We start from the raw sequence: 57671 nt of genomic DNA, 5'->3' as shown, positions 1-57671 counted from the left end.
TCGTTCCCGCCGTGGCCGGATCGACTCCGGCCGGTCGGCGTCCGGCGTCCCGCGGGGGTGCCGCGCCGCACGCGAACCGGGCCCTCGCGACGTGCCGCCGTCCCGCACACCACCCCCTGAGCAGGGCGTTCGACGCTCGGGCCGGCGTCGTGCGGCGGTGCCCGGCGGATCCGGAGCCGCCGCTCAGGCCGGGAACGGGGACGCCGCCGGTGCGCTCGGGCCGGCGATCCACGCGCCGGCGCCCATGGCGGAGGCCGGGGTGACCGACACCCCCGCGACGACCGGACCGGGCGCCGAGCCACAGGGGGAAAAGGCCGGTTTCTTGTCCTGCCGGTGGACGCGCCGACCGCGCCGGACTGCCCACCGCCCACCCGCCGGCGAGCGGAGCGCGGCCGACGTGTTGCCGTTGCCCGCGGCGGCCGAACCGGATCACGGGTGAGGATCCGGCCATATCCGCATTGAGGTGAATCGTTTGGGTAACGGCAGGGAGGTACCCGAGTCCTCCGGCTTCCCGCGCGGACGGTGCCCGCGCCGGTACTGTCGGCAGCGATGCCCGGACGCACACCGCGTCTCTCACGAACGCGCCGAGGTGGCTTGTGAAGGCGATCCGTCGATTCACCGTCCGACCCGTGCTCCCCGAACCTCTCCGGCCCCTGAGCGATCTGGCCCGCAACCTGCGCTGGTCCTGGCACACCGGGACCCGTGACCTGTTCCGCTCCGTCGACCCCGAACGCTGGGCAGCCGCCGGCCGCGACCCCGTACGGCTGCTGGGCAGCGTGGCGACCGAGCGGCTCACTGAGCTGGCCGGGGACCGTGACTTCCTGAACCGTCTCGACGCGGTCACGGCCGATCTGCACACCTATATGACCGGTGACCGCTGGTACCAGGCCCAGACCGACCGCCTGCCCGCCGCCATCGCCTACTTCTCCCCGGAGTTCGGCATCACGGCCGCCCTGCCGCAGTACTCCGGCGGTCTGGGCATCCTGGCCGGCGACCATCTCAAGGCGGCCAGCGACCTCGGCGTCCCCCTCGTCGGCGTCGGCCTGCTCTACCGGCACGGCTACTTCCACCAGTCCCTGTCCCGGGACGGCTGGCAGCAGGAGCACTACCCCGTGCTCGACCCCAACGAGCTGCCCCTGGAGCAGCTCAAGGAGGCCGACGGCACCCCCGCCCAGATCACCCTCGCCCTGCCCGGCGACCGCTCGCTGCGCGCCCGGATCTGGGTGGCCCAGGTGGGCAGGATCCCGCTGCTCCTGCTGGACTCCGACGTCGAGGAGAACGACCTCGGCGAACGCGGTGTGACCGACCGGCTCTACGGCGGCGGCAGCGAGCACCGGCTGCTCCAGGAGATGCTGCTCGGCATAGGAGGGGTCCGGGCGGTGCGCACGTACTGCGGGCTCACCGGACACGCCGAACCCGAGGTGTTCCACACCAACGAGGGGCACGCCGGCTTCCTCGGCCTGGAGCGCATCGCCGAACTGCGCGCCCACGGGCTGGACTTCGACGCGGCGCTCGAGGCGGTCCGCGCGGGGACCGTGTTCACCACCCACACCCCCGTCCCGGCCGGCATCGACCGCTTCGACCGCGAACTGGTCGCCCGCCACTTCGGTCCGCACGCCGAGCTGCCGAACATGGAGGTCGACCGCATCCTCCGGCTGGGCATGGAGACCTACCCCGGCGGCGAGCCCAACCTGTTCAACATGGCCGTGATGGGCCTGCGTCTCGCACAGCGCGCCAACGGCGTCTCCCTGCTGCACGGCCACGTCAGCCGGGAGATGTTCTCCGGGCTCTGGCCCGGCTTCGACCCCGACGAGGTGCCGATCACCTCCGTGACCAACGGGGTGCACGCGCCCACCTGGGTCGCCCCCGAGGTGTTCCGGCTCGGCGCCCGGCAGATCGGTGCCCAGCGCGCCGAGGAGGCGCTGAGCGTCGGCGACTCCGACCGCTGGGACTCCGTTGCCGACATCGCCGACCAGGACATCTGGGACCTGCGGCGGTCCCTGCGCGAACTGCTGGTGCTGGAGGTGCGCGAGCGGCTGCGCGCCTCCTGGCGGCAGCGCGGCGCCGGGACGGCCGAGCTGGGCTGGATCGACGGGGTGCTCGACCCGGACGTGCTGACCATCGGCTTCGCCCGGCGCGTCCCGTCGTACAAGCGGCTGACGCTGATGCTGCGCGACCGGGACCGGCTGATGGAACTGCTGCTGCACCCCGAGCGGCCGGTGCAGATCGTGATCGCGGGCAAGGCGCACCCGGCGGACGACGGCGGCAAGCGGCTCATCCAGGAGCTCGTCCGGTTCGCCGACGACCCGCGCGTGCGGCACCGGATCGTGTTCCTGCCCGACTACGGCATGGCGATGGCGCAGAAGCTCTACCCCGGCTGCGACATCTGGCTGAACAACCCGCTCAGGCCGCTGGAGGCGTGCGGCACCAGCGGGATGAAGGCCGCGCTCAACGGCTGCCTCAACCTGTCCGTCCTCGACGGCTGGTGGGACGAGTGGTTCCAGCCCGACTTCGGCTGGGCCATCCCCACGGCGGACGGCGCGGGAACCGATCCGGACCGGCGCGACGACATAGAGGCCGCGGCGCTGTACGACCTGCTGGAGGAGCGGGTGACGCGGGCCTTCTACGAGCGGGGGCGGAGCGGGCTGCCGGACCGCTGGATCGAGATGGTGCGCCGGACGCTGAGCCTGCTCGGCCCGAAGGTGCTGGCCGGCCGCATGGTCCGGGAGTACGTCGAGCGCCTGTACGCGCCCGCCGCCCACGCGCACCGCGCGATGGACCCGGACTCCGCGCGGGCACTCGCCGCGTGGAAGGCGAGGGTGCGCGGCGCCTGGCACGGCGTGACCGTCGACCATGTCGAGACGTCCGTGACGGCGGCCACCGCGGAACTCGGCACCACGCTCGGGCTGCGGGTGCGGGTCGGCCTCGGCGACCTGAAGCCGGAGGACGTCGAGGTGCAGGCGGTCTCCGGGCGGGTGGACGAGGAGGACCGCATCACCGACGCGGCGGCCGTGCCGCTCAAACCGGCGGGCACGCCCGACCAGGAGGGCCGCTGGGTGTACGAGGGCCCGCTCTCCCTGGACCGTACCGGCCCCTTCGGCTACACGGTCCGCATTCTGCCCAGCCACCGACTGCTCGCCTCCGGCGCGGAGCTGGGCCTGCTGGCGGTGCCGTCGGAGGACGTGGTGGAGGCGGCGGGACTGCTGATGCGGTGACGCCGCCCCCGGCCGCCCGGCCCGCGGGCGGTCGTGCCTCCCCCAGTGCCCGAAGGGCCTGGGAGACACCCCCGGGGGCGGCCCGGGTGGGACCCGCCCCCGCGCCCGGTGAGCCCGTCCGCGGGCCGCGGAGGCCGCAGGTGCCCGGGGCGCGTCAGTCCGTCTCGACGCCCCGGGTGGCCAGGCGGCGCAGGACCTTGCCGCAGCGGCGGGCGTAGGCGTGCTGGAGGCCGCGGGTGGCCGGGCCGCCCGCACGGGAGTACCAGCGGGCGGGCCTGCTGAACGCTGCGACGGTCAGCCACACCGTTCCGTCGCCCGTGCGGTCCACCACGAAGGACTCCTCGCCGCTCTCCGGATGTCCGGCCAGCGTGCCGTACGCCCAGCCGGCCCTGCGGTGCTCCTCCACCGTCCACACCACCCGACAGGGCGCCCTGACCACCCCGGCGAGGGTGACGGTGACGTCGACGTCCGGTGCCGCCCGCTCGGCGGAGGTCTCGATGCCGACCCCCAGCTCCCGGTGCAGTTCCCAGGTGAGCAGCGCCTCCGCCGCCTGCCGGAATACCGCCTCGCCCTCGCCGAGCCGGGTGCGCACCTCCATGGGGTGGAAGCCGGGAGGGCAGAAACCGGGATCCCGGGTCGCGCCGACGTGGTCGTAGGTGAAGTCCGCCGAAGACATGGGACCCAAGAGTAGGGCGGCGCCCACGCCATGGAGAAAGGCGGGGCGCCGCTCGCGTCACTCGCTCCCGGTTTACGGGAAGGTGAGCTTCCAGCCGCTGATGTAGCCGGTGTCGTACCGCGCCACGTCCTGCACCCGCAGCTTCCAGGTGCCGTTGGCGGCCTCGGAGGAGGCGTTGACCGTGTAGGTCTCGTTGATGTTGTCCGCGGAGCCGCCGGTGCGGTTCCTCAGGTTGTAGACCGTGCCGTCCGGGGCCACCAGGTCGACGACCAGGTCACCGCTCCAGGTGTGCACGATGTCCACCGCGACCTGGAGGTTGGAGGGCGCGTTGCCCGTCCGCCCGGAGACCGTGATCGAGGAGGTCACCGCGGAGCCGGCGTCCGGGATCGACACGTCGGCGGTGTTCTCGAAGGACGTACCGCCACCGCCGCCGCCGCCGGAGCGCGTGCCCACGTTGATGCCCGCCCAGGCGTCCTGCACCGCCTTGTACTCGGCGCTGTCCGTGCCGTACAGCTCACCGGTCGCCGCCAGGGTGCCGGTGCGGGCGCCCGCGTAGTTGGTGGTGGAGGTGAACTTCGTGGTCAGCGCGCGGAACCAGATCTTCTCCGCCTTGGCGCGGCCGATGCCGGTGACCGGGAGGCCGTCCGAGGTGGGCGAGTTGTAGGTGACACCGTTGATGGTCTTGGTGCCGCTGCCCTCGCTCAGCAGGTAGAAGAAGTGGTTGGCGGGGCCGGACGAGTAGTGCACGTCGATCGAGCCGATGCCGGAGTACCAGCTGTCCTTGGACGCGCCGTCCTTGCTCGGCTTGTCCATGTAGCGCAGCGGCGTGCCGTCGCCGTTGATGTCGATCTCCTCGCCGATGAGGTAGTCACCGACGTCGGAGGAGTTGTTGGCGTAGAACTCGACCGTCGCGCCGAAGATGTCGCTGGTCGCCTCGTTGAGGCCGCCGGACTCGCCGCTGTAGTTGAGGCCGGCCGTGTTCGAGGTGAGACCGTGGGTCATCTCGTGCGCGGCCACGTCGATCGAGGTCAGCGGGTTGGCGTTGCCCGAGCCGTCGCCGTACGTCATGCAGAAGCAGCTGTCCGACCAGAACGCGTTGACGTAGTTGTTGCCGTAGTGGACCCGGGAGTAGGCGCCCACGCCGTCACCGCGGATGCCGCTGCGGCCGTGCACGTTCTTGTAGTAGTCCCAGGTCAGCGCGGCCCCGTAGTGGGCGTCGGCGGCGGCCGACTCCAGGTTGGACGGGCTGCCGTTGCCCCACACGTCGTCGGAGCCGGAGAACAGGGTGCCGGTGCCGGAGGTGCCGCGGTTGAGGTTGTACGTCTTGTGCCCGCCGCGCGCCCCGTCGGTGAGGTTGTACGACGACCCGGACTGCGTGGTCGTCAGGTCGACGGTGCCGCTGTAGACGGTGTGGCCGGTCCCGTTCTGCACGGCCTGCCACTCGTACAGCTTCTCGCCCGTGGTGGCGTCGGTGACGACGTGCAGCTCCTGCGGGGTGCCGTCGTGCTGGAGGCCGCCGACGACCGTCTCGTACGCCACGACCGGCTTGCCCCCGGCCGCCCAGATCACCTTGCGCGGGGCGCGGTCGACGTCGGCGCCCTTGGCCTCCTCGGCCTTCGCCGCGGACAGGGCCTGCTGCTCGGCCTCGGCGGCCGGCACCTTCGCGGTGGTGGTCGCGGGCTTCACCGCGGCCCGGGTGGCCTTCACGACGGAGTCGGCCTCGCCGGCCGTGTCTCCCTGGACGACCAGGTCGCCGCCGAGGACGGGCAGACCGTCGTAGGTGCGCTCGTAGCGGACGTGGACGGTGCCGTCGCGGTCCTTGAGGACGTCACGGACGACGAGCTTCTCCTTCGCGCCCAGACCGAGGTCCTTGGCGGTCTCCGCCTTGGTGGCGTTCGCCTCTCGGATCAGCGCGGCGCGCTGGGCGGGGGTGAGCCTGACCGACTCGGCACCCGGCTTCGCCTCGGCGGCGGCCGCCGGCGCCTGCTCGGGCGCGGCGGCGGCGCTGCCGGACTGCACGGCCGTGGCGATCAGCGCGGCCACCCCGGCGAGGGCGACGGCGGCGGCGCGGCGGTGCGCGGTGTGGGGGGTGCGTCTGTGGGACGACCTGGTTCTCAACGCTGACTCCTTCTGCGTGGCCGCGGGTCGCGCGGCCTGGGGAGACCGGTCGGCTGGTGAGCCGTCCGGGCAGAACGGAAGTGCTCTGAGCTGTGGCCGCCGCGCAACGGTGGGGTGACGCTGTGGGGTTGCTGTGGAGCGGCCGTGGGAAGAGTGGCAGGGGATCGCGGTTGCTGTCAGGAGCGCGTCAAAACATTGGCCGGAAATCGTTCGTTGTCCGGGAGTTCAGGTTCGGTATACGAACAGCCGGGGCGCGGTGCGGAAAGGCGACGGCCGGCCGCCCGCGGGGCCGGGACGCGTGACATCGACGAAACCGGGCCCCGCCCGCGGCCCGCGGAACGGCACGGGCCGCGGCGGTGACGCGCCGGCCGAGGCCCCCGGGGTGCCCGCCCCGTTCCGGCGCGCGCCGCCCCGCCGGCCACGGCCGGCGGCGACGACTCCTCCGCCCGGGCGCGCCCGGGGACGGCTACGGCGCGGTGGCGGGCCGGTCGCCGTGCCAGGAACGCCACAGCGCCGCGTACGCCCCGTCCGCGGCCACCAGTTCGTCGTGCGCGCCGAGTTCGGTCAGCCGGCCGTCCTCCATGACGGCCACACGGTCCGCGTCGTGCGCGGTGTGCAGCCGGTGGGCGACGGCGATGACCGTACGGCCCTCCAGGACGGCGGCCAGCGCACGCTCGGTGTGCCGGGCGGTCGCCGGATCGAGCAGGGCGGTGGCCTCGTCCAGGATCAGCGTGTGCGGGTCGGCCAGCACCACGCGCGCCAGCGCCAGTTGCTGCGCCTGCGGGCCGTCCGTGGCGTGGCCGCCCTCGCCCAGCTCCGTGTCCAGCCCCTCCGGCAGCTCCCGCACCCACGCCTCGGCGCCGACCACGGCCAGCGCGGCCCACAACTGCTCGTCCCCGGCGGCCGGTTCGGCGATCCGCAGATTGTCGCGGACCGAACCGAGGAACACGTGGTGCTCCTGGGTGACCAGCACCACCTGCCGCCGCAGCCGCTCCGGGTCGAGACCGGACACCGGCACCCCGCCCACGGTCACCGACCCCGCGGTCGGCGCGTCCACGCCCGCCAGCAGCCGGCTCAGCGTGGTCTTCCCCGCACCGGACGGCCCCACCATCGCCAGCCGCTCACCCGGTGTCACCGTCAGATCGACCCCGCGCAGCACCTCGCCGCCCCCCTCGTAGGCGTACCGCACGCCGGTCACGTCGATGCGGTCACCGGCCGGATCCGGGCTGTCGCCCCGCTCCGCCGTGCGCGGAGCCCGGGCCAGCCCCTCCACCCGGGCGAACGAGGCACCGCTGCTCTGCAACTGCTCCAGCCGCATCAGCACCTCGTCCAGCGGGCCGCTCAGCTGCAGCAGGTACAGGGAGGTCGCCACCACCGCCCCGAGGCTCACGGTGCCCTCGTGGTGCAGCCATCCGCCGAGCAGCAGCACCCCGGCCACCGGCACGATGTACGACACCTCGACCACCGGGAAGAACACCGTGCGCAGGAACAGCGTGTGGAACCGGGTGCGCCGGGAGGTGTCCAGCGCGTCCCGGCTCGCCCGGATCCGCCGCTCCTGAAGCCGGAAGGCCTCCACCGTGCGGGCCCCCGACGCCGTCGCCGCGACGATCTCCGCCACGTCCGAGTTCGCGGCGCCCTCGGCGAGATAGGCGTCGCGGGCCCGGCGCAGGTACCAGCGCAGCACGAGCCAGATCGGCGTCAGCCCGAGCAGCCCGAGGACCCCCAGCAGCGGGTCCACCACCAGCACCGCGACCATCACGAACAGCGACTGCACCGCGTTGACCAGCAGCGCGGGACCGGCGTCGCGCAGCGTCGTGCCCACGGCGGTCACGTCCGCCGTGCCCCGCGCCGTCAGGTCACCCGTGCCCGCCCGCTCCACCACCGACGACGGCAGCGCCAGCGCCCGGTCCACGAACCGCTCCCGCACCCGGGCCAGCGTCCGCTCCCCGAAGCGGTGCCCCACGTACCGGGCCCAGCGGGACAGCAGCAACTGCGTGACGGCGCACAGCAGGATCACCGGCGCCAGCCGGTCCACCACCGCCACGCCGCCCCCGCCGCGCACCTCGTCGATGATCCGCCCCAGCAGCCAGGGCCCGGCCAGTCCCGCCACGGCCGCCAGCCCGTTCAGCGCCAGTACGCCGGCGAAGGCCCGCCCGTCCGCCCGCACCAGTTCCGCGGCCGCCCGGCGCACATCGGAGGGCTCGGCGAGGGGAAGCCGCTCCCCGTTCATCCCACGACCTCCTCGGTGACGGTCTCGTCGGCGTCCCTCGCCACCAGCTCCCGGTAGGCGGGCTCCGTGTCGAGCAGTTCGCGGTGGCTTCCGGTCGCCACCACCTTGCCGTCGGCCAGGAAGTGCACCTGGTCGACCCGGTCGAGGACCAGCGGCGAGGTGGTGGCCAGCACGGTCGTGCGTCCCTCACGGGCCGCGCGCAGCCGGGCGGCGGCCGTCGCCTCGGTGTGCGCGTCGAGCGCCGAGGTCGGCTCGACGGCCAGCAGCACCTCCGGATCGGCCAGCAACGCCCGCGCCAGCCGCACCCGTTGCCGCTGACCGCCGGAGAGACTGCGCCCCTGCGCGGACACGGCCGAGCAGAGTCCGTCGGGCAGACCCTGCACGATGTCGTCGGCGGCGGCCGCGTGCAGCGCGTGCAGCACCTCCTCGTCGGACGGCTCCCCGCGACCGGCCACCACCTCCCGCAGCGGACCTGCGAACAGATCGGCCTCCGGGTCCGCGACCAGGATCCGCTCCCGCACCCGCGCGAGCGCGATCCCGTCCAGCCGGATTCCGCCCCAGGTCGCCTCCGACGGCGTGTAGCGCCCGAGCCGGTCCACCACGGCGAGCGCGTCGGCCGGGTGGGCGGCGGTGAGCGCGGTCAGCCGGCCCGGCAGCACCCGCACACCGGACTCCGGGTCGTACAGCACGGAGGGCCCGGCCGGCGCCTCGGCGGTGGCGTCGTCGGCCGGCGGCTCCAGCCGCAGCAGCGCCGCCACCCGCCGGGCGGCCACCACACCCCGGCTCAGCTGGTAGCCGCACTCGATGAGGAACATCACCGGCCACACCAGGACGGCGACATAGCCGTACACCGACACCAGCTCGCCCACGCTGATCTGCCCCTGCGCGGCCAGCCGCGCCGCGATCCAGGTCACCCCCGCGAGGAACAGCGCCGGCAGTCCCGCGGCGAGCGCCTGCATCCAGCTGGTCACCGCCCCGACGCGGTACCCCTGCTCCCGCAGCCGCCCCGAGTCGCGGCGGAACGCGTCGGCGACCAGGTTCTTCCCGCCGAGCCCGCTCAGCACCCGCAGCCCGCCCGCCAGATCACCGATCCGCGCGGTCAGCACGCCCTGCCGCTCCCGGTACTCCGTCTCCGTGCCCTGCAACCGCCCCGCCAGCGGCCCCACGGCGAGGCCGATGACCGGCACACCGAGCAGCACCACCACCGCCAGCAACGGCGACACCGACAGCAGCAGCCCCGCCACCACCGCGTAGGCCACGACCGCGCCGATCCCCGGCCCGACGGCCGTGAGCGACGTGGCGATCATCTGCACGTCGCCCACCCCGATGGTGACGACCTCCCCGGCCCCGGTCCGCCGCTCCAGCGAGGCACCCAGCCGCACCGTGTGCCCCACGACCACCTTCACCGTGCGGAAGTTGGCGTCCATCCGCACCCGCGTCATCGTGCGGTGCCGCATGATGCTCAGCCAGGAGTTGAACCCGTTCACCACGACCAGGGCCCCGGTCCAGAGCGCCAGCGCCCCCATGTCACCCGGCTCCAGACCGTCGTCCACCGCCCGTGACATCAGGTACGGCGTCGCCGCCAGCAGCACCATCCACACACTGCCGAACACCGCCCCCGCCGCACACCGCCCCGGCTGCCGCAGCACCAGCCACCACAGATACCGGGCCCCGCCCCGGCAGTCGGGCGTGCCGGGATCCTCGTACGCGTCGATCATCCGCTCGACCCTCCCCCTGTTCCCCGCCCGTCCCCTACGCGAGACTGTCCCGCCAGGCACGGTGCAGGTCCGCGAACCGGCCCGTGCGGTCGATGAGTTCGGCCGGGCTGCCGTCCTCGACGATGCGCCCGTGCTCCATGACCAGGACCCGGTCGGCGATCTCCACGGTCGACAGGCGGTGGGCGATCACCACCGCCGTACGTCCCTTCAGCACCGTCGCCATCGCGCGCTGCACCGCCCGTTCGCCGGGGATGTCCAGGGAGCTGGTCGCCTCGTCCAGGATGAGGACCGCCGGGTCGGCCAGCAACGCCCGTGCGAAGGCGACCAGTTGGCGCTGGCCCGCCGAGATGCGGCCGCCCCGCTTGCGCACGTCGGTGTCGTAGCCGTCGGGGAGGGCGGCGATGAAGTCGTGCGCGCCGATCTCCTTGGCCGCCTGCTCGATCTCCTCGCGTGTGGCGTCCGGCCGTCCGATCGCGATGTTCTCGGCGACCGTTCCGGAGAACAGGAACGCCTCCTGCGTCACCATCACCACCTCGCGCCGCAGATCGCGTCCCGTCAGGTCGCGCAGGTCAACGCCGTCGAGCAGCACCCGGCCGTCCGAGGGGTCGTAGAACCGGGCGAGCAGCTTGGCCAGTGTCGACTTGCCCGCGCCGGTCGAGCCGACGACCGCCACGGTCTGCCCGGCCGGGAGGGTGAGACCGAAGCGGGGGAGCACCTCGCCGCCGGTGCGGTAGGCGAACCGGACGTCGTCGAAGACGACGTCGCGGCCGGGGAGCCCGGCGCGCCGCCCGGGAAGCTCCCGGGGAGCCGGCGGCTCGGGGACGGAAGGGGTCTGCGCCAGCAGGCCGGCGATCTTCTCCAGCGAGGCCGCCGCCGACTGGTAGGAGTTGAGGAACATGCCCAGCCGGTCGATCGGGTCGTAGAGCCGTCGCAGGTACAGCACCGCCGCCGCCAGCACACCGAGCTCCAGCGACCCGTCCGCCACCCGGTGGGCACCCCACAGCACGATCAGCGCGACGGTGGTGTTGGCGGTGATCCGGGAGCCGACGACATAGCGGGCCATTTCCAGCAGCGCGTCGCCGTTGGTCCGCTCGTGCCGCCGGTTCAGCACCGCGAAGTCGGCGTCGTTCGCCGCCTCCCGGCGGAAGGCGCGCACCGGCCGGATCCCGTTCATCGTCTCGACGAACTTCACGATCACCGTGGCGATGGCCGTCGACCGCTTCCGGTACACCCGTCCCGCCCGCCGCCGGTACGACCGTACGAGCAGGTACAGCGGCACGAAGGACGCCACCGCCACCGCGCCGAGGCCCAGGTCCAGCCAGAGCAGCAGCACCGAGATGTAGACGGCCGACAGGACGACCATCACCAGTTCCTGCAGGCCCTCCTCCAGCAGCTCGCGCAGCGACTCGACGTCGGTGGTGGAGCGGGAGATGAGCCGGCCCGAGGTGTAGCGCTCGTGGAAGTCGACGCTGAGTTCCTGCGCGTGGCGGAAGATGCGGCCGCGCAGGTCGAGCAGCACGTCCTGGCTGACCCGGGCGGAGGCGTTGACGAACGCGTACTGCAGCGCGCCGGCCGCCGTCGCGCAGAGCAGGTAGCCCACCGCCACCGCGATCAGCGGCCCGTTGTCGTCGCCGCGGAACGCGGGTACGGCCCGGTCGATCGCGTACGCCACCAGCAGCGGGCCGGCCTGCACCGCGGCCTGCTGGAGCAGCAGCAACAGCGCGGTGACGGCGACCCTGCCCCGCATGGGCGCGAGCAGCGAACGCAGCAGCGTGCCGGTGGCGCCCGGGGGAGTGGGCAGCCGGTCCTGGTCGAAGGGGTCCCCGGACGCCGGCGCCCGGTCGTCGTCCTCGTCCCGGACGGGTGCGGTGGTGGCCGCCGTCATCGCTGGTCCTCCTGTTCCCCCGCCGGGGCGCCGGACATGAGGTGGGCGTACTCGGGGCTGGTGCGCAGCAGTTCGTGATGCGTGCCGACCGCGGTGATCCGGCCGCCCGAGAGCAGGGCGACCCGGTCGGCGAGCAGGACCGTGGACGGGCGGTGCGCCACGATGAGGGCCGTGGTGTCCGCGAGCACCCGGCGCAGGGCGGCCTCCACCGCCGCCTCGGTGTGCACGTCGAGCGCGGACAGGGGGTCGTCCAGGACCAGGAAGTCGGGGCGTCCGACCACGGCGCGGGCCAGCGCGAGCCGCTGCCGCTGCCCGCCGGAGAGGCTGAGTCCCTGCTCGCCGACCTGGGTGTCCACGCCCTGGGGCAGCGCGTGCGCGAAGTCGGCCTGCGCCACGGCGAGCGCCCGGCCGAGGTCCTCCTCGCCGGTTCCGCCGCCCATCAGCACGTTCTCCCCGACGCTCGCCGAGAAGAGGGTGGGTTCCTCGAAGGCGACGGCGACGCGGGAGCGCAGCTCCTCGCGGGACATCTCGGCGATGTCCGCGCCGTTGAGGGTGATGCGCCCCTCGGTGACCTCGTGCAGCCGGGGCACGAGTGCGGTGAGCGTGGTCTTGCCGCTGCCGGTGGCGCCGACGAGGGCGAGGGACTCACCGGGGCGGATGTGCAGATCGATGCGGTGCAGTACGGGCAGGGAGTCGGACGGGGCATCGGGATACCGGAAGCTGACGTTCTCGAACCGCAGCCCACTCGCGACTGCGGGCATCCGTGCCTCCCCCAGTGCCTGATGGGCCTGGGAGGTACCCCCATGGGCGGCACGGGTGGGCGCGGCGGCACCCCGCAGCGCCGGGCCGCGCGACGTCCCCCCGCGCACCCCCGACTCCGGTGCCGCGTCCATCACCTCGAAGTACCGTTCCGTGGCCGTCGCCGCCTCCTGGCTCATCGCCAGCAGGAACCCGATCGAGTCCACCGGCCAGCGCAGCGCCAGCGCCGTGGACAGGAACGCCACCAGCGTCCCCGCGGACAGCGACCCGTCCGCCACCTGCACGGCCCCCAGCACCAGCGCCGCCCCGATGGCGAGCTCGGGCAGCGTCACGATGACGCCCAGGATCGTCGCCAGCAGCCGCGCCTTGTGCAGCTCCGTCCCCCGCAGCCGCCCCGACAGCTCCCGGAACGCTTGCGCCTGACTGCGGTGCCGTCCGAAGCCCTTGATGATGCGGATGCCGAGCACGCTCTCCTCGACGACCGTCGTCAGATCGCCCACCTGGTCCTGCGCCCGCCGCGCCGCCCCGGAGTACCGCTTCTCGAAGACCACGCACGTGATCAGCACCGGCACGGCCGGCACCAGGATGACCAGCCCCAGCGTCCAGTCCTGCACCAGCATGATGATCACGCCGACAAGGATCGTCACGCCGTTGACCAGCAGGAACGTCAAAGGGAAGGCGAGGAACATCCGCAGCAGCATCAGATCCGTGGTGGCCCGGGACAGCAACTGCCCCGACGGCCACCGGTCGTGGAAGGCGACCGGAAGCCGCTGCAGGTGCCGGTACAGATCCGCCCGCATCTCCGCCTCGACGTGCGACAGCGGACGCGCCACCAGCCACCGCCGGAACCCGAACAGCAAGGCCTCCGCCAGCCCGAGCAGCAGCAGGTACAGCGCTCCCAGCCACACCCCCGCCGGATCCCGGTCGGCGATCGGGCCGTCCACCATCCACTTCAGGACGAGCGGGATGACAAGACCGATGCAGGAGGCGAGGATCGCGATGAGCGCGGCGGTGAACAACCGCGCCCGCACGGGCCGCACATACGGCCACAGCCGCAGCAGCGTACGCACGGCGGAGCGGGATTCCGGGGGAGAAGGTGTAGTGGGCATCAGCAGCGAGCCTACGGTTCACCACTGACACTGCCCACCGAGTTTCGGCCGGGCCGGCCTCGGCCGCTGGTCCTACGACCCGTGCCCACAAGGCGGCCCGCGGGGAGGGTCGTACACCCGGATCAGCCGATCGGCCGATGCCGGTCCGAGCGCACCGGCCGATGTGCCGGTGACCCCCGCACGGCGACGCTGAGGCCATGTCCGTCATCGACGTCACCGATCTGCGCAAGTCCTACGGAGGCCGTGCGGCCGTCGACGGTGTCTCCTTCACCGTCGAGGAGGGCGAGATCTTCGGGATCCTCGGCCCGAACGGAGCCGGGAAGACCACCACCGTGGAGTGTGTCGAGGGCCTGCGCGTCCCCGACGCGGGCCGCGTCCGCGTCACCGGCCTCGACCCCGTCGCCGACCACAGGGAGGTCACCCGCGTCCTCGGCGCCCAGCTCCAGCGGAGCGAGCTCCAGCCCGGACTCACCGTCCGCGAGGCCCTGGAGCTGTACGCCTCCTTCTACCCGCACCCCGCCGACTGGCGCCCGCTCGCCGAACGGCTCGGCCTCGCACCGAAGCTGACCACCCGGTTCGCCACACTGTCCGGCGGGCAGAGGCAGCGCCTGTTCATCGCGCTCGCCCTGATCGGCGACCCGCGGATCGTGGTGCTGGACGAACTCACCACCGGCCTCGACCCGCGCGCCCGCCGCGACACCTGGGAGCTCATCGAGGACATCCGCGCGGGCGGCGTCACCGTCCTCCTCGTCACCCACTTCATGGAGGAGGCGCAGCGCCTCTGCGACCGCGTCGCGGTGATCGACCAGGGGCGGGTCGCCGCCCTGGACACCCCGGCCGGACTGATCCGCCGCTCGGCGGGCGCCACCGTCATCAGTTTCACCCCGTCCGCACCGCTGGACGACCACGACCTCACCGCGCTGCCGGAGCTCGCGTCGGTCCGGCACAAGGACGGCCGTGTCACGCTGTCCGGCACCGACGCGACGGTCGACGCCGTCCTCACCCTCCTCGCCCGCTCCCGCGTCACCGCCCACCACCTGCGCGTCACCGACGCCACGCTGGACGACGCCTTCCTGGACCTCACGGAGGCCACGGCATGAGCACCGACGTCCTCGACACCGCCGTACTCAGGACCGAGATCCGCCTCTTCCGGCGCGAACCCGGCGGCATCTTCTGGATCCTGCTCTTCCCCACCCTGCTGCTGGTGATCCTGGGTTCCATCCCGGCCTTCCGCGAGCCCGAACCCTCCCTCGGCGGCCTGCGCCCGGTCGACGCCTATGTGCCGGTGGCCGTCCTCCTCGGGCTGATCGTCGGCGGGCTCCAGGCCATGCCGGTGACCCTCACCGGCTACCGGGAGACCGGCATCCTGCGCCGTATGTCCACGACACCGGTGCGTCCTGCCGCCCTGCTCACGGCGCAGATGCTGGTGTCCGGCGGTGCCGCGCTGCTCTCCGCCCCGGTCACCCTCGCGGCCGGCCGGCTCGCCTTCGACGTGACACTGCCCCGGCAGCCGTTCGGCTACCTCCTCGCGCTGCTGCTCGCCCTGCTCGGCTCCCTCGCCCTGGGGGCCGTGCTCTCCGCCCTGTCGCGCACCACGAAGACCGCCACCGCGGTCGGGTCGGCCGCGCTCTTTCCCGCGATGTTCTGCGCGGGCGTGTGGCTGCCGGTCGAGGCCATGCCGGACGTGCTGGCCGGCATCGTCGGCTGGACCCCGTTCGGGGCCGCCGCCCAGGCCCTGAACGAGGCCGCGGCGGGCGACTGGCCGGGCGGGCTCCACCTCGGGGTACTCGCGGCCTGGACGCTGCTGCTCACGGCGGCCGCCGCGCGCTGGTTCCGCTGGGAGTGAGGCCGCCATGACCCACACTGGTGCCATGGCGGACGTGGCGGGGGTGGAACAACGCTGGGCGGCCGTTCGTCGCTGGGGGCCGTACGCGATGCTGGGTGTCGGCACCGTGCTCACCACCGCGACCATGGACATCATCGGCATGAGCACGGCGGAGCGGTACGCCACCGTCGTGCTCGTCACGGCCGTCCTGCTGTGGCAACTGTGGTGGGACCGATGGTTCACCCGCACCCGGGCCGGCCGGACGCCGGTCTCCGCCTGCTACTACCTCGTACGCGCCGCCGCCGCCTTCGTCCTGAGCTGGCTGAACCCGTTCTTCGCCTTTCTCGCCGCCGTCGGCTACTTCGACGCCGACCGTCTGCTGCCGCCCCGGCTGCTGAAGACCGGCCTGCTCGTCACCGCCGTGACGGTCGCCGGTTCCCAGTCGGGCGGGTTTCCTCCGCGCGGGCCGCTCGGCTGGGGAGTGTTCGGCGCGCTGCTCTGCGTTCACCTCGGCATGATCGCCGTCTTCGGCCACCTCACCGCCCGCGAGGACGAACGCACCCGTACCCAGGCCGCGACCATCGCCGAACTCGAGCGCACCAACACGGCGTTGCAGCAGGCCCTCGACGAGAACGCCGCCCTGCACACCCAGCTCCTCGTCCAGGCGCGGGAGGCCGGCGTGGCCGACGAGCGCCGGCGGCTGGCAGCCGAGATCCACGACACCCTCGCCCAGGGCCTGACCGGCATCATCGCCCAGCTCCAGGTCGCGGCGAGCGCCCAGGACCCGGCGCTGAGCCGCACGCACATGGACCGGGCCCTCACCCTGGCCCGCGACAGCCTCGGCGAGGCCCGCCGCTCCGTGCACAACCTCTCCCCGGTCGCGCTCGCCGACGACAAACTGCCCGAGGCGCTGCGGAAGACCGTCACGGAGTGGGGCGAACGCACGGACGTGCGGGCCCGGTTCACCGTCACCGGCACCGCCGAGCCGCTGCACGACGAGGTGGCCGCCACGCTGCTGCGCATCGTCCAGGAGGCCCTGTCCAACGCCGCCCGCCACGCCGCCGCCACCCGGGTCGGTGTCACCCTGTCCTACATGGGCGACGAGGTCAGCGTCGACATCCGCGACGACGGCCGGGGTTTCGACCCGCTCGCCGTCCCCGCGCGCACCCTTCCCCCCGCCCGGCCCCGCCCGAGCGGGGGGACCCCCACCGGCGGCTTCGGCCTCGACGGCATGCGGGCCCGCGCCGAACGCATCGCCGGGTCGCTCGCGATCGAGTCCGAACCCGGCGCCGGCACGGCGGTCTCGGCTCGCGTACCGTTGGTCCGCCATGACCGGTGACGCCGTGATCTCCCTCCTCGTCGTCGACGACCATCCCGTCGTACGGGACGGTCTGCGCGGCATGTTCGACTCCGCGCCCGGATTCCGCGTCCTCGGTGAGGCGGCCGACGGCGTGGAGGCGCTGGAGCGGGCCGCCGCCCTCGACCCGGACGTGATCCTCATGGACCTGCGGATGCCGGGCGGGGGCGGGGTCGACGCCATCCGGGAACTGACCCGCCGGGGCACCCGCGCGCGGGTGCTGGTGCTGACCACGTACGACACCGACTCCGACACGATCCCCGCGATCGAGGCGGGTGCCACCGGCTACCTGCTGAAGGACGCGCCCCGCGAGGAACTGTTCACCGCCGTCCGCGCCGCGGCCCGGGGACGCACGGTGCTGTCCCCGGCCGTCGCCTCCCGCCTGGTCTCCGCCGTCCGCGCGCCCCGGACGCCCGGCAACGAGCCCCTCTCCGCCCGCGAGCGCGAGGTCCTGGTCCTGGTCGCCAGGGGCACCTCCAACCGCGAGATCGCCCGCGAGCTGTTCATCAGCGAGGCCACGGTCAAGACGCACCTCACCCACATCTTCGGCAAGCTCGGCGCCAGGGACCGCGCGGCGGCGGTGGCGGTGGCGTACGACCGGGGCATCCTCGGCTGACCCCGGCCCCGCCGGCGGTCAGGTCCGCACCCGCAGCAGCAGCACCGACCTGGCCGCAACCGTGACGCGTGTCCCCGCGCGGTGCTCCACGCCCGGTGCCCGGTCCTGCTCCTCCCGCGCGGTGTCCACGACCACCTCGTACCGCTCGGCCCACGGCGGGCCCGGCAGCTCGAACTCCACCGGAGCCTCCCCCGCGTGCAGGACGGCCAGGAAGCTGTCGTCGAGGATCTGCGCCCCCCGCTCGTCCCGTCCCGGGATGTCCCGCCCGGAGAGGTACATGCCGAGCGTGGCGGCCGGCGCGTACCAGTCGCCCTCCGTCATCTCCCGGCCGTGCGGGGTGAACCAGGCAAGGTCGCGCAGCCCGTCCGCGGAGTGTGCCCGGCCGGAGAAGAAGGCGCGGCGGCGCAGCACCGGGTGCCGGTGGCGCAGGGCGATCAGGCGGGAGGTCAGCTCGAGGACGGGCCGCCAGTCCGGGTCGTCCACCAGGGTCCAGTCCACCCAGCCGATCTCGTTGTCCTGGCAGTAGGCGTTGTTGTTGCCGCGCTGGGTGCGGCCCATCTCGTCGCCGGCGACCAGCATCGGCACACCCGTCGACAGCAGCAGCGTGGTCAGCAGGTTCCGCACCTGCCGCCGCCGCAGGTTCCGTACGTCCTCGTCCTCCGTCTCCCCCTCCGCGCCGCAGTTCCAGGACCGGTTGTCGTCCGTGCCGTCCCGGTTGCCCTCGCCGTTCGCCTCGTTGTGCTTGCGTCCGTACGACACCAGGTCGCGCAGGGTGAACCCGTCGTGCGCGGTGATGAAGTTGACCGAGGCGTACGGCCGCCGTCCGCCCCAGGCGTACAGGTCGCTCGACCCGGACAGCCGGTAACCCATCTCCCGCACGTCCGGCAGGGCGTGCCGCCAGTAGTCCCGCACGGTGTCGCGGTACCGGTCGTTCCACTCCGTCCACAGCGGGGGGAAGGCGCCCACCTGATAGCCCCCGGAGCCGACGTCCCACGGCTCCGCGATCAGCTTCACCCGGCGCAGCACCGGATCCTGCGCGATCACCGCGAGGAACGGGGAGAGCATGTCGACGTCGTGCATCGAGCGGGCCAGCGCCGCCGCCAGGTCGAAGCGGAAGCCGTCGACGCCCATCTCCGTCACCCAGTAGCGCAGGGAGTCCGTGATCAGCCGCAGCACGTGCGGCTGGACGACGTGCAGGGTGTTGCCGCAGCCGGTGTAGTCGGCGTACCTGCGCGCGTCGGGCTGGAGGCGGTAGTACCCGCGGTTGTCGATGCCCTTCAGGGAGAGCGTGGGGCCCAGTTCGCCCGCCTCGGCGGTGTGGTTGTAGACGACGTCGAGGATCACCTCGATACCGGCCGCGTGCAGGGCCCGTACCATCCGCTTGAACTCGCCGACCTGCTGCCCGGTCGTCCCGGAGGCGGCGTAGCCGGAGTGCGGGGCGAAGTAGCCGATCGAGTTGTAGCCCCAGTAGTTGCGCAGTCCCCGCCGCAGCAGGTGGTCCTCGTGCGCGAACTGGTGCACCGGCAGCAGTTCCACCGCCGTGACGCCCAGCTTCACCAGGTGCTCGACCGCCGCGGGGTGCGCGAGACCGGCGTAGGTGCCGCGCAGTTCCTCGGGGATGTCGGGGTGCCGCTGCGTGAAGCCCCTGACGTGCAGCTCGTAGATCACCGAGTCCGCCCACGGCGTCTTCGGCCGGTGGTCGTCCGCCCAGTCGTCGTCGTCGTGGACGACCACGCCCTTGGGGACGTACGGCGCGGAGTCCCGGTCGTCGCGCACGGTGTCCGCGACGTGCTGCTCGGGCCAGTCGCGGACGTGGCCGTACACCTCCGGCGGCAGACCGAAGTCCCCGTCCACCGCGCGGGCGTACGGATCCAGCAGCAACTTCGCCGGATTCCAGCGGGCGCCGGTCCACGGGTCCCAGCGGCCGTGCACCCGGTAGCCGTAACGCTGCCCGGGCAGCACACCCGGCAGGAAACCGTGCCAGATCCCGTGCGTCAGCTCGGTGAGCCGGGCTCGGCTCTCCCTGCCCCGCTCGTCGAACAGGCACAGCTCGACGCCCTCCGCACCGCCCGCCCACAACGCGAAGTTGGTCCCCGCCACGCCGTCCGGGCCGGTCCGGAACCGGGCGCCCAGCGGCGTCGGCCGGCCCGGACGCACGGGCACCGCGGGCCGGGGCGGCCGGGCCGGCCGCGCGCCGTTCACGACGGCGGCCGGGCCCCCGTCCCCGGTGGCCCGCTCCGAGGCCACCGCCTCCTGCTCGGCTGCGCTGGACACCTGTCAGCCTCCCGCGGCTCGTGGGGGACGGCGGCGGACAGGGGTGCACGGCCCGTTCGTCGGCCCTGCCGTGGCTCCCCGGCGCGTCGTCCTCCCACTGTTCTGCCCAGAGCGTGCCTCGCACTCACGTTTCCCCGGGGGGCGGCATGGTCGTTTCCCGGAGGCGAGGCCCGTCGTTGGGTACCCCGTGAGGCACGTACAAGGGCGCGCACGGCGCGCGAGGGCCGCGTTGGCCGTCGTAGTGACATGGGCAGGACTGCTGACCGGAGCCGCCGGGTGTACCGCGGACGGTCCCGTCGCCGGGGCGTTCGGGCCCCCGGGCCGCGGGGACGTCATCCGGGTGGTGCCGGACGACGGCAGCAAGGACGTACGCCCCGGCGCCCCGCTGCGGGTGCGGGTGCCGGACGGGCGGCTGGAGTCGGTGAGGGTCGTCGCGTCGCAGGACGCCCGGGAGTCGCCGGTCCCCGGGCGGATCTCCGCCGACGGGCTGACCTGGAAGCCCGACGACGAGCGGCTGGCGCTGGCCGCGAAGTACACCGTCGACGCGGTGGCCGTGGACGGCGAAGGCCGCCGTTCCGCCCGGCACACCACCTTCACCACGTATGTCCCGGAGGAACGCTTCATCGGCTACGTCGCCCCCGAGGACCGCTCCACCGTCGGCACCGGCATGATCGTCTCCCTGGAGTTCAACCGGAAGATCGCGCACCGCGCGGCCGTCGAACGCGCCGTCCGCGTCACCGCCCGCCCGGCCGTGGAGATCCGCCCGCACTGGTTCGGCGACTCCCGCCTGGACTTCCGCCCCGAGCGCTACTGGAAGCCGGGCACCGAGGTCACCGTCGACCTGGACCTGCGCGACGTCGAGGGAGCGCCCGGCGTCTACGGCCTCCAGCGGCGCACCTTCACCTTCACCGTCGGCCGCAGCCAGGTCTCGGTGGTGGACGCCGCCCGGCACACCATGCGGGTGCGGCGGGACGGCGAGCTGCTGACCACCGTGCCGATCACGGCGGGGGCGCGGAAGACGCCCACGTACAACGGCAAGATGGTGATCACCGAGATGCTCGAGGTCACCCGCATGAACAGCCGCACGGTCGGCTTCGGCGGCGAGTACGACATCCCCGACGTCCCGCACGCCATCCGCCTGACCAGCTCCGGCACGTTCCTGCACGGCAACTACTGGGCCGAGCCCGACGTCTTCGGCAGCAGCAACGTCAGCCACGGCTGTGTCGGCCTGCGCGACGTGAAGGGCGGCGGCGCGGACACCCCGGCGGGCTGGTTCTTCGACCGCAGCCTCGTCGGCGACGTCGTGGAGGTCGTCAACAGCAAGGACAAGAAGGTCGCCCCGGACAACGGCCTCGGCGGCTGGAACATGAACTGGGAGGAATGGAAGGCGGGCGGCGCGGTGAAGCGGCGCTGACGCCGGCCCTCGGGCGGACCGTTGAACTTGGAACGGAACGGTGACAAAACCGCCGCCTCGAACGCCTCTGGCCTGTGGTTACCATGCGCCGTGTGCGCGAGGGGCGCGCGGGGGCGCGGGTCCGGCCGACAGGGGCCGGGTCCGCCGAGGGGAGAACAAGTGAACGTGGGGCCGATATCGGGGGCTTCGGCCGGTGTGCGGGGGCGTGGCGGCAGGAAGCTCGCGGCGCTGGCACTCGGTGTGATGCTGGCGGTCACCGCCTGCGGCGGCGGATCGGAGTCGGGAGCCGGCTCGGGCGACGGCAAGGGCCGGGGGAAGGGCAAGGACTCCACCGCGGCCCAGAGCAAGCAGTCCGAGGCCGTCGTCAGCATCACGCCCGAGGACGGCGCCAAGTCCGTCGAGACCAGCGGCGCGCTGAAGGTGAGCGCGAGCAAGGGCAAGCTCACCGAGGTCGTCGTCAAGAACCCGGACGGCGACAGGATCGACGGGGAGATATCCGGCGACGGCGCCACCTGGACGCCGTCCACCCACCTGGCCGCCTCCACCGAGTACACGGTGCACGCGGTCGCGAAGGACTCCGAGGGCCGCACCGCCGCCGAGGACTCCGGCTTCACCACGCTGACACCGAAGAACACCTTCATCGGCACCTTCACGCCCGAGGACGGCTCCGAGGTCGGCGTCGGCATGCCGTTCTCGGTGCGTTTCACCCGGGGCATCACCAACCCCGGGGACGTCGAGAAGGCCATCCGCATCACCACCGAGCCGGCCGTCGAGGTCGAGGGCCACTGGTTCGGCAACGACCGCCTGGACTTCCGCCCCGAGAAGTACTGGAAGTCCGGCACCAAGGTCACCGTCGACCTCAACCTCGACGGCGTCGAGGGCCGTGACGGCGTCTACGGCGAGCAGGACAAGACCGTCTCCTTCACCATCGGCCGCGAGCAGGTCTCCGTCGTCGACGCCAAGAAGCTCACGATGAAGGTCGAGCGGGACGGCAAGGTCATCAAGACCATTCCGGTCACCACCGGCGCGCCCGGCTACGAGACCTGGAACGGCAAGATGGTCATCACCGAGAAGCTGACGGTGACCCGGATGAACGGTGACACGGTCGGCTACGGCGGCGAGTACGACATCAAGGACGTCCCGCACGCCATGCGCCTGTCCACCTCCGGCACCTTCATCCACGGCAACTACTGGGGCGGCGACGCCTTCGGCAACCGCAACGCCAGCCACGGCTGCGTCGGCCTGCGCGACGTCCGCGGCGGCTGGGACAAGGGGGCGCCGGCCGCCTGGTTCTTCAACAACTCCTTGATCGGCGACGTCGTGGAGGTCAGGAACTCCAACGACGCCACCATCGCCCCGGACAACGGCCTCAACGGCTGGAACATGTCCTGGGAGAAGTGGAAGGCGTAGCCCCACGCCGGAGGGACAGCCCTTCGGGACGACGTACGGCCCCGGTGTGCGAGGTACCGCACCGGGGCCGCAGCCGTTGGTCACCGTGCCGTGTCTGCCCGGCGGCGACGCCCGGACCCCGGCCGCGTGTGACCGACCGCACCTTCCCCGGACGCCGTTAGTCACCGTGCTGTGTCTGCCCGGGGGCGACCCCCGGACCCCCGGCCGCGTGTGACCGACCGCACCTTCCCCGGACGCCGTTAGTCACCGTTAACCTGCTGCCATGACCGTACATCTCGAAGTCGCCGAGGGCGTCGGCACGCTGCGGCTGGACCGCCCGCCCATGAACGCGCTGGACGTCGCCACGCAGGACCGTCTGAAGGAACTCGCCGAGGAGGCCACGCGCCGCGAGGACGTGCGCGCCGTGGTGATCTACGGCGGCGAGAAGGTGTTCGCGGCGGGCGCGGACATCAAGGAGATGCAGGCCATGGACCACGCGGCGATGGTCGTGCGGTCACGCGCCCTGCAGGACTCCTTCACCGCCGTGGCCCGTATCCCCAAGCCGGTCGTGGCCGCCGTCACCGGCTACGCGCTCGGCGGGGGCTGCGAACTCGCGCTCTGCGCCGACTACCGCATCGCCGGGGAGAACGCCAAGCTGGGCCAGCCCGAGATCCTGCTCGGCCTGATCCCGGGCGCGGGCGGCACCCAGCGGCTGTCCCGGCTGATCGGCCCCTCCCGGGCCAAGGACCTCATCTTCACCGGCCGGCAGGTCCGCGCCGACGAGGCGCTCACGCTCGGCCTGGTGGACCGCGTGGTCCCCGCCGAGGAGGTCTACGCGCAGGCGCACGCGTGGGCAGCGAAGCTGGCCCAGGGCCCGGCGATCGCGCTGCGCGCGGCCAAGGAGTCGGTCGACACCGGTCTTGAGACGGACATCGACACCGGCCTCGCCGTCGAACGCAACTGGTTCGCGGGCCTGTTCGCCACGGAGGACCGGGAGCGCGGGATGCGCAGCTTCGTCGAGGAGGGGCCCGGCAAGGCGAAGTTCCTGTGACGGCGTCATGAAATCCTCTCCGGGGTCTTGCAATTGACGCGATGTCTCATCCGGGTCCCTCGATGGGGCGGTTTGTGGGAGCCTGAGGGCACCCTTAAGCCGTTCGTGTCGAGGGAGCCCGTCGATTGCCTGAGAGCGAGCCGTTCCCCCAGGTAGGACGAGTTTTCGCTGCCCCCGAAGTGCCATTCGCACCAGCCGGGGGCCCGGTGCCGGAGGGGAGCACACGGGGGGTGTGTTCCCCCGGAACGGCCCCGGAGGTCCTGGCGGACGGCCATGATGGGGGCATGGCGGGGCTGGAGGGCATGGAACAGCCGCGGGGAGACGGACGTGCAACCGCGTCGCGCTGGTCGCCGACGGCCGAGGACGAACGCGCCCTGAAGGCACTGGAGTTGTTCGGCGACCCCACGGAGGCGGAGGTGCCGCTGCCGTCCCGTCCCGAGTCGGCCGCCACCGCCCGCCGGCTCGTCCAGGTCGTCGTCCTGCGCCACTGGGGTCTGACCGCCGCGACCGCCGAGGACGCCGTCCTGCTCGTCTCCGAACTGGTCGGCAACGCCGTGCGCCACACCGGGGCCCGGGTCTTCGGCCTCCGTATGCGCCACCGGCGCGGCTGGATCCGTGTCGAGGTGCGCGACCCGTCCCGGGGCCTGCCCTGTCTCATGCCGGTGCAGGAGCTGGACGTCAGCGGCCGCGGCCTCTTCCTCGTCGACCACCTCGCCGACCGCTGGGGCGTCGACCTGTTGCCCCGCGGCAAGACCACCTGGTTCGAGATGCGCGTCACGGACCGCTGAGGGCCCGTCCCCGCTCGCCTCGCTCAGCCGTCAGCGGGGAAGGAACAGCGCCTCGGAGCCGACCGGCCGGTATCCGGCCGCCTGGAAGGCCCGCATGCTGCGGGCGTTGCCCGGGGAGATCTGCGCCCACACCGGCTCGCCCCCGGACAGGTGCCGCGCCGCCAGCGCCAGCCGCCGTCCCAGACCCCGGTGCCGAGCCTCCTGTGCCACCTCCACCGCGACCTCGAGCCGCCCCGCGACGCCGCGCCCCAGCACCAGCACACCCCCGTCCGCCGTCCACACCCGGACGTCGTCACGCCGCCCGAGGGCGCTCCTCACCCGGGGGTGGTCCGGGTCGCCGATCTCCGCGAGCGCGAGCGGCGGACCGCCCGCGAGTCCGGACGCCACCGTCATGACGTCGATCGTGTCCGTCCGCCGCCCGGTGCGCTCCATGAAGGCGGCCAGAAAGCGGACGTTCATGGTGGCGGCCAGGGCGTCGCAGTCGGCCGACGCCAGCGTCCGCCGCACCCACGCGGGGTCCTCGTCGGTGAAGACGACGGAGTGCGCGGTGAACGCCAGCACCCCCGCGTCCCGGCCCGACGGCTGGGCCACCACCGTCGTCCCCCCGTCCGCCGCCGGAAAGACTCCCCGTGCCGCCGCGTCGAGAAGGTCCCGCAGAGTCCTGGTCACCCTCGCTCCTCGAGTCTCCACCGACTGGAAGGCCCAGACTCCCAGACATGATCGAAGACGGCACCGGACTTCTCACCACCGGCGAGCTCGCCCGTGCCACCGGTGGCCCGTTCCACGGGCGGCCACCGGCTCCACGACGCCGGCTCCGCAGCCCGTCCGGAGCCGGTGCGCACCCTGCGCGCGCGATCGTCAACAGCCTGCCACGCCCGTCGTCCTGCCAGGAGGAGTTCGGGTGGGTGGTCGCCGCACTGGAGTCTCAGGCGGCCCGATAATCTGACCTGCGTCAACAAGAGGCAAAGCACGAGATGAGGGGCGGATCGGTGGCGGACATCGAGGAAGCGCGCAAGCAGTTCGAGCGGATCGACACGGACGGGGACGGATTCATCACCGCTGCCGAGTTCAAGACCGCCCTGGCCCAGGGCGGGGACTGGAACGTGACCGAGGCGGTCGCGGAGGCCCTGATCAAGTCCCGCGACCTGAACGGCGACAAGGTCCTGTCGTTCGACGAGTTCTGGGCGCACCTGAACAAGTAGGTCCGGAATAGTCCGCCCTTCCGGGCGGTTGGTGCCGATCATGACGGTTCCCGCGGGGACCGACGTCGACCACCGATCCCCGGAAGGGCGAGGCGAGCGGACATGAAGATCGGCATCATCGGAGCGGGCAACATCGGCGGGAACCTCACGCGGCGGCTCACGGCCCTCGGCCATGACGTCTCCGTCGCCAATTCCCGCGGCCCCCACACCCTCAAGGAACTGGCCGAGGAGACCGGGGCGACCCCGGTCCGGGCCGAGGAGGCGGCGCGCGGCGCCGAGGTCGTGGTCGTCACCGTCCCGCTCAAGGCCGTCCCGGACCTGCCGTCCGGCCTGTTCGACGAGGCCGCGGAGGGCGTGGCCGTCATCGACACCGGCAACTACTACCCGCAGCAGCGGGACGGCAGGATCGCGGGCATCGAGGACGAGGGCATCACCGAGAGCCGCTGGACCGAACGCCGGATCGGCCACGGCGTGATCAAGGCCTTCAACGGCACCTACGCCCAGGACATCCTGGACCGCCACCGGCCGGCCGGCGCCCCCGACCGGATGGCCCTGCCCGTGGCCGGCGACGACGAGGCGGCCAAGCGGAAGGTCCGGGCCCTGATCGACGAGCTCGGCTTCGACACCGTGGACGCGGGCGGCATCGACGACTCCTGGCGCCAGCAGCCCGACACCCCGGTCTACGGCCTGCGCGCCGGCGTCGAGGCCGTCACCAAGGCCCTCGCGGACGCGTCCCCGGAACGCAAGCCGGAGTTCAAGGGCTAGGACGGCGACGGGGCGGCCTCGGCCCATTCCTTCAGCGACGACCCGCCGGAGAAGTCCGCGACGTTCTTGTCCGGCGGGTCACCGGTGTACTGGTGGAAGCGCCGCTTCGCCTTGATGCGGGGTTTCCCGGCGGGGACGCGGTCGGCGATCCAGAGGGCGTCGCCGGCGTAGGACGTCCTACCGACGGTGAGCCGGAAAATCCGCGAGAGCCCGTTCAGCACTCGATGATGTTCACCGCGAGCCCGCCCCGGGCCGTCTCCTTGTACTTGACCGACATGTCCGCGCCGGTCTCCTTCATCGTCTTGATGACCTTGTCCAGGGACACCTTGTGGGAGCCGTCGCCGCGCATGGCCATCCGCGCCGCCGTGACCGCCTTCACCGCGGCCATGCCGTTGCGTTCGATGCAGGGGATCTGCACCAGTCCGCCGACCGGGTCGCAGGTCAGTCCGAGGTTGTGTTCCATGCCGATCTCGGCGGCGTTCTCCACCTGCTCCGGGGAGCCGCCCAGCACCTCCGCGAGCGCGCCCGCCGCCATCGAGCAGGCGGAGCCGACCTCGCCCTGGCAGCCGACCTCGGCGCCGGAGATGGAGGCGTTCTCCTTGAAGAGCATGCCGATCGCGCCCGCGGCGAGCAGGAAGCGGACCACGCCCTCCTCGTCGGCGCCGGGCACGAAGTTCATGTAGTAGTGCAGGACGGCGGGGATGATGCCCGCCGCGCCGTTCGTCGGCGCCGTGACGACGCGGCCGCCGGCCGCGTTCTCCTCGTTCACGGCCATCGCGTAGAGGGTGATCCACTCCATGGCCAGGGCCTGCGGGTCCCCTTCCGAGCGCAGCTTGCGCGCGGTGTTCGCGGCGCGGCGGCGGACCTTCAGGCCGCCCGGCAGGATGCCCTCGCGGGACATGCCGCGCTCGACGCAGGCCCGCATCACGCGCCAGATCTCCAGCAGACCCTCGCGGATCTCCTCCTCGGTCCGCCAGGCGCGCTCGTTCTCCAGCATCAGGGCGGAGATCGACAGGCCGGTCTCCTCGGTGAGGCGCAGCAGCTCGTCGCCCGTGCGGAAGGGGTACTTCAGGACGGTGTCGTCGAGCTTGATGCGGTCGGCGCCCACCGCCTCCTCGTCGACGACGAACCCGCCGCCCACCGAGTAGTAGGTCTTGCTCAGCACCTCCGCGCCGGACGCGTCGTACGCCCACAGCGTCATGCCGTTGGCGTGGTACGGGAGTGCCTTGCGGCGGTGCAGCACCATGTCGTCGTCGAAGGAGAAGGCGATCTCGTGCTCGCCGAGCAGCCGGATCCGGCCGCCGTCCTTGATCTTCTCCACCCGCTCGTCGGCGGACTCCACGTCCACCGTGCGCGGCGAGTCGCCCTCCAGGCCGAGCAGCACGGCCTTGGGCGTGCCGTGGCCGTGCCCGGTGGCGCCCAGGGAGCCGTACAGCTCGGCCCGCACCGAGGCCACCGAGTCCAGCAGGTCCTCGTTGCGCAGCCGCCGGGCGAACATCCGGGCCGCCCGCATCGGGCCGACCGTGTGCGAGCTGGACGGGCCGATGCCGATCGAGAACAGATCGAAGACCGAGATGGCCACGGGAGGACTCCTAAGGGTTCGGCGGACGGCGCTGTCCACCGGGAGGGGGTGGTTCAGGGGATCGGAAGAGACGAATCGTCTCCGCATGTCATGGTGCGGGGCACCGCGCCCACCCGACCCAGTGTGCGCGATGCCCCGGATGTCCGTACGAAGGGAAGCGTACGAAATTACGTCAGACCGGGGTACAGCGGGTGCTTCGCGGCGAGCGCCGTCACCCGGGCCCGGAGCGACTCCACGTCGTAGGACGGCTTCAGCGTCTCCGCGATCACGTCCGCGACCTCGGTGAAGTCCTCGGCGGTGAAGCCGCGGGTGGCCAGCGCGGGCGTGCCGATGCGCAGACCCGAGGTGACCATCGGCGGGCGCGGGTCGTTCGGGACCGCGTTGCGGTTGACCGTGATGCCGACCTCGTGGAGACGGTCCTCGGCCTGCTGCCCGTCCAGCTCGGAGTCGCGCAGGTCGACCAGGACCAGGTGCACGTCCGTGCCGCCGGACAGCACGTCCACGCCCACGGCCCTGACGTCGTCCTTGACCAGGCGCTCGGCCAGGATGCGGGCGCCCTCCAGGGTGCGGCGCTGGCGCTCCTTGAACTCCTCGGAGGCGCAGACCTTGAAGGCGACCGCCTTGGCGGCGACCACGTGCTCCAGCGGACCGCCCTGCTGACCGGGGAACACCGCGGAGTTGATCTTCTTGGCCAGCTCGGCCGTGGAGAGGATCACACCGCCGCGCGGGCCGCCGAGGGTCTTGTGCGTGGTGGTCGTCACGACGTGGGCGTGCGGCACCGGGTTCGGGTGCAGGCCCGCGGCCACCAGTCCGGCGAAGTGCGCCATGTCGACCATGAGGTACGCGCCGACCTCGTCCGCGATCCGGCGGAACGCGGCGAAGTCGAGCTGACGCGGGTACGCCGACCAGCCGGCGACGATCAGCTTCGGCTTGCTCTCCTTGGCGAGCCGCTCGACCTCGGCCATGTCGACCCGGCCGTCGTCGCCGACGTGGTAGGCGACGACGTTGTAGAGCTTGCCGGAGAAGTTGATCTTCATGCCGTGGGTCAGGTGCCCGCCGTGCGCGAGGTTCAGGCCCATGATCGTGTCACCGGGCTTGAGCAGCGCGAACATCGCGGCCGCGTTGGCCTGGGCACCCGAGTGCGGCTGCACGTTGGCCTGCTCGGCGCCGAAGAGCTCCTTGACGCGGTCGATGGCGATCTGCTCGATCACGTCGACGTGCTCGCAGCCGCCGTAGTAGCGGCGGCCGGGGTAGCCCTCGGCGTACTTGTTGGTGAGGACCGAGCCCTGGGCCTCCATGACCGCGACCGGGGCGAAGTTCTCCGAGGCGATCATCTCGAGGGTGGACTGCTGACGGTGCAGCTCGGCGTCGACCGCGGCGGCCACCGCCGGGTCGAGCTCGTGCAGGGGCGTGTTCAGAAGCGACATGCGGCTACGACTCCTCAGCCCGCGATGTGGGCGTCGTACTCGGCGGCGGTCAGCAGGTCGGCCGGCTCGTCGGTGACGCGCACCTTGAACAGCCAGCCACCCTCGAAGGGGGCGGAGTTCACCAGCGACGGGTCGTTCACGACGTCCTCGTTGACCTCGGTGATCTCACCGCTGACCGGGGAGTACAGGTCGCTGACCGACTTGGTCGACTCCAGCTCGCCGCAGGTCTCGCCCGCGGTCACGGTGTCACCGACCTCGGGGAGCTGGACGAAGACCACGTCGCCGAGCGCGTTGGCCGCGTGCTCCGTGATGCCGACCGTCGACACGCCGTCCTCGGCGGCCGTCAGCCACTCGTGCTCCTTGCTGTAACGCAGCTGCTGGGGGTTGCTCATGGCCTGAATTCTCCTGTACGGGGGAAACTGCTGATGACGGTGGGACAGCGGAAAACGCGGTCGGGCCGGTACGTCGCACCGGCTCGGGCGCGGAGGGCTGCCGGAGGGCTGCCAGGGGGCTGCCGGGGGCTGCCTACGACGGTGTCACTTCTGCCGCTTGTAGAACGGCAGCGCCACGACCTGGTACGGCTCGTGGCTGCCGCGGATGTCCACGCCGACGCCCTCGGTGCCCGGCGCCGCGTGCGCCGCGTCGACGTACGCCATGGCGATCGGCTTGCCCAGCGTGGGGGAGGGGGCGCCGGAGGTGACCTCGCCGATCACCTCGCCGCCCGCCACGACCGCGTACCCGGCGCGCGGCACCCGGCGGCCCTCGGCGACCAGACCGACCAGGACGCGGGGAGGCTCCGAGGCGGCGCGCTCGGCGGCCTCGGCCAGGGCGGCGCGGCCCACGAAGTCGCCCTCCTTCTCGAACTTCACCACCCGGCCCAGACCGGCGTCGAAAGGCGTCAGGGAGGTGCTCAGCTCGTTCCCGTACAGCGGCATGCCCGCTTCCAGGCGCAGCGTGTCACGGCAGGACAGCCCGCACGGGACCAGGCCCGCGCCCTCGCCGGCCTTGGTCAGCGCCTGCCACAGCTCGACCGCGTGCTCCGGCTTCACGAACAGTTCGAAGCCGTCCTCGCCGGTGTAGCCGGTGCGGGCGATGAGCGCGGGGACACCGGCGACCGTGCCGGGCAGGCCGGCGTAGTACTTCAGGCCGTCCAGGTCGGCGTCGGTGAGCGAGGCGAGGATGGCCGGGGACTCGGGACCCTGCACGGCGAGCAGCGCGTACGCGTCGCGGTCGTCGCGGACCTCGGCGTCGAAGCCGGCCGCGCGCTCGACGAGCGCGTCGAGCACCGTCTGCGCGTTGGAGGCGTTGGCGACGACCATGAACTCGGTCTCGCCGAGCCGGTAGACGATCAGGTCGTCCAGGATGCCGCCGTCCTCGCGGCAGATCATGGTGTAGCGGGCGCGGCCGGGCTTGACGCCGCCGATGTTGCCCACCAGCGCGAAGTCCAGAAGAGCGGCCGCCTGCGGGCCCGTGACCGTGATCTCGCCCATGTGCGAGAGGTCGAAGAGGCCGGCCCCGGTGCGCACGGCGTTGTGCTCGTCGCGCTCGGAGCCGTAGCGCAGGGGCATGTCCCAGCCGGCGAAGTCGGTCATCGTCGCGCCGAGCGACCGGTGCAGGGCGTCGAGCGCGGTACGGCGAGGTTCGTTACTGCTCATCGGTCGGTCTCCCAAAGGCATGACAGGCAAGGCGAGGACACGTCCTCCCCATCTGTCATCGGAACCTGAGAGGTTCGCCATGACCGCCCGCTCAGGGGAGGAGTCACGGCTTGCACCTTGGGTGGAGCCACTGGAGTACGGCTGCAGCGGCCCGCTTTTCAGATGTGCCTCGCCCACGCGGTAACGGTGCCTGAGAGATTCAAGGGAGGGACTTGCTCCTTCGGCGCCCCGGCGGCACACAGTGCCGGGGACTCTCCCGCGCGGATTCAAACGGCCGGTATGCAGTTGGCGCGCACATCATTGCACGCATCGGCGGCGTCCGGCAGGGGGACCCTTTCCTGGGGTGCACGGGATGTGCGGGCGCGGTCACAGGGAGCTGTGACAGGCCTGTTTCACGAAAGGCACGGAATCGAGAGCACCTGGCATTACCTTTTCTTTACACTCGGCGGGGACGGGACTCGTACCTGACCCCAGGGGAGGACCATCACGGTGAACAGGACCACGGCGTGCGCCACCACCACAGGTGTCGCGCTGCCCCCTCAGCCGGCCGCCCGGGCCGGCCGGGCTCGCGGCGCGCTGCCGGCGCCCGTCGTCCGCGATCTGCGCGCACGGGGCGGCCGCGGCCCGCGCGCGCTGCTCTTCGGGCCCCGCGACCTCGTCGTGGTCACCGGACTGCCCGGCAGCGGCAAGTCCACGCTGATGCGGCGCGCGGTGCGGGGCACCCGGATCGACTCCCAGGACACCCGCGACCGCTGGGACCGCCGCATGCCGCGCCTCCTGCCGTACGCCGTGTACCGCCCGCTGGTCCGCCTGGCCCACTACGCCGGGCTGCGCCGTGCGCTGCGCGCCGGTGAGGCCGTCGTCGTCCACGACTGCGGCACGCAGGCCTGGGTGCGGCGCTGGCTGGCCCGCGAGGCCCGCCGCCGGGGGGCGAGCCTGCACCTGCTGCTGCTCGACGTCACTCCCCAGCAGGCCCTGGCCGGCCAGCGCGAGCGCGGGCGCGGAGTCTCCCGCTACGCCTTCCGGCGCCACCGTGCGGCGAGCGAGCGGCTGTTGCGCGCGGTCGAGCGCGGCCGGATGCCGGCGGGCTGCGGCTCGGCGGTGCTGATCGACCGGGACGCGGCGGACGGGCTGCGCCGGATCGGCTTCGCGGGCTGACCGGATAGCCTTTTCCGCCACAGCAGTGGTTCCAGGCAGGCGGTAGGCGACAGATGGACTTCCCGGCAGACTTCCCGGACCGGACGCACCCCCATCCGCACGGCGGATGGCCCGGTAACGAACTGGAGGAGGTGCTCTCGGCCTCCCTCGGCGTCCCCTCGGCGGGGAGCAGGATCATCGAGGTGCTGGGCCGCAGCTTCGTCTGGGTCCCGCTGCCCAACGGCGGCGGCCCGCACAGCGGCCCGCTGGACCTGCCCACCGTGGAGCTCGACGGCCAGGCCTACGTGCCCGTCTTCAGCTCCGAGGAGCAGTTCCGGCAGGTCGTCGGCTCCCACGCGTCGTACACCGTCGCGCCCGCCGTGGAGTTCGCCCGCGGTCTGCCGCCGCAGGCCGGGATCGCGGTGAACCCCGGCGGAGTGGTCGCCGCCCCGCTGCCGCCCGCCGCCGTCGCCGAACTGTGCCGGGCCGGACGCAGCCCGCTGGACGGGCCGGCGTCCGGCGGCCGGGTCCGGCTCTTCGAGCCCGACTGGCAGGAGGACCCGGTGGACTTCCTCGGCGCGGCCTCGGAGGAGTTCGACGCCGTCGGGGTGGTGACGGCCGCCCGCCGCTGCCTCGCCGCGATCGAGACGGAGGCCCCGGTCCTCTTCGTCGGCGTGGAGCTCTCCCAGTGGGAGGGCGACGCCCGCACCCTTCCCCTGGACGCCCTGGGGCGGGCCCTGGGCCGCACCCCGGTCCGCTGGCCGGTCAACCTGATCCTCCTCGACGTGGCCCAGGACCCGGTGGCCGACTGGCTCCGCGCCAAGGTCAGCCCCTTCTACAACCGCCGGCACTGACCCGGTCGTAGGGTGCGGGGAACCGCGCGACCAGCCACGGCGCACCCGCACCCGCCCTGCGAGGCCCAGCCCCCGAGCCTCCCGCGCACTGGACGCAGACCGCCGGAGGCCTTCGGCTTACGCTAGGTTCATTGGCTGGCGAGGTGTGTGACGGAGGGGCGATACAAAGTGAGCGCTGGCACCGCGGCGGCCGGGCAGGTCGAGCACATGCTGCGCCAGGTGACGCCCGGGCGTTACGACGCCTACGAGGCGTTGCTGCGTGCTCTCGCGACCCCTTCGTCCGGCCAGGTCTGGATGCTGCTGTGGCACGGCCAGGCCGGCTCGCCGGACGCCCAGTACGGGAACATGGAGGTCGACGGCTTCGGCTACGCGCCCTGCGTCACCTCCGCGCAGGAACTGTCGGCCAGCGGCTGGAACCGGTCGTACGAGGTGGTCGACGGCCTCGAAGTGGCCCGCGCGCTCTACCCCGACCACTACGGCCTCTGGCTCAATCCGCACGCCCCGGGCGGCGGCCTCGGCATCCCCTGGCTGGACCTGCGCCGGATCGCCGGCGGGCTGGACCGCCAGCCCGCCGGACCGCTGCGGCTGTCCGAACCGGCCATCGAGATCCCCCAGTTCTACGCCCTGCTCGCGCAGAACGCCCACCGCACCCCGGCCGTCCGCGCGCTGCGCCGCGCCTGGGTGCAGCCCGCGCTGGGCGCCCCCTACCTCGCCATCGGCCTGGACGTGTACGACACCTCCCCGCCCGCCGTGGACGCGGTGCGGGCGATGATGCAGCAGTCCCTCGGGGCGGTCCCGGACGGGCTGCCCGTGTCGACCGTCGCCATGTCCGACGAGCACGACCCGGTCGCGATGTGGCTGCGCGCCGGCGCCCGCCCCTTCTACGACCGCGAGGCGCACGGCGCCGTCCAGCCCTCCGCCCAGGGGTACGGCTACCCGCCCGCGCAGCACCGCTGACCGGGGCGAACCCGCGAGGTCCCGGCGCGGTCCGCCGGCCGGGTGCCGGGCCGTGCTGACTCAGCGTCACGGTGTCCATCAGATGGACGGGTGTGCCGGCGCCCTCCGGGCACCTGCCGGGCGGGCGCCGATTTCGCGTCACATTTTCAGCCATGCGCGCTCAGCGACCAACCCTTGACCCCCTGTCACCTGCGGTTTCACCCGTTCTTCACTCCGCCGGACACCCCCTCAACACGTTGTCGGCAGCCGCGTTCTGTGTCCGGGGAGTTAAATCCCACCGGCCGGGTGTCTGACACATCCCATATGTCAAGTGTTCAGATCTCAGGTAGGTATCACCGCTATCCGGACTGTTGCCTGACTCCCTGCGAACGTCTGTAGTGTTCGGCCGGTCAAGATGTATCCACATAGCGGACCCGGAGTGGCCCCAATATGCGCATAACCAAGTCCCGAGTCGCTCGGGCGATCACGGCCGCGGTGGCGGTCGGTCTGATTGCCACGGGCTGCTCCAGCGAGCGGGACAGTGACAACAAGAGCGACGGCGCGAAGGACACCTTCGTCTTCGCCGGTGCCGGTGACCCGGGTTCCCTCGACCCTGCCCTCGCGAGCGACGGTGAAACCTTCCGTGTGACGCGGCAGGCGTTCGAGGCCCTGCTCGAGCACGAGTCCGGCGGCACCAAGCTGGTCGGCGGCCTCGCCGAGACCTGGTCGAGCAACGACGAGGGCACCGTCTGGACCTTCAACCTCCGCAAGGGCGTGAAGTTCCACGACGGCGAGGCGTTCAACGCCGCGGCCGTCTGCGCCAACTACGACCACTGGTTCAACTGGACGGGCACCTACCAGTCCAGCGCGGTCTCCTACTACTGGCAGACCATCATGGGCGGCTTCGCGAAGAACGAGGACAAGGAGACGCCCGAGGCGAACTACAAGTCCTGCACCGCGAAGGACGAGAACACCGCCGTCATCGAGGTCAAGAAGCCCTCCGCCAACCTTCCCGGCGGCTTCTCCCTCAACGCCCTCGCGATCCACTCGCCGAAGGCCCTCGCGGAGTACAAGAAGCAGGACGCCTCCGCCAAGGGCGACGCCATCACGTACCCCAAGTACAGCCAGGAGGCCGGCACGGTCGCCGGTACCGGCCCGTACAAGATCACGAAGTGGAACAAGGGCAACAAGGAAGTCACCCTTCAGCGCTTCGACGGCTACTGGGGCGAGAAGGCGAAGATCAAGAACCTGGTCTTCCGCACCATCGACACCGAAGAGGGACGCCGTCAGGCGCTCCAGGCCGGTGACATCGACGGCTACGACCTCGTCGCCCCGGCCGACGTCAAGACCCTCGAGGACCAGGGCTACGTCGTCCCGACCCGTGGTGTCTTCAACCTCTTCTACGTGGGCATGAGCCAGAGCGCCAACAAGGCCCTCAAGAAGAAGGAAGTCCGCCAGGCGATCGCGCAGGCGATCGACAAGGAGAACCTGGTCAAGACCCAGCTGCCCGAGGGCGGCAAGGTCGCCGACCAGTTCATGCCGGACACGATCGCGGGCTACTCCAAGAACGTCACGAAGTACCCGTTCGACACCGCCGCCGCCAAGGGGCTCCTCAAGAAGGCCGGTGAGGAGAAGCTCGAGATCGAGTTCTGCTACCCGACCGAGGTCACCCGCCCGTACATGCCTGCCCCGCAGGACCTGTTCGAGCTGATGAAGGCCGACCTCGAGAAGGCCGGCATCACCGTCAAGCCGAAGGCCATGAAGTGGGCCCCGGACTACCTGGACGCCACCGAGGCGGGCTCCTGCGCCCTGCACATGCTCGGCTGGACCGGTGACTTCAACGACGGCTACAACTTCATCGGCACCTGGTTCGCCGAGTACGACAAGCAGTGGGGCTTCAAGGACAAGAAGGTCTTCGACGCCGTGAACGCCGGCTCGAAGCTGGGCAAGGCCGACGAGCGCGTGGCCGCCTACGAGAAGGCCAACGAGGCCATCATGGACTACCTGCCGGGTGTCCCGATCTCCTCCTCCCCGCCGGCCATCGCCTTCGCCAAGAACGTGAACCCGCCCGCGGTCTCCCCGCTGACGCAGGAAGTCTTCTCCGAGGCCTCCTTCAAGTAAGCGCCTGATCGGCAGGAACACCAGAACGGGGGGGTCCGCCCGGCCGTCGCAACTCGGCGGCCGGGCGGGTCCATTCATGTAAGACATCACGCAAGAAAGGGGCATGCGGGGTGCTGCGTCTCGTCGTACGAAGACTGCTCCAGCTCATACCCACGCTGCTCGGCCTGTCGGTTCTGCTCTTCCTCTGGCTCGACCGGCTGCCCGGTGGACCCGCCTCAGCGATCCTGGGGGAAAAGGCCACCGAGGCCGAAGTGGCGCGCATCAACCGTGCGCTCGGGCTGGACCAGCCCGTCTACGTTCAGTACTGGCGCTTCCTCAAGCGCATCTTCGAACTCGACCTGGGCACGTCCACCCAGACCGGGCAACCGGTGTGGGACGAGTTCGTCCTCCGCTTCCCCGCGACCGTGGAGCTGTCCCTCCTCGCGATCCTGATCGCCGTCGCCGTGGGCGTTCCGCTCGGCTACTTCGCGGCCCGCAACCGCGGTGGCTGGCTCGACGTCACCGCCGTCTCCGGCTCGCTCGTCGGCATCTGCATCCCGGTCTTCTTCCTGGCCCTGATCCTCAAGCAGATCTTCGCCGTCCAGCTCGGGATCTTCCCCAGCTACGGACGCCAGGACACCGGCATCAACGCCACCGACGTGACCGGCTTCGCCGTCCTGGACGGCATCCTCACCGGCGAGTTCGACGCCTCCTGGAACGCGATCACCCACCTGATCCTGCCCTCCGTCGCCCTGGCCTCCATCCCGCTCGCGGTCATCGTGCGCATGACCCGCGCCAGCGTCCTCGAGGTGCAGGACGAGGACTACGTCCGCACCGCCGAGGCCAAGGGCCTCAAGCGGAGCGTCGTCCGCGGCCGGCACGTGCTGCGCAACGCGATGCTCCCCGTGGTGACCGCGGTCGGCCTGCTCACGGGCTCCCTGCTGTCCGGCGCGGTCCTGACCGAGTCGGTGTTCTCCTTCGGAGGCATCGGCTCCTTCATCCGGACCGCGATCGACGCCCGCGACTACCCCGTGCTCGTCGGGTTCATCATGTTCATCGCGCTGGTGTACGTCCTGATCAACCTGTTGGTGGACCTCGCGTACAGCCTCATCGACCCGAGAGTGCGGGTGCACTGACATGAGTGTCGCCACCAAGACAGACAAGATCCAGCGCCTCGCCGAACTGGCCGCGACCAAGGAGACCAGCACCGGCGCCAGCCTGTGGCGGGAGGCGTTCCGGCGCCTCAAGCGCAGCAAGATGGCGATCATCGGCGCGGTCGTCATCGCCCTGTTCGTCGTCCTCGCGATCGTCGGGCCCTACGTCGCCCCGTACTCCCCGACCGCCCAGACGTGGCGCAACGAGGTCTTCCCCAACCGGGGCGAGTTCGTCGGCGCGCGCGGCGAGAACTGGTTCGGGCTCGACCACCTCGGCCGGGACCTCTTCTCCCGCATGCTGGTCGGCGCCCGCCAGACGCTGCTGGTCGGCGTTGTCGCCACGCTGATCGGCCTCATCATCGGCTTCGTGATCGGCGGCCTCGCCGGTGCCTTCGCCACCCTCGGCGGCGACACCGGCAGGCGCGTCGACTCCGTCATCATGCGCTTCATCGACATCATGCTGGCGATGCCCTCGCTGCTGCTGGCCGTGTCCATCGCCGCCGTCATGGGGCAGTCACTGACCACGGTGATGATCGCGGTCGGTGTCGTGCAGATCCCGGTGTTCGCCCGGCTGCTGCGCGGCTCCATGCTGGCCCAGGGCAGTGCGGACTACGTGCTCGCCGCCAAGTCCCTCGGTGTGCGCAAGCGGCGGATCGTCCTCTCGCAGATCGTGCCCAACTCGCTCAGCCCGGTGATCGTGCAGGCCACGCTCTCCCTGGCCACCGCGATCATCGAGGCGGCCGCCCTGTCCTACCTGGGCCTCGGCAACCCCGATCCGGCCATCCCCGAGTGGGGCGTCATGCTCACCCAGGCGCAGCGCTTCTTCGACAACGCGCCGATGATGGCGGTCTACCCCGCCGTCGGCATCATCATCACCGCCCTCGGCTTCACCCTCCTCGGCGAGGCCATGCGGGAAGCCCTCGACCCGAAGCTGAGGGGCTGAACCACCATGTCTCTGCTCACTGTCGACGAACTGACCGTCACCTTCGGCGGCCGCGGCCGCAAGGAGTCCCGGGCGGTCGACGGCGTCTCCTTCGAGGTGGACCAGGGCCAGGTCGTGGGCCTGGTCGGCGAGTCCGGCTGCGGGAAGTCCGTCACCTCGCTGGCCCTGATGGGCCTGCTCCCGGCCAAGGGCCTCACCATCGGCGGCCGTGCCGACTTCGACGGCACGAACCTGTTCACGATGAGCGCCTCCGCCCGCCGCGACCTGCGCGGCAGCGAGATGGCGATGATCTTCCAGGACCCGCTGTCCTCGCTCAACCCGGTCGTGCCGGTCGGCGTGCAGGTCACCGAGATCCTCGAGCGCCACCGCGGGATGAAGGGAGAGGCCGCCCGCAAGGAGGCCGCCGACCTGCTGGACCGGGTCGGCATCCCCGACCCCACCCGGCGGCTCAAGGAGTACCCGCACCAGCTCTCCGGCGGTATGCGCCAGCGCGCGCTGATCGCCATGGCGGTGGCCTGCGCCCCGCGCATGCTCATCGCCGACGAGCCCACCACGGCCCTCGACGTGACGATCCAGGCGCAGATCCTGGAACTGCTCAAGGAACTCGTGGACCAGGAGGGCACCGCCCTGCTGATGATCACCCACGACCTCGGGGTGGTCGCCGGCCTCTGCGACCAGGTCAACGTGCTCTACGCGGGCAAGGTCGTCGAGTCCGCCGGGCGCCGCGAGCTCTTCGGTCACCCGACCCACCCCTACGCGCACGGGCTGCTGGGTTCCATCCCCCGGCTGGACGCTCCCCGGGGCGAGCCCCTGAACCCGATCCGCGGCTCCATCAACGACCGCATCGCCTGGGCCGACGGCTGTGCCTTCGCGCCCCGCTGCGACCGGTACGAGATGGGCTGCCTGACCGGCACCCCGCAGCTCACGGAGCCCCGCGCGGCCGGTCACCAGGTGCGGTGCGTCAATCCCGTACTCGACGACGCGAAGGCCGAGGAGGTCCCCGCATGAGCCTGCTCGAACTGGACGGCGTCAAGGTCCACTTCCCCATCAAGAAGGGGCTCCTGTTCGACCGCACGGTCGGCCACGTCTACGCCGTGGACGGGATCTCCCTGAAGGTCGAGGCCGGCCAGACCTACGGCCTGGTCGGCGAGTCCGGCTGCGGCAAGACCACCCTCGGGCGGTCGGTGCTGCGGCTGGTGGACATCACCGAGGGTTCCGTCGTCCTCGACGGCACCGACCTGGCGAAGCTGCCCGGTGAGGAGATGCGCCGCTTCAGGCGCCGGCTGCAGATGGTCTTCCAGGACCCGCTGGGCTCGCTCAACCCCCGGCAGAACATCGAGTCGATCCTGTCCGAGGGCATGGTCGCCCACGGCATCGGCAAGGACCAGGAGGAGCGCCGGGAGAAGATCAAGTCGATCCTGGACAAGGTCGGCCTGCCCTCCAACGCGCTCTCCCGCTACCCGCACGAGTTCTCCGGCGGCCAGCGCCAGCGCATCGGCATCGCCCGCGCGCTGGTCCTCGAACCGGACGTGATCATCTGCGACGAGCCGGTCTCCGCGCTCGACGTGTCGGTCCAGGCCCAGGTCATCAACCTGCTGGAGGAGCTCCAGGAGGAACTCGGCCTGACCTATGTGGTGATCGCGCACGACCTCGCCGTGGTCCGGCACATCTCCGACACGATCGGCGTGATGTACCTGGGCTCGCTGGTCGAGGAGGCACCGAGCGACGCGCTCTACGCCGAGCCGAAGCACCCGTACACCAAGGCCCTGATGTCGGCCGTGCCGGTGCCGGACCCGGAGGTGGAGGACCAGCGCGAGCGCATCCTGCTCATCGGTGACCTGCCCTCCCCGGCGAACCCGCCCAGCGGCTGCCGCTTCCACACCCGCTGCCCGTGGGCCCAGGCCGAGCGGTGCTCGACCGAGCGTCCGGAACTGCGGGACGTCGGCGGCGGCCACCGGGTGGCCTGCCACTACGCCGAGGAGATCGCGGCCGGGACGCTGGCGCGGACCACCGGAGAGGTCGTGCCGGCCACGCGCGAGGGCGTCGAGGACGCCCCGGTGTCCGAGGAGCTCGCCGCGGCGACGGTGCCCGAGCAGGCGGGGCCGCCGGAGCAGGAGAGCACGAAGGCCGAGAAGGCCGAGACCGCCGAGAAGGCCGAGAAGGCCGAGAAGGCCGAAGCGGTGGTGGAGGCGGCCGAGCAGGCCGAGAAGGCGGCGAGTGCCGAGACGCCGGACGAAGCCGCCGAGCAGCCCGAGCCGGAGGCCGCCGAGGCACCCGAGCCGGAGGCCGAGCAGCCCGAGAAGGCCGACAAGGCCGTCTAGCGGCTGAGGACAGCAAGCGCACCGCACCCCTCGCCTTGATTTACAAGGCGAGGGGTGCTTGCTGAGTAAGAATGTACGGGTGCTCCAGCAACTGTTCAGTCCGTCCGTCCTGCACACGCTCGACCTGATCGGCATCTTCGTCTTCGCGATCTCCGGCGCCCTGCTGGCCGTCCGCAAGAACTTCGACGTCTTCGGCATCGCCGTACTCGCCGAGGTCACCGCCCTGGGCGGAGGGCTCTTCCGTGACCTGGTCATCGGCGCGGTGCCGCCCGCGGCCTTCACGGACCTGGGCTACTTCCTCACGCCCCTGGTCGCCACGGTTCTGGTGTTCTTCCTCCACCCGCACGTGGAGCGCATCCAGGTCGCCGTCAACGTCTTCGACGCGGCCGGCCTCGGCCTGTTCTGCGTCGTCGGGACCACCAAGGCGTACGACTACGGACTCGGCCTGACCGCCTCCGCCTGTCTGGGCCTGGCCACCGCGGTCGGCGGCGGCGTGCTGCGCGACGTGCTCGCCAACGAGGTGCCCTCGCTGCTGCGCTGGGACCGCGACCTGTACGCGGTCCCGGCCGTCGTCGGGGCCACCATGGTCGCGCTGTGCATCCGCTACGACGTGCTGAACTCGATGACCAGCTCCTTCGCCGTGGTCACGGCCTTCGTCCTTCGGCTCCTCGCGATGCGCTACCACTGGCGGGCGCCCCGGGCGTGGCACCGCCGCTCGACGGTCCGGGAGGAGTAGCCCCGCCGGCCGCGCGGTGCCCGCCCAGTTCCTCGGTCAGCCAGCGGAAGGCCGGTATCACCTGCGGCCGCCACAGCGCCATGGTGTGCCCGCCCGCGCTCTTCGGCAGCTTCACCACCTGCACGTGCGTCGGCGACTTCGCGGCCCGCCCGAGTGTCATGGCGTCCTCGTACCCGTCGTGCTCCTGGCCCGAGAGGTAGAGCGAGATCCGGGGCGGTGCCGCCGCCTCGCGCAGCATCCGGAGGGGGTTGCCCGCGGACCGCAGGGCCGGGTCGCGCCCGGTCAGCGAGGTGCGTTCGACGGCCGGGTCGTTGTAGCCGGACAGACTGACCGCCGCGCGGAAGCGGTCGGGGTGCGCGACGGCGAGCCGTGTCGCGCAGTGCCCCCCGGCCGAGTACCCGGCGACGGACCAGCCCCGGGGAGCGCTCCGGACGCGGAAGTTGTCCATGACCATGCGCGGCACGTCGATGCTCAGCCAGCTCTCCGCGTTCACCCGGCCGGGGAGGTTGGCGCAGCCCGTGTCCGCTCCGGGCAGCAGCGCGGTGCGCGGTGCCACCAGGACGAAGGGGGTGATCCGGCCGTCGCTCATCGGCGGCAGGAGCTGTTCGTGCGCGTCCAGGGTGCCGAACCAGGCCTTCGCCGAACCCGGGTAGCCCTGGAGCAGCTCCACGACCGGGAACCGGTGGTCGCGCCAGGCGGGGTCGTCGTACTGCGGCGGAAGCCAGACGTACACCTCGGCCTTCACCCCGGAGACCCGCCCCGTCAGCTCGGTGACGCGGACCCCGCCCGCCGCCCGCATGCCCGGCCCGCCCGCGGTGCGGAACGCCTGACGGACCTTGGGCAGCCGCTCCACCGTGATCCCGCCGGTGCCGTCGGCACCGAGGTCGGTGGCGTGCTCGACATGGTCGCCGGTGGCCAGCAGGTCGGACCAGTCGTCGTAGAGCTGGTTGGTGTTGTTGACCAGGGTGAACACCAGGGCCACGGCCGTGACCTGGGCGAACAGCAGCATCGTCACCCGGGCGGCGGCCCGCGCCGGCCGGGGACCGCGCACCCGCGTCCACAGGACGAGCGGCAGTCCGAGGGCGACGGCGGCCAGTACGGCCAGGGTGCAGAGGAACGGGGTCCCGGTGAGGCTCATGTCCGGATAGAGGGCGGAAAGGGGCACCGGGTTCACGGTGTTCACCCGCCGGTCGCACAAAGCTACCGCTTAGTATTGTCTTCTTGTACTGTTCAGCCATGCCAGAAGCAGCCTCCGCCCAGGCCACCCGGGCCACGATCGGCGCCAGCGAGTTCGACCGCGACACCGCTCTCGTCCAGCGGGAGCCCGGCGTCTACGACATCGACCTCTCCGCCGGCTGGACGATCATCAGTGCCGTCAACGGCGGCTATCTGCTGGCCGTTCTGGGCCGCGCGCTCGCCGACGCCCTGCCGCACTCCGACCCGTTCACCATCTCCGCGCACTATCTGACCGCCTCCCAGCCGGGCCCGGCGGTCGTCCGCACCGAGACCGTGCGCACCGGACGGACCCTGTCGACGGGTCAGGCGTCCCTGTTCCAGCTCGACGAGCGGGGCGAGGAGGTGGAGCGCATCCGCGTCCTCGCCTCCTACGGCGACCTGGACTCGCTCCCCGCCCATGTCCGTACGACGGCCGAGCCGCCCGCGATCCCGCCGATCGAGCAGTGCTTCGGCCCCGAGGCTGCGGCTGATGTCCGACTGCCGTCGGGTGGCCCCGCCCCCGTCGACGGCAGCTCCGCCATCGCCGACCGTCTGATGCTCAAGCTCGACCCGTCGACAGTGGGGTGGGCTCTCGGACAGCCTTCCGGCAAGGGGGAGATGCGGGCCTGGTTCGGTCTCGCCGACGGCCGGGACCCCGACCCGCTCGCCCTGCTGCTCGCGGTGGACGCCCTTCCGCCGACCGCCTTCGAGCTGGGCATCTCCGGCTGGGTCCCCACGGTGGAGCTGACCGTCCACGTCCGCTCCCGGCCGGCCCCCGGCCCTCTGCGCGTCTCGATCACCACCCGCAACCTCGCCGGCGGCTTCCTGGAGGAGGACGCCGAGGTCTGGGACACGCAGGACCGCCTGGTCGCCCAGTCCCGCCAGCTGGCCCGCGTGCGCCTGGCCTGATCCGGCCCGTCCGGCGCTACGGGACGAGACCGTTCAGGCCGAAGGGGAGCCCGGGGGTCCAGCCCCCGGGTGACGGGAACGGGAAGGGGCGGCGGGGGCGGAGAAACCCTCACCCGCCCCACCCCTCACCTGTCCCCACCCGGCCGGTCGAGCCAGTGGGTCCGCCCGATGCCGATCAGCCGCATCTGCCGCGCCGCCATCCGTGACACCCGCTCCCGCGCCCCGGGCTCACTCGCCGGGGCCTCCAGCAGGAGCGACGCCGTGCCCAGCATCAGGTCCACGTAGAGCTGCGCCAGCATCAGCACGTCCTCCTCGCTCCACCCCGCGGACACCGGATCCTTGGCCAGGGCCTCCCCGACCTCCGCCGTGAACAGCCCCAGCTGGCGGTGAATCGCCTCCCGCACCGGCCGGACCCCGCCGTGCCGCTCACGGGCGATGAAACGCACGTGCGCGGGGTACGCGTCCACATGACCCGCTATCAACTCCAGAGCACGCGCGATGCGTTCCTCGCCGTCGCCGGTCGTGGACACCGTCGTCCGGATCGTCGGGTGCAGACTGCCCAGCGCCTCCTCGACCAGCGCCACGCCCAGGTCCGCGATGGAGCGGAAGTGCCGGTAGAAGGCGGTCGGGGCGACGCCCGCCGCGCGGGTGACCTCACGCAGGCCCAGGCTGCTCAGGCTCTGCCCCTCGAGCAGCTCCAGCGCCGCGTCGAGCAGCGCCTGCCGGGTCTTCTGCTTCTGGGCCTGCCGGACCCCGGGGATGTGACTCATACCATGCAGTTAACAACTGTTCTCCGTAAGGGGAAAGTCATGAGTCGCGTTAGACTGGAAAGTCAGTGAACAAGTGTAACCGTCCATGTTCACCGCACCTGGGGGATCCACTCATGCTGTTCCTCGTCGCCGCGCTTCTGCTGCTGGGTGTCGTACTGGGCACCGTGGCCCACGCGCCGCTGTCCTTCTCGGTCGCCGCCGGTGCCGTCATCGCCCTCTGGCTCGGCGCCTTCGCCCTGCGCGAGCGCCACGGCCGCCGACGCGGCACCTCGGCGCGCTGACCTCCTGAGGCACCAGTTCCGTACGTACCGCCCGCCCCCGACCGTGGGAGCCGATCACCATGCACCTCACCGCACCGGCCGGCCGCCGCACCGGAATCCACGACACCGACGGGATGGCCGTCGCGTCCTTCGTCCTGGGCCTGCTCGGCCTGCTCGTCCTCAACGTCTTCCTCGGCCCGACCGCCATCGTGCTGGCGGCGGTCGCGCTGTGGCGGGGCACGCCCCGGCGCGGCCGCGCCCTCCTCGGCCTCGGGCTCGGCGTCGCCGACCTCCTCGTCCTCCTGGCGTTCATGCAGGCGGACGGCACGATCTCGTGGAGCTTCTGAGCCGACGCGGCGTCCCCGCCGACCGCGACCCGGGGCCGGTGCGCGGGGCCCCGTAGAATCGGCCCCACCATGGCTTACCTCGACCACGCCGCGACCACCCCGATGCTCCCGGAGGCAGTCGAGGCACTCACCGCGCACCTGGGCGTCACCGGCAACGCCTCCTCGCTGCACGCGGCCGGACGCCGCGCCCGGCGCACCGTCGAGGAGGCCCGGGAAACCCTCGCCGAAGCACTCGGGGCCCGGCCCAGCGAGATCGTCCTCACCTCAGGCGGCACGGAGGCCGACAACCTCGCCGTGAAGGGCCTGTACTGGTCCCGCCGCGACGCCGACCCGGCCCGTACCCGGGTGCTCGCCAGCCCCGTCGAGCACCACGCCGTGCTCGACGCCGTCGACTGGCTCGGCGAGCACGAGGGCGCCACCGTCGAGTACCTGCCGGTCGACTCCCACGGCCGGGTCCACCCGGACGCCCTGCGCGAGGCCATCGCCCGCAACCCCGACGACGTCGCCCTCGCCACGGTCATGTGGGCCAACAACGAGATCGGGACGATCCTGCCGGTCCGCGAACTCGCCGAGGCGGCCGCGGAGTTCGGCGTACCCCTGCACTCCGACGCGGTCCAGGCGTTCGGCCAGATCCCGGTGGACTTCGCCGCGTCCGGACTCGCCGCGATGACCGTGACCGGCCACAAGATCGGCGGCCCGTACGGCATCGGCGCGCTGGTCCTGGGCCGTGAGCACACCCCTGTGCCCGTGCTGCACGGCGGAGGCCAGGAGCGCCACGTCCGCTCCGGCACCCTCGACGTCCCCGCCATCGCCTCCTTCGCGGTGGCCGGACGGCTCGCCGCCGAGCAGCGGGAGTGGTTCGCCCGCGAGATCGGGCAGTTGCGCGACGACCTGGTGGCCGCGGTCCGCGAGGCCGTCCCGGACGCCGTCCTCGGCGGCGACCCCGCCCCAGGGGGGCGGCTTCCCGCCAACGCGCACTTCACGTTCCCCGGCTGCGAGGGCGACTCCCTGCTGCTGCTCCTCGACGCCCAGGGCATCGAGTGCTCCACCGGCTCCGCCTGCACCGCCGGCGTCGCCCAGCCCAGCCACGTCCTCCTGGCCACCGGCACGGACCCCGACCTGGCCCGCGGCACCCTCCGCTTCTCCCTGGGGCACACCTCCACGGAGGCCGATGTCGAGGCCCTGGCCAAGGCCATCGGCCCGGCGGTGGAACGGGCCAGGGCGGCGGGACTGACCTGAGCCGCCCGGTGCGACCCGGGATCATGGAACTCCGACCGGTACGAGCTGAGGGGAGCGGGCGTGGAGGGCGCGAAGGGGTCCGGAGCGGGTGCGGCGGCGTCGTCGTACGGGCGGGACGTGGTGTACCGGGAGAAGCTGCCGAGGCGCTGGACGGTCGCCACCGTCACGGTGCTCGCCGTCTGGGTCGCCTACCAGGGCAGCATCCTGCTTCCCGAGGACAGTACGGTCTGGTTCGTCCTCCTCGGCGGCGCGGCGTTCCTCGCCCTCGTGTTCAACGCGGTGCCCCTCTCCAAGCGGGTCTACCACCGGATCCGCATCCGGGACGGACAGCTGACCGTGGGGCGGGAGACGATCCCGGTGGACTCGTTGACCGTCGCGTCGCTCCGGGAGGCGGCGCGGCAGCCCACGGACGCGGAGTTCGCCGCGGCCCTGGCCTCACGGTCGCGTGAGGAACTCGCGGAGATGCGACGGAGGAGCGGTGCGGCCGTGCCGCCGCGGATGGTGGGCGGGGGATGGTCGGTACCGCTGGGCATGGACCAGATCGTGGTCGAGAACGCGCAGGGTGAGCCGCTGCTGATCGCCACCCACGACCGTGCGGCCCTGCTCGACGCGCTGACGCGCGCCCGCACGGTCTAGCCGTCACCGGCTCCGGGGACCCCACAGCGGCCTCGGTACCGTGTCCGCGCGCCAGTGCGGCCTCCTTGCCGGGGAGCAGCCGACACCGACCAGCCGAAGGAGCTTCGTGACAGGCAAGCCGAACAGAGTGGTGAACCCCCAGGACCTCGAGCAGCTGGCCAAGCTGCTCGACGGCCGGGGAGGGGCGGGGGACAAACTCGACGAGGCGTTCACGAGGGCCTCCGAGCTCGGGGTGTCGGACAAGCTGAGCGCGATACGGCCCATGCGTCCCTGGATATCGGACACCGCGCCCGGACTCCGCCGGAAGGCGGCCTACGCACGCCTGGAGGACGGCGATCCGCTGGCCGGGCTGCTGCTGGCCGGGTTCACCCCCGAGCAGCTCAGGAACAAGGACCTGCCCCCGGACATCCTGCTGGTCGCCAACGCGGCCGCGGCCGACGACGGTGTCGACGACGGCTGGCTCAAGAAGAAGGAGGGCGAGACCCTCGACGACTGGCTGGTCAGGATCCAGGGCGACGCCGTCACCGAGCTCACCGGCAACGAGAAGCTGGGCAAGGCGGTCTCGACGTACATCGAGGGCGCGGCCAACCTGTCGGCGTTCTTCACGGCGTCGACCACGGCACTCCTGGGCGGCAAGTCGCTCATCTCGTACTTCAAGTCCTCCAAGGTGCTCAACGCGCCGGGCACCTTCACCGCCCGCATGATCAACGGCCACTGGGACAAACTGTCCCGGATCCCCAAGGCCGGAAGCTGGCTGACCCGGGTGCCGACCGGCGCGCTCGCCGGCTCCGACGAGGCGGCGATGCTCGCCGGATACATGCGCAAGGGCGCCTTCTACCTGCCCACCGCCACCGAGGCCAACCTGCTCCGCGTCGCCCAGCGCGGCGGTCTCGCCAACGCGGCCAAGGCCGCCGGATGGATGCGCGGCCTCGGCATCGTGGGCTCCGCCGGCGCCACCGCCTGGGGAGTCGCCAACCTCGCGACCATGGACCACGGCAAGGCGTGGAAGGAGGACAAGGCCAAGTACCTCTCCAACTGGACCGGTACGGCCTTCAACGCCTCGCTCACCGCCGCCATGGTCGCCCCCAACCCGGTCACCGTAGGCCTCGCCGTCGGCACCGGGCTCGCCTACGCCGGAACCCTGGTCTGGGACAACTGGGACAGCATCAGCAAGGGCGCGGAGGAGGCCGCCGACTGGGTCGGCGACAAGGCCGAGAAGGCCGGCGAGGCCATCTCCGACGGCGCGAAGGCACTCGGCAGCGCACTCAACCCGTTCGACTGATGCGGGCCACGGCACATCCGCGCCGCGCGGCGCGAGGGGAAGGAACGATGCAGCGACACACGTACACCCTCGACCACTGGGAGGACCGTTCGGGTCATCGGACGACCTGGAAGTTCGGCTACCGGGGCACCCTGGGGGAGTTCGGGCGGGTCGAGGTGGTCTACCCGGTGAGCCGGCACGGCGACCGTCATGTCACCGCGGTCAGCGGGGACACCCTCCCCGCGACCTCCTTCGGCGGCTGGGCCTACGGACGGAAGCCCTCGCTGCATCTGGGGCAGCTCAGCGTCGGCGGAGCCGGAATCCGTCTCAAGCGCAACCGCTGGGCACAGACCAGGGCCGGACGGGCCCTGCGGATGCAGGTCGCCGGGCGGGAGTACCGCTACCTCGCGACCAGCTCCAGGCACCGTGACCGCACCCTGGTCCGGGACGGCGTGGAGATCCGGACCAGCCGGCGCGGCAGGGGCGCGCGGAAGAAGGCCACGCTGACCGTCCTGGGTCCGGCCGACGCCACCGACCTCGCCCTGGCCGCCGTGATGTGCGGCGTCAACACCCGCAACCTCACCCGGGGCGGGGCCGTCCGCGCCTTCTTCAACAGGTCGCTGAACTGGCTGGAGGTCTTCCAGTGAACCCCGCGGACCGCCTGAGCCCCCGCCCGGCCTCCCCGAGCCCTCGCCGCCCGACCCTTCCGCCGACGAAAGCGACACACCATGCCCTCGTATGACAGCACGCGGGGCCGTTTCCGGCTCGCCGAGAGCCACCTGGCCGTCCTCGGTCACCGCACCGAAGGGGAGGAGGTGCCCCCCGAGCTGGCGGAGGCCGACCGCGAACTGCGCGAGGCGGGCCTCACCGACCACGAGGGCAACCTCGACCTCCTGCTGAGCCCGCTGGTCAGCACCCTGCGGGCGCCCGCCGTTGTCCTCCACGTGGAGGCGCTCGGTGAGCACGGCACCCTCCACCACGGCGTCACCATCGGCGACGGCTGCGTCTACTCCCACGAGTCCTGGCCGGGCTCGGCGGAGTCGGAGTACGTCCGCCTGGAGCCGAAGATGCTCGTCTGGGCGCTGGCGCGGATGGTGAACCTCCAGGCGGAGGACACCGTCGACGTGGCCACGCCCGTGATCGAGACCACCATGGCCGTCCTCGACGCGGGGCTCGACACCCTGGACGGTCTGCCCGGACTGACCGCCGAGGAGGGCCTCGAGCGGGTGACCGACGCGCTGAGGGCCGCCGGGCTCACCCGGAGGCCGCAGCTCGGCACCCTCGCCCGGCTGATCGCCGGGATGCGGTCCAGCTGGCGGATGACCGCCGCGTGGCAGGGCCACGACGAGGGCACCCCTGCCGCCCGGGTGCGCGGGTTCGCGGTGTGGGACTGCGGTCCCCTCGGCTACTGGCACCGCGAGCTGCCCGCCGAACCGGTGCTGCCCGGTCAGGTGGACGACACCACCGCGCTCAAGCTGGTCCGGGCCGACGCCAAGGAGGTCTGGCAGATGATCACCGGTCTGCTGCCGTCCGTGGAGGAGTTCGCGAGGACGCCGCGGCAGCCGGCGTGAGCCGGTGGGCGGCAGCCCCGCACGGCGCGTACGGCCGGGCGGGGCACCCCGCTCAGGCCCGCGACGTGCGGGCGCGGCGGACCAGCTCCAGATAGCGGTCCCAGTCCCAGTGCGGGCCCGGGTCGGTGTGGTCCGTGCCCGGCACCTCGACGTGGCCGATGATGTGCTCCCGGTCGACCGGGATGCCGTAGCGCGCGCATATGCGCGCCGTGAGACGGGCCGAGGCCTCGTACATCTCGTCCGTGAAGTCCTCGGGCCGGTCCACGAACCCCTCGTGCTCGATGCCGACGCTGCGCTCGTTGTAGTCGCGGTTGCCCGCGTGGTACGCCACGTCCAGCTCGCGGATCATCTGCGTGACACGGCCGTCCTGGCCGACGATGTAGTGGGTCGACGCCTTGTGCCCCGGGTCCTGGAACGCCTTCACCGCGCTGTCGAAGCTGCCCTGGGTGACATGGACGATCACCATGTCGACGCCGAAGTCGTCCGGCCGGTCCGCACGCCGCCAGTTGGCGTCCGAGGCCGCCACCCAGCGGGCACCCGCGTAGTCGACCGCGCCCTGCTCGCGCGGCTTCTCGACGCCGGGTATGCGCCACCACAGCCGCGCCAGCTCGTCCCGCGCCAGCACCGCCGTGCCCGCCGCGGCCGCCGCCCCGCCCACGATCAGGGCCCGGCGCCCGATGCGCCGGTCCCCGTCCTCGGATGCCTTCTGTGCCCCCATGTGATCGTGAACGCATACCCGGCGGCCGTGGTTCCCGCGCCCCCGTACCCTGGAAGGGCTATGACTGACACCCCGCAGCCCTCCCGCCCCCTCCGCGTCCTGGCCGCCATGTCCGGCGGAGTCGACTCCGCCGTCGCCGCCGCCCGCGCGGCCGAAGCGGGCCACGACGTGACCGGCGTCCACCTCGCGCTCTCCGCGAACCCGCAGTCGTTCCGTACCGGCGCGCGGGGCTGCTGCACCATCGAGGACTCGCGCGACGCCCGCCGCGCCGCCGACGTCATCGGCATCCCGTTCTACGTGTGGGACCTCGCCGACCGCTTCCGCGAGGACGTCGTCGAGGACTTCGTCGCCGAGTACGAGGCCGGCCGCACCCCCAACCCCTGCCTGCGCTGCAACGAGAAGATCAAGTTCGCCGCGCTGCTGGACAAGGCGCTCGCGCTCGGCTTCGACGCGGTCTGCACCGGCCACTACGCGAAGGTGATCCTGCGCGAGGACGGCACCCGCGAGCTGCACCGCGCCTCCGACATGGCCAAGGACCAGTCGTACGTCCTCGGCGTCCTCGACGAGAAGCAGCTGGCACACGCGCTCTTCCCGCTCGGCGACACCGTCACCACCAAGGACGAGATCCGCGCGGAGGCCGAGCGCCGGGGCCTGGCCGTGGCCAAGAAGCCCGACTCGCACGACATCTGCTTCATCGCCGACGGCGACACCCAGGGCTTCCTCGCGGGCCGCCTGGGAAAGGCCGAGGGCGCCATCGTCGACGAGTCCGGCACCAAGGTCGGCACGCACGAGGGCGCGTACGGCTTCACCATCGGCCAGCGCAAGGGCCTGAGGATCGGCACCCCCGCCCCCGACGGCAAGCCCCGCTACGTCCTCGACATCTCCCCGGTGACCAACACCGTCACGGTCGGTCCCGCGGCGGCCCTGGACGTCACGGCCCTGACCGCGATCAAGCCCCGCTGGTGCGGCACCGCCCCGTCGGGCCCCGGCACCTACACCGCCCAGCTGCGCGCCCACGGCGGCGAGACGGAGGTGACGGCGGAACTCGTCGACGGGGAGCTGCGGGTCCGCTTCACCGAGCCCGTCCGCGGCGTCGCCCCCGGCCAGGCGATCGTGCTGTACGACGGCACGCGCGTGGTCGGCTCGGCGACGATCGCGTCCACCGTGCGGGCCGGGCAGGCGACCCCGGCGGTCTGACGTACGACTGCGAACCGGGGCCCGGCTCCTTTGCAGCGGAGGAGGCCGAGCGGGGGCGAGCCGCCGTCCGCCGCGGGGACGTCGGGCCCTGCCCGCGGGGACCTTCGGGGACGTCCCACCCGCCGTCCGCCGTGATGTGATGCGGACGCGCCCCCTGGTCTCATGGCCGCCGCCGTGCAGCGGCCGGGGGGCGCACGCTCCATGCCACAGAGCCGACAGGAAATGCCGTGATGCCCCGCACAGCCGTCCCCGCCCCAGCCGTCCGCCTGGCGCGTGCCGCCTCCCCGGTGTCCCCCGCCCGGAGCGCGCGGCGGGTGGGCGCGTGACCACCGACTACCACAGCCTGCTCGCCCGCCAGGAGGCCATGCGCCTGCGTGACCGGCTGCGCGCCCCCGCCGTGCACGCGGCGTCACACGCCTCCCCGGTCACCACGGCGGCTGGCCTCCGGGCCGTCCCCGCCGGGCCCGCGGACGCGGAGGTGATCGTACGCAACGTCGCGCAGGTCACGCCCTTCAGCGCGCTCATCGAGCACCTCTACGACGTCATGTTCGAGCGGCACCCGTACCTGCGGAAGCTGTTCCCCGCCTCGATGGAGTTCCAGCAGGCACATCTGGGACGGGCCTTCCGGTACCTGATCGAGAACCTGAACCGCCCCGACGAGGTGACCGCCTTCTTCACCCGCCTCGGCCGCGACCACCGCAGACTCGGCGTGCTCCCGGTGCACTACGAGGTGTTCGAGGAGGCGCTCCTGGAAGCGCTCCAGCGGCAGGCCCGAGGACGGCTCGGTGGCGATGTCACGGGCGCGTGGCTGCGCATGGTGCGGTTCGCCGCCGCGGCCATGGTGCGCGGCGCGAACGACTCGCTCGGCGAACCGCCCTACTGGAGCGGCACGGTGACGGACCACCAGCGCCGCCGCCCCGACCTCGCCGTTCTCCGCCTCCGCCCGTCCGAGCCGTACCCCTGTCTGCCCGGCCAGTACGCGAGACTGCAGAGCCCGCTGCTCCGCCACACCTGGCGCCCGTACACCCCGGCCGGCCTGCCCGGGACCGACGGCGAACTGGAGTTCCACATCCGGCGCACCGGCTCCGGCGGTGTGAGCGACGCCCTGGTGACCGGCACCGGCGTCGGCGACACCCTGCTGCTGGGCCCGGCCCAGGGCACCACGATCCTGGACGACGACCCCGCGCGGGACACGCTGATCGTGGCCGGCGGCACCGGCTGGGCCACCGCCAGGGCGTTGCTCGAGGACTTGGCCGCGCGCCGCGTCCCGGGCCGCTCGGCGCACCTGTTCCTCGGCGCCCGCACCGCCGACGACCTGTACGACGAGCCGACGCTCGCCCGACTGGAGAACCGCTGCCCCTGGCTGCGGGTGGTCAGGGTGACCGAGGACGGCTCCGGCCGGTCCGAGCACGGTTCCGTCGGCGCGGCGGTCGCCCGGCACGGCGACTTCACCGGGCACGTCGCGTACGTCAGCGGCCCGCCCGCCATGGTCACCGCCGTGACCCGGCACCTCGCCGCACTCGGGCTGCCCGCCGGCCGCGTCCGGCACGACCCGGTCCCCGGCGGGCCCCTGGCCGGCCTCACCCCTTGAAGTCGGCCTCACCCCTTGAAGAAGTCCGCCAGCACCGGAGCCAGGACGTCCGGTTCGACCATATGGGTCTGGCCCCCCAGGGTGCGGTACGTGCCCCGGGGGACCGACTCGGCGATCGCCCGAGCGGCCTCACGCATCCACGCCGGGCTCGCGTCCCCCGCGATCGACAGCACCGGCACGCCGATCGACGCCAGCAGCTCGCGCGGCACGCTTCCGTCACCCATCACGGCGTCGTCGTGGGCGAGGCTCGGCGCCATCGACTCCATCCCGGCCCACATCGAGGACTGCCGCGCGCCCTGGATGACCGCCTCGCCCAGCCCGGTCAGCCGTAGGAAGAGCTCCACAGCGTCCCCGCGCCGCCCCTCGGCGAGCGCCGCCGACAGCCGCTCGGTGTACCGCGCGCGCTCCTCGAGGTGTTCCCCGGACATCGCGTACGGCGTCTCGTACACGGCGACCCGGCGCACCGGCAGCCCGCTCGCCGCCGCCCGCAGCGCCAGCGCACCGCCCGAGGAGACGCCGTACAGCGCCGCCTCACCGCCCACCGACTCGATCAGCGCGGCCAGGTCCTCGACCTCGCGCTCCACCGCGTACGGAGGGGTGTCACCGCTCGCACCCCGGCCCCGGCGGTCGTACACGACCACCCGGAAACGCTCCGACAGGGGAGCCGCCAGCGGCGCCACCGTGGCACCCGTCGACATCGCGCCGCTGACGAGGACGATCGTGGAACCCCGCCCGGCGCTCTCGTACGCCAGGGGGGTGCCGTCGCGCGAAGTGATGTTCTTGTCCATGTCTCACCAGACTGCCGCACGGCGCGAACTTCGTCGGGGAGGCGGGCGGCGCGTCCGCCGATCACAACCCGTCTACGCGATCAGCCGGCTTCCACGTCGTAGAAGCAGAGATGGTCCTTGATCTCCGCGACGTCCGCCTTCGGCTCCGGGTACGCCCAGACCAGATCCGCGGCGTCCGGCAGCGACCAGTACGAGGCGTCGCCCTTGAACGGGCAGTGCGTGTGCGTGTCCGAGGGCGTCAGCAGATCGAGCCGTACGTCCTCGGGCGGGATGTAGTAGCGCGCGGGACAGCCCGTCTCGCGCAGCACCAGCGCCCGGTCGCTCTCCGCGAGCACCTGCCCGCCGTGCACCACGCGGACATGCCGGTCACTGGGTTCCACGGTGATGCGGTGGCCTTTGGTCACGATCGCTCCTTCCGGGTAGCCGACTCGCCGGTTACAGCGCACGCTGTAGCGGAGTTCTTCCCGAGGAGGCGCCATGGGAGCCAAGGACACCCGCAGGAACCGGGGGACACTCGCCCACCGCGCCCGCTATGCCCTGGGCCATCCGCGCCGCGTCCCCGCCCACGCGCGGCGCGCCCTGCGCGACGCCTGGCTGCGGCTGCGGCACCGCGACCACATCGCGTACTACCGCGCGGTGATGGCCTCCGACGCCGCCCGCAGTGCCGAGGCCGCCGTGGGCCACAACCCCTCGCGCGAGCAGTGGGCGCGCATCGGCCGGATGCAGTTCGACTACCTGGTGCGGCACGGCCTCCGGCCGCACCACCGCATGCTGGAGATCGGCTGCGGCAACCTCCGCGCCGGGCGCCTGTTCATCGACCACCTTCAACCGGGCCACTACTACGGCATCGACATCTCGCCGCACATCCTGCTCGCCGCGCAGGACACCCTCGTGCGCGAGGGACTCCAGGCCAAGCTGCCCCACCTGACCCTCGCCGACGACCTCACCCTCGCCTTCCTGCCCGACGGCCACTTCGACGTCGTCCACGCGCACAGCGTCTTCTCGCACTCGCCCCGGCACGTCATCGAGGAGTGCTTCGCGCACGTCGGGAGGGTGCTGGCACCCGGTGGCTTCTTCGACTTCACCTTCGACCGCACGGAGGGCGAGGAGCACCAGGTGCTGCGCGAGGACTTCTACTACCGGACGGAGACACTGGTGGAACTGGCCGCCGGGTACGGTCTGTCGGCCCGGTTCATGGACGACTGGGAGGAACTGCCGCACCGGCAGTCGAAGATCCGGCTGACGGCGATGCCCGACCGGGCCCGTACCGTGGGTCCGTGAACATCTGCGTCTTCCTCTCCGCCGCCGACCTCGACGACCGCTACACGGGCCCCGCGCGGGAGTTCGCGCGGCTGCTCGGCAAGGGCGGGCACACCCTGGTGTGGGGCGGTTCGGACGTCGGCCTGATGAAGGTCGTCGCCGACGGTGTGGAGGAGGCCGGCGGCCGGCTCCTCGGTGTCTCGGTGGAGTTCCTCGCGGCGAAGGCGCGCGCCGGCGTCGACGAGATGGTGGTCGCCGGGGACCTGGCCGAGCGCAAGCGACTGCTGCTGGAGAAGGCGGACGCCGTCGTCGTCATGGTCGGCGGAACCGGCACCCTCGACGAGGCGACGGAGATCCTCGAGCTGAAGAAGCACGGGCACACCGAGAAGCCGGTGGTGCTGCTCAACACCGCGGGGTTCTACGACGGGCTCGAGCAGCAGTTCCGCCGCATGGAGGACGAGGGCTTCCTGCCCCGGCCGCTCACCGACCTGGTGTTCTTCGCCGAGGAGCCGGTGGGCGCGCTGGCGTACCTGGAGGAGAGCCTGGGCGTGGAGTGACCGCCCGGTGATGCGAGCATGGCGGGCATGGCTACACATGTGATCACCGGAGCGGGCTCCGGCATCGGCGCGGCCGTCGCCCGCCGCCTGCACGCGCGCGGGGACGAACTCGTGCTGCACGCGCGCGACGCGGGCCGGGCGAAGGAACTGGCGGCCGAGTTCCCCGGTGCCCGCACCCTCGTCGGCGACCTCGCCGACCCCGACAGGCTCAGCTGGGCCTTCTCCCACCAGTCCCTCCCGGACCGGGTGGACTCCCTCCTCCACATCGCCGGCGTCGTCGACCTCGGTCCCGTCGGTGAGCTGACCCCGAAGACCTGGCGGCACCAGCTCAACGTCAACCTCGTCGCCCCCGCCGAGCTGACCCGCCACTTCCTGCCCCAGCTCCGGGCGAGCCGCGGCCACGTGATCTTCGTCAACTCCGGCGCCGGCCTCAGCGCCCACGCCGACTGGTCCGCCTACGCGGCCTCCAAGCACGGCCTGAAGGCCCTCGCCGACTCCCTGCGCCACGAGGAGCACGCGGGCGGCGTCAGGGTGACCTCGGTCTACCCCGGCCGCACGGCCAGCCCGATGCAGGCCAAGGTCCACCAGCAGGAGGGCAAGGAGTACGACCCCGGCAAGTGGATCGACCCCGAATCGGTCGCCACGACGATCCTGACGGCCCTGGACCTGCCGAGGGACGCGGAGATCAACGACCTCACGGTCCGACCGGGGCGGTGATGAGCAGCCCGTCCGGCACCCTTCAGCCCTTCCGGCGTTCGAGGAGCGGGGGGCCGGGGGCAGAGCCCCCGGGGACGGGACGGGAAGGGGCGGCGGGGGCGAAAACCCCCTGGTGCGCAGCCGACCGTACGCTTCTCGCGTGAGCGAAAACAGCCAGCCCCCCTTCGGCCCCGCCACCGGCGTCGGCTCCCTCCCGGGCGGTGACGCCCGCGAGGCCGCCAAAATGGTCACCGGCAGCTTCGAGACCTACCCCCACCTCGCCGAACTCCCCGCCCGCGGCCCCGGCGCGGACATGATCGGCCGCACCGCGGGCATGCTCGTGGAGCTGTACGCCCGCGTCGAGCCCAGCGGCTGGCGCCTCGGCGACCGCCCGGGCCGCGACACCAGACGGGCCCGCTCCTGGCTGGTCGAGGACCTCGACGCACTGGAGGAGTTCACCCAGGAGTACCGGGGCCCGCTGAAGGTCCAGGCGGTCGGCCCGTGGACGCTCGCCGCCGCCCTGGAGCTGCGGGGCGGCGAGGCCGCCCTCTCCGACCCCGGCGCCTGCCGCGACCTCGCCGCCTCCCTCGCCGAGGGGCTCCGCCTCCACCTCGCCGAGGTGGGGCGGCGCGTACCCGGCGCACAGCTCGTCCTGCAGCTCGACGAACCGTCCCTCACCGCCGTACTGCGCGGACAGGTGAGGACCGCGAGCGGCTACCGCACCCACCGCGCGGTCGACCGGCAGATCGCGGAGGCCACACTGAGGGACGTCGCCGGCGTTCACGAGGGCGGGCCGGTCGTGGTCCACTCGTGCGCACCGGACGTCCCGTTCGCCCTGCTGCGCCGGGCGGGCGTGGCGGGCATCTCCTTCGACTTCTCCCTCCTCACCGAGCGTGACGAGGAGGCCATCGGGGAAGCGGTGGAGAGCGGGACCCGGCTGCTGGCCGGTGTCGTGCCGGGCACGGACGGCCCGTTGTCGGACCCGGGCGGTAGCGTCATGGGTGTCAGGACGCTCTGGCGCAGGCTGGGGCTGCGGCCGGGACTCCTCCCGGAGGCGGTCACGATCACCCCGGCGTGCGGACTCGCGGGGGCTTCCCCCGCGTACGCGCGCAAGGCCTACGCACATTGCGTCCGGGCGGCGAGATCCCTCGCGGACAACCCAGAGTAACGGGAGGACACACGGTGGCCGGCGACAAGCAAGCGGAGACGACGAGCGTGCCCGCCGAGGCGCGGGAGAAGCACGCCAGGCTCGCTGAGCAGATCGAGGAGCACCGCTTCCGGTACTACGTGAACGACGCCCCCGTCGTCAGCGACGCCGACTTCGACCGGCTGCTGCGCGAACTGGAAGGGCTGGAGGAGGAGCACCCGGAACTGCGCACCCCGGACTCGCCGACCCAGAAGGTCGCCGGGGCCTACGAGA

General features: G+C 72.3%; 52 protein-coding genes, 1 pseudogene and 2 riboswitches (1 of these 55 running past the window's edge). Of the genes and pseudogenes, 35 read left to right on the top strand and 18 right to left on the bottom strand.

Annotated features, from left to right (window positions below; genetic code table 11):
• The first annotated feature begins 596 nt into the window (after positions 1-596).
• Positions 597-3215 (top strand): glycosyltransferase family 1 protein, encoded by a 2619-nt coding sequence (locus F1615_RS18315; protein WP_149550049.1) that lies wholly within the window; start codon positions 597-599, stop codon positions 3213-3215.
• 154 nt (positions 3216-3369) lie between these two features.
• Here the strand turns inward: F1615_RS18315 and F1615_RS18310 are convergent, their stop codons facing one another.
• The 6 genes from F1615_RS18310 to F1615_RS18285 form a co-directional block, all read right to left on the bottom strand.
• Positions 3370-3891 carry a DUF1990 family protein gene (locus F1615_RS18310; protein ID WP_149550048.1) on the bottom strand — a complete coding sequence of 174 codons (522 nt, stop codon included), beginning with the start codon at positions 3889-3891 and terminating at the stop codon, positions 3370-3372.
• Positions 3892-3963: 72 nt separating this feature from the next.
• Positions 3964-6009, bottom strand: coding sequence for a M4 family metallopeptidase (locus F1615_RS18305; RefSeq protein WP_149550047.1), 2046 nt, complete (start codon positions 6007-6009; stop codon positions 3964-3966).
• A gap of 466 nt (positions 6010-6475) precedes the next feature.
• Positions 6476-8239: an ABC transporter ATP-binding protein gene (locus tag F1615_RS18300; RefSeq protein ID WP_149550046.1), complete on the bottom strand. Its 1764-nt coding sequence runs from the start codon at positions 8237-8239 to the stop codon at positions 6476-6478.
• Positions 8236-9957: an ABC transporter transmembrane domain-containing protein gene (locus tag F1615_RS18295; protein WP_149550045.1), complete on the bottom strand. Its 1722-nt coding sequence runs from the start codon at positions 9955-9957 to the stop codon at positions 8236-8238. Before F1615_RS18295 ends, F1615_RS18300 begins: the two co-directional genes overlap by 4 nt.
• A 34-nt stretch (positions 9958-9991) precedes the next feature.
• A complete protein-coding gene (locus tag F1615_RS18290) occupies positions 9992-11842 on the bottom strand; it encodes an ABC transporter ATP-binding protein (RefSeq protein ID WP_149550044.1) in 1851 nt (616 codons plus the stop codon).
• A complete protein-coding gene (locus F1615_RS18285; RefSeq protein WP_149550043.1) occupies positions 11839-13710 on the bottom strand; it encodes an ABC transporter ATP-binding protein in 1872 nt (623 codons plus the stop codon). Before F1615_RS18285 ends, F1615_RS18290 begins: the two co-directional genes overlap by 4 nt.
• A 197-nt stretch (positions 13711-13907) precedes the next feature.
• Here F1615_RS18285 and F1615_RS18280 point away from each other — a divergent pair, with 197 nt between their 5' ends.
• The 4 genes from F1615_RS18280 to F1615_RS18265 are packed head-to-tail and all read left to right on the top strand — an operon-like array spanning position 13908 to position 17508.
• Positions 13908-14810 carry an ABC transporter ATP-binding protein gene (locus tag F1615_RS18280; protein ID WP_149550042.1) on the top strand — a complete coding sequence of 301 codons (903 nt, stop codon included), beginning with the start codon at positions 13908-13910 and terminating at the stop codon, positions 14808-14810.
• On the top strand, positions 14807-15556 hold the full coding sequence (locus F1615_RS18275; RefSeq protein WP_149550041.1) for an ABC transporter permease: 750 nt from the start codon (positions 14807-14809) through the stop codon (positions 15554-15556). The genes F1615_RS18280 and F1615_RS18275 overlap by 4 nt, the downstream gene beginning before the upstream one ends.
• A gap of 7 nt (positions 15557-15563) precedes the next feature.
• Positions 15564-16874 carry a sensor histidine kinase gene (locus F1615_RS18270; protein ID WP_244328780.1) on the top strand — a complete coding sequence of 437 codons (1311 nt, stop codon included), beginning with the start codon at positions 15564-15566 and terminating at the stop codon, positions 16872-16874.
• The gene (locus F1615_RS18265; protein ID WP_149550040.1) at positions 16864-17508 is read left to right on the top strand and encodes a response regulator; all 645 of its coding nucleotides are present in this window, start codon (positions 16864-16866) and stop codon (positions 17506-17508) included. Before F1615_RS18270 ends, F1615_RS18265 begins: the two co-directional genes overlap by 11 nt.
• Before the next feature lie 18 nt (positions 17509-17526).
• Here the strand turns inward: F1615_RS18265 and glgX are convergent, their stop codons facing one another.
• The gene (glgX, locus tag F1615_RS18260) at positions 17527-19782 is read right to left on the bottom strand and encodes a glycogen debranching protein GlgX (RefSeq protein WP_149550039.1); all 2256 of its coding nucleotides are present in this window, start codon (positions 19780-19782) and stop codon (positions 17527-17529) included.
• Positions 19783-19969: 187 nt separating this feature from the next.
• On the opposite strand from glgX, the gene F1615_RS18255 reads away from it, so the two are divergent.
• The 4 genes from F1615_RS18255 to F1615_RS18240 all read left to right on the top strand — a co-directional run bounded on the left by F1615_RS18255 (position 19970) and on the right by F1615_RS18240 (position 24424).
• Complete coding sequence (locus tag F1615_RS18255; RefSeq protein ID WP_149550038.1) at positions 19970-21196, top strand: L,D-transpeptidase; 1227 nt, start codon at positions 19970-19972, stop codon at positions 21194-21196.
• A 159-nt stretch (positions 21197-21355) separates the two neighbouring features.
• Positions 21356-22606, top strand: coding sequence for a L,D-transpeptidase (locus F1615_RS18250; protein ID WP_208818347.1), 1251 nt, complete (start codon positions 21356-21358; stop codon positions 22604-22606).
• 262 nt (positions 22607-22868) lie between these two features.
• Entirely contained in the window at positions 22869-23636 is a 768-nt protein-coding gene (locus F1615_RS18245) for an enoyl-CoA hydratase/isomerase family protein (RefSeq protein ID WP_037941060.1), read from the top strand.
• A 179-nt stretch (positions 23637-23815) separates the two neighbouring features.
• Entirely contained in the window at positions 23816-24424 is a 609-nt protein-coding gene (locus tag F1615_RS18240; RefSeq protein WP_167533790.1) for an ATP-binding protein, read from the top strand.
• Between the two features lie 30 nt (positions 24425-24454).
• Here the strand turns inward: F1615_RS18240 and F1615_RS18235 are convergent, their stop codons facing one another.
• Positions 24455-25093 (bottom strand): GNAT family N-acetyltransferase, encoded by a 639-nt coding sequence (locus F1615_RS18235; protein WP_149550036.1) that lies wholly within the window; start codon positions 25091-25093, stop codon positions 24455-24457.
• 320 nt (positions 25094-25413) lie between these two features.
• On the opposite strand from F1615_RS18235, the gene F1615_RS18225 reads away from it, so the two are divergent.
• Both F1615_RS18225 and F1615_RS18220 read left to right on the top strand, forming a co-directional pair.
• Complete coding sequence (locus tag F1615_RS18225) at positions 25414-25626, top strand: EF-hand domain-containing protein (protein ID WP_149550035.1); 213 nt, start codon at positions 25414-25416, stop codon at positions 25624-25626.
• Between the two features lie 75 nt (positions 25627-25701).
• A complete protein-coding gene (locus tag F1615_RS18220) occupies positions 25702-26391 on the top strand; it encodes an NADPH-dependent F420 reductase (protein ID WP_425385651.1) in 690 nt (229 codons plus the stop codon).
• On the opposite strand, the pseudogene F1615_RS18215 reads toward F1615_RS18220, so the two are convergent.
• The 5 genes and pseudogenes from F1615_RS18215 to gcvT all read right to left on the bottom strand — a co-directional run.
• A pseudogene (locus F1615_RS18215) lies at positions 26388-26597 on the bottom strand (muramidase); the annotation flags it as partial. The gene F1615_RS18220 and the pseudogene F1615_RS18215 overlap by 4 nt on opposite strands.
• A gap of 8 nt (positions 26598-26605) precedes the next feature.
• Positions 26606-27973 carry an L-serine ammonia-lyase gene (locus F1615_RS18210; RefSeq protein ID WP_149550033.1) on the bottom strand — a complete coding sequence of 456 codons (1368 nt, stop codon included), beginning with the start codon at positions 27971-27973 and terminating at the stop codon, positions 26606-26608.
• 167 nt (positions 27974-28140) lie between these two features.
• Positions 28141-29400, bottom strand: coding sequence for a serine hydroxymethyltransferase (gene glyA, locus F1615_RS18205; protein ID WP_149550032.1), 1260 nt, complete (start codon positions 29398-29400; stop codon positions 28141-28143).
• Between the two features lie 14 nt (positions 29401-29414).
• Positions 29415-29792, bottom strand: a complete 378-nt coding sequence (gcvH, locus tag F1615_RS18200; RefSeq protein ID WP_149550031.1) for a glycine cleavage system protein GcvH — start codon at positions 29790-29792, stop codon at positions 29415-29417.
• 144 nt (positions 29793-29936) lie between these two features.
• Complete coding sequence (gcvT, locus tag F1615_RS18195; RefSeq protein ID WP_149550030.1) at positions 29937-31055, bottom strand: glycine cleavage system aminomethyltransferase GcvT; 1119 nt, start codon at positions 31053-31055, stop codon at positions 29937-29939.
• A gap of 42 nt (positions 31056-31097) precedes the next feature.
• A riboswitch (glycine riboswitch) is annotated at positions 31098-31223 on the bottom strand.
• Positions 31224-31324: riboswitch (glycine riboswitch) on the bottom strand.
• Positions 31325-31544: 220 nt separating this feature from the next.
• On the opposite strand from gcvT, the gene F1615_RS18190 reads away from it, so the two are divergent.
• The 9 genes from F1615_RS18190 (at position 31545) to F1615_RS18150 (ending at position 41236) form a co-directional block, all read left to right on the top strand.
• Positions 31545-32213, top strand: coding sequence for an AAA family ATPase (locus F1615_RS18190; RefSeq protein WP_149550029.1), 669 nt, complete (start codon positions 31545-31547; stop codon positions 32211-32213).
• A gap of 53 nt (positions 32214-32266) precedes the next feature.
• Positions 32267-33046, top strand: a complete 780-nt coding sequence (locus tag F1615_RS18185) for an enhanced serine sensitivity protein SseB (RefSeq protein ID WP_149550028.1) — start codon at positions 32267-32269, stop codon at positions 33044-33046.
• Positions 33047-33214: 168 nt separating this feature from the next.
• The gene (locus tag F1615_RS18180; protein ID WP_244328779.1) at positions 33215-34003 is read left to right on the top strand and encodes an enhanced serine sensitivity protein SseB C-terminal domain-containing protein; all 789 of its coding nucleotides are present in this window, start codon (positions 33215-33217) and stop codon (positions 34001-34003) included.
• A gap of 429 nt (positions 34004-34432) precedes the next feature.
• Positions 34433-36103, top strand: coding sequence for an ABC transporter substrate-binding protein (locus F1615_RS18175; protein ID WP_149550027.1), 1671 nt, complete (start codon positions 34433-34435; stop codon positions 36101-36103).
• A gap of 110 nt (positions 36104-36213) precedes the next feature.
• Positions 36214-37218 carry an ABC transporter permease gene (locus F1615_RS18170; protein WP_149550026.1) on the top strand — a complete coding sequence of 335 codons (1005 nt, stop codon included), beginning with the start codon at positions 36214-36216 and terminating at the stop codon, positions 37216-37218.
• Between the two features lies 1 nt (position 37219).
• Positions 37220-38179 (top strand): ABC transporter permease, encoded by a 960-nt coding sequence (locus tag F1615_RS18165; protein WP_149550025.1) that lies wholly within the window; start codon positions 37220-37222, stop codon positions 38177-38179.
• Positions 38180-38185: 6 nt separating this feature from the next.
• Complete coding sequence (locus F1615_RS18160; RefSeq protein ID WP_149550024.1) at positions 38186-39187, top strand: ABC transporter ATP-binding protein; 1002 nt, start codon at positions 38186-38188, stop codon at positions 39185-39187.
• Positions 39184-40500, top strand: a complete 1317-nt coding sequence (locus F1615_RS18155; RefSeq protein WP_149550023.1) for an ABC transporter ATP-binding protein — start codon at positions 39184-39186, stop codon at positions 40498-40500. The genes F1615_RS18160 and F1615_RS18155 overlap by 4 nt, the downstream gene beginning before the upstream one ends.
• Positions 40501-40579: 79 nt before the next feature.
• Positions 40580-41236, top strand: a complete 657-nt coding sequence (locus tag F1615_RS18150) for a trimeric intracellular cation channel family protein (RefSeq protein WP_149550063.1) — start codon at positions 40580-40582, stop codon at positions 41234-41236.
• Here F1615_RS18150 and F1615_RS18145 read toward each other — a convergent pair.
• Positions 41145-42374: an alpha/beta hydrolase gene (locus F1615_RS18145; RefSeq protein ID WP_149550064.1), complete on the bottom strand. Its 1230-nt coding sequence runs from the start codon at positions 42372-42374 to the stop codon at positions 41145-41147. The two genes, F1615_RS18150 and F1615_RS18145, sit on opposite strands and share 92 nt — an antisense overlap.
• Before the next feature lie 98 nt (positions 42375-42472).
• Between F1615_RS18145 and F1615_RS18140 the strand changes: the two genes are divergently transcribed.
• Positions 42473-43360, top strand: a complete 888-nt coding sequence (locus tag F1615_RS18140; protein WP_149550022.1) for a thioesterase family protein — start codon at positions 42473-42475, stop codon at positions 43358-43360.
• A gap of 125 nt (positions 43361-43485) precedes the next feature.
• Here the strand turns inward: F1615_RS18140 and F1615_RS18135 are convergent, their stop codons facing one another.
• A complete protein-coding gene (locus tag F1615_RS18135) occupies positions 43486-44130 on the bottom strand; it encodes a TetR family transcriptional regulator (RefSeq protein ID WP_149550021.1) in 645 nt (214 codons plus the stop codon).
• Between the two features lie 113 nt (positions 44131-44243).
• Here F1615_RS18135 and F1615_RS18130 point away from each other — a divergent pair, with 113 nt between their 5' ends.
• From F1615_RS18130 to F1615_RS18100, 7 genes are all read left to right on the top strand, one after another.
• On the top strand, positions 44244-44411 hold the full coding sequence (locus tag F1615_RS18130) for a hypothetical protein (protein ID WP_149550020.1): 168 nt from the start codon (positions 44244-44246) through the stop codon (positions 44409-44411).
• Positions 44412-44470: 59 nt separating this feature from the next.
• Entirely contained in the window at positions 44471-44737 is a 267-nt protein-coding gene (locus F1615_RS18125; protein ID WP_149550019.1) for a DUF4190 domain-containing protein, read from the top strand.
• A 69-nt stretch (positions 44738-44806) separates the two neighbouring features.
• Positions 44807-45976, top strand: a complete 1170-nt coding sequence (locus F1615_RS18120) for a cysteine desulfurase family protein (RefSeq protein ID WP_149550018.1) — start codon at positions 44807-44809, stop codon at positions 45974-45976.
• A 60-nt stretch (positions 45977-46036) separates the two neighbouring features.
• Complete coding sequence (locus F1615_RS18115) at positions 46037-46612, top strand: hypothetical protein (protein WP_149550017.1); 576 nt, start codon at positions 46037-46039, stop codon at positions 46610-46612.
• 106 nt (positions 46613-46718) lie between these two features.
• Complete coding sequence (locus F1615_RS18110) at positions 46719-47894, top strand: hypothetical protein (protein WP_149550016.1); 1176 nt, start codon at positions 46719-46721, stop codon at positions 47892-47894.
• Between the two features lie 47 nt (positions 47895-47941).
• The gene (locus tag F1615_RS18105; RefSeq protein ID WP_149550015.1) at positions 47942-48520 is read left to right on the top strand and encodes a hypothetical protein; all 579 of its coding nucleotides are present in this window, start codon (positions 47942-47944) and stop codon (positions 48518-48520) included.
• 81 nt (positions 48521-48601) lie between these two features.
• Positions 48602-49444 carry a hypothetical protein gene (locus F1615_RS18100; protein WP_149550014.1) on the top strand — a complete coding sequence of 281 codons (843 nt, stop codon included), beginning with the start codon at positions 48602-48604 and terminating at the stop codon, positions 49442-49444.
• A 52-nt stretch (positions 49445-49496) separates the two neighbouring features.
• Here the strand turns inward: F1615_RS18100 and F1615_RS18095 are convergent, their stop codons facing one another.
• On the bottom strand, positions 49497-50162 hold the full coding sequence (locus tag F1615_RS18095) for an N-acetylmuramoyl-L-alanine amidase (RefSeq protein WP_149550013.1): 666 nt from the start codon (positions 50160-50162) through the stop codon (positions 49497-49499).
• A gap of 60 nt (positions 50163-50222) precedes the next feature.
• On the opposite strand from F1615_RS18095, the gene mnmA reads away from it, so the two are divergent.
• Both mnmA and F1615_RS18085 read left to right on the top strand, forming a co-directional pair.
• Positions 50223-51359 (top strand): tRNA 2-thiouridine(34) synthase MnmA, encoded by a 1137-nt coding sequence (gene mnmA, locus F1615_RS18090; protein WP_149550012.1) that lies wholly within the window; start codon positions 50223-50225, stop codon positions 51357-51359.
• Between the two features lie 322 nt (positions 51360-51681).
• Positions 51682-52950 carry a globin domain-containing protein gene (locus F1615_RS18085; protein WP_244328778.1) on the top strand — a complete coding sequence of 423 codons (1269 nt, stop codon included), beginning with the start codon at positions 51682-51684 and terminating at the stop codon, positions 52948-52950.
• Positions 52951-52958: 8 nt separating this feature from the next.
• On the opposite strand, the gene F1615_RS18080 is transcribed toward F1615_RS18085, so the two are convergent.
• Positions 52959-53738 (bottom strand): alpha/beta fold hydrolase, encoded by a 780-nt coding sequence (locus tag F1615_RS18080; protein WP_149550011.1) that lies wholly within the window; start codon positions 53736-53738, stop codon positions 52959-52961.
• A gap of 80 nt (positions 53739-53818) precedes the next feature.
• Positions 53819-54142: a DUF427 domain-containing protein gene (locus F1615_RS18075; protein WP_244328777.1), complete on the bottom strand. Its 324-nt coding sequence runs from the start codon at positions 54140-54142 to the stop codon at positions 53819-53821.
• A gap of 73 nt (positions 54143-54215) precedes the next feature.
• Here F1615_RS18075 and F1615_RS18070 point away from each other — a divergent pair, with 73 nt between their 5' ends.
• The 5 genes from F1615_RS18070 to ligA all read left to right on the top strand — a co-directional run.
• Positions 54216-55019, top strand: coding sequence for a class I SAM-dependent methyltransferase (locus F1615_RS18070; RefSeq protein WP_149550009.1), 804 nt, complete (start codon positions 54216-54218; stop codon positions 55017-55019).
• Positions 55016-55555, top strand: a complete 540-nt coding sequence (locus F1615_RS18065; RefSeq protein ID WP_149550008.1) for a TIGR00730 family Rossman fold protein — start codon at positions 55016-55018, stop codon at positions 55553-55555. Before F1615_RS18070 ends, F1615_RS18065 begins: the two co-directional genes overlap by 4 nt.
• An 18-nt stretch (positions 55556-55573) precedes the next feature.
• Entirely contained in the window at positions 55574-56272 is a 699-nt protein-coding gene (locus F1615_RS18060; protein ID WP_149550007.1) for an SDR family oxidoreductase, read from the top strand.
• A 139-nt stretch (positions 56273-56411) separates the two neighbouring features.
• On the top strand, positions 56412-57419 hold the full coding sequence (locus tag F1615_RS18055) for a methionine synthase (protein WP_149550006.1): 1008 nt from the start codon (positions 56412-56414) through the stop codon (positions 57417-57419).
• A gap of 14 nt (positions 57420-57433) precedes the next feature.
• Positions 57434-57671 carry the beginning of an NAD-dependent DNA ligase LigA gene (ligA, locus tag F1615_RS18050; protein ID WP_149550005.1) on the top strand. The gene runs 1958 nt beyond the window's last position, so the window shows 238 of its 2196 coding nt (coding positions 1-238); its start codon is at positions 57434-57436; its stop codon lies beyond the right edge, outside the window.

The sequence above is a fragment of the Streptomyces marokkonensis genome (genome assembly GCF_008312835.1).
GTDB classification, from domain to species: Bacteria; Actinomycetota; Actinomycetes; order Streptomycetales; family Streptomycetaceae; genus Streptomyces; species Streptomyces marokkonensis_A.
Note: the sequence above shows the minus strand (reverse complement) of the source record. Positions and strands in the feature narration are given on the sequence as shown.

What these genes read in the sequence shown, in the direction of transcription:
- F1615_RS18275 (WP_149550041.1), top strand. Translation starts at nt 14,807, where the DNA reads ATGAGCACCGACGTCCTCGACACCGCCGTACTCAGGACCGAGATCCGC.
- F1615_RS18135 (WP_149550021.1), bottom strand. Translation starts at nt 44,130, where the DNA reads ATGAGTCACATCCCCGGGGTCCGGCAGGCCCAGAAGCAGAAGACCCGG.
- F1615_RS18120 (WP_149550018.1), top strand. Translation starts at nt 44,807, where the DNA reads ATGGCTTACCTCGACCACGCCGCGACCACCCCGATGCTCCCGGAGGCA.
- F1615_RS18285 (WP_149550043.1), bottom strand. Translation starts at nt 13,710, where the DNA reads ATGCCCACTACACCTTCTCCCCCGGAATCCCGCTCCGCCGTGCGTACG.
- F1615_RS18105 (WP_149550015.1), top strand. Translation starts at nt 47,942, where the DNA reads ATGCAGCGACACACGTACACCCTCGACCACTGGGAGGACCGTTCGGGT.
- F1615_RS18100 (WP_149550014.1), top strand. Translation starts at nt 48,602, where the DNA reads ATGCCCTCGTATGACAGCACGCGGGGCCGTTTCCGGCTCGCCGAGAGC.
- F1615_RS18060 (WP_149550007.1), top strand. Translation starts at nt 55,574, where the DNA reads ATGGCGGGCATGGCTACACATGTGATCACCGGAGCGGGCTCCGGCATC.
- F1615_RS18140 (WP_149550022.1), top strand. Translation starts at nt 42,473, where the DNA reads ATGCCAGAAGCAGCCTCCGCCCAGGCCACCCGGGCCACGATCGGCGCC.
- F1615_RS18070 (WP_149550009.1), top strand. Translation starts at nt 54,216, where the DNA reads ATGGGAGCCAAGGACACCCGCAGGAACCGGGGGACACTCGCCCACCGC.
- F1615_RS18300 (WP_149550046.1), bottom strand. Translation starts at nt 8,239, where the DNA reads ATGAACGGGGAGCGGCTTCCCCTCGCCGAGCCCTCCGATGTGCGCCGG.
- gcvT (WP_149550030.1), bottom strand. Translation starts at nt 31,055, where the DNA reads ATGAGCAGTAACGAACCTCGCCGTACCGCGCTCGACGCCCTGCACCGG.
- F1615_RS18265 (WP_149550040.1), top strand. Translation starts at nt 16,864, where the DNA reads ATGACCGGTGACGCCGTGATCTCCCTCCTCGTCGTCGACGACCATCCC.
- F1615_RS18310 (WP_149550048.1), bottom strand. Translation starts at nt 3,891, where the DNA reads ATGTCTTCGGCGGACTTCACCTACGACCACGTCGGCGCGACCCGGGAT.
- F1615_RS18130 (WP_149550020.1), top strand. Translation starts at nt 44,244, where the DNA reads ATGCTGTTCCTCGTCGCCGCGCTTCTGCTGCTGGGTGTCGTACTGGGC.
- F1615_RS18125 (WP_149550019.1), top strand. Translation starts at nt 44,471, where the DNA reads ATGCACCTCACCGCACCGGCCGGCCGCCGCACCGGAATCCACGACACC.
- F1615_RS18080 (WP_149550011.1), bottom strand. Translation starts at nt 53,738, where the DNA reads ATGGACAAGAACATCACTTCGCGCGACGGCACCCCCCTGGCGTACGAG.
- F1615_RS18245 (WP_037941060.1), top strand. Translation starts at nt 22,869, where the DNA reads ATGACCGTACATCTCGAAGTCGCCGAGGGCGTCGGCACGCTGCGGCTG.
- F1615_RS18145 (WP_149550064.1), bottom strand. Translation starts at nt 42,374, where the DNA reads ATGAGCCTCACCGGGACCCCGTTCCTCTGCACCCTGGCCGTACTGGCC.
- F1615_RS18160 (WP_149550024.1), top strand. Translation starts at nt 38,186, where the DNA reads ATGTCTCTGCTCACTGTCGACGAACTGACCGTCACCTTCGGCGGCCGC.
- mnmA (WP_149550012.1), top strand. Translation starts at nt 50,223, where the DNA reads ATGACTGACACCCCGCAGCCCTCCCGCCCCCTCCGCGTCCTGGCCGCC.
- F1615_RS18295 (WP_149550045.1), bottom strand. Translation starts at nt 9,957, where the DNA reads ATGATCGACGCGTACGAGGATCCCGGCACGCCCGACTGCCGGGGCGGG.
- F1615_RS18095 (WP_149550013.1), bottom strand. Translation starts at nt 50,162, where the DNA reads ATGGGGGCACAGAAGGCATCCGAGGACGGGGACCGGCGCATCGGGCGC.
- F1615_RS18165 (WP_149550025.1), top strand. Translation starts at nt 37,220, where the DNA reads ATGAGTGTCGCCACCAAGACAGACAAGATCCAGCGCCTCGCCGAACTG.
- F1615_RS18280 (WP_149550042.1), top strand. Translation starts at nt 13,908, where the DNA reads ATGTCCGTCATCGACGTCACCGATCTGCGCAAGTCCTACGGAGGCCGT.
- gcvH (WP_149550031.1), bottom strand. Translation starts at nt 29,792, where the DNA reads ATGAGCAACCCCCAGCAGCTGCGTTACAGCAAGGAGCACGAGTGGCTG.
- F1615_RS18155 (WP_149550023.1), top strand. Translation starts at nt 39,184, where the DNA reads ATGAGCCTGCTCGAACTGGACGGCGTCAAGGTCCACTTCCCCATCAAG.
- F1615_RS18270 (WP_244328780.1), top strand. Translation starts at nt 15,564, where the DNA reads ATGACCCACACTGGTGCCATGGCGGACGTGGCGGGGGTGGAACAACGC.
- F1615_RS18290 (WP_149550044.1), bottom strand. Translation starts at nt 11,842, where the DNA reads ATGACGGCGGCCACCACCGCACCCGTCCGGGACGAGGACGACGACCGG.
- F1615_RS18175 (WP_149550027.1), top strand. Translation starts at nt 34,433, where the DNA reads ATGCGCATAACCAAGTCCCGAGTCGCTCGGGCGATCACGGCCGCGGTG.
- glyA (WP_149550032.1), bottom strand. Translation starts at nt 29,400, where the DNA reads ATGTCGCTTCTGAACACGCCCCTGCACGAGCTCGACCCGGCGGTGGCC.
- F1615_RS18185 (WP_149550028.1), top strand. Translation starts at nt 32,267, where the DNA reads ATGGACTTCCCGGCAGACTTCCCGGACCGGACGCACCCCCATCCGCAC.